This is a genomic window from Brevundimonas sp. FV1ye28 (assembly GCF_058681135.1).
In genome coordinates, this window is sequence record NZ_CM178731.1 from 404,962 (window position 1) to 462,632 (window position 57,671).

The window sequence follows — 57,671 nt, forward strand, 5'->3', positions numbered from 1 at the left end:
GGCAATGTCAAAACCGCCCGCCAGATGAAATGGTACACGCCAGAGGGCGAGGCCGAGATCGTCGCGGCGCAGGCGCTGAAGGGCCGGATCATGCCGGAGGACATCGCCGCCATGGCCCTGTTCCTGGCGTCCGACGACGCCCGTTTCGTGACGGGACATGAGTATTTCGTGGACGCCGGGTGGAGATAGCCCGACGATCGCAGTGACCGGGCCGAAAAGAGCCCACTGGGAGGATTGAGATCATGGCAGGACCCACAGGGGTCGACGGTCCCGACATCGTCGGACAGGACCGCGTCAACATCGGCTTCATCGCCGCCATCGTGGCCGTGGCCACCATCGGCGGCTTCATGTTCGGCTACGATTCCGGCGTGATCAACGGCACCCAGGACGGGCTGGAGAGTGCGTTCAACCTGTCGGCCCTGGGCACCGGGTTCAACGTCGGCGCCATCCTGCTGGGGTGCGCGTTCGGCGCCTTCGCGGCGGGGCGGCTGGCCGACATGATCGGTCGGCGGACGGTGATGCTGATCTCGGCGGTGCTGTTCATCATCAGCGCCATCTGGGCCGGGGCGGCGGACAGCTCCTTCCACTTCATCATCGCGCGTTTCATCGGCGGCCTGGGCGTCGGAGCGGCCAGCGTGCTGTCGCCGGTCTACATCTCCGAAGTGACGCCGGCCTCGATCCGAGGGCGCCTGTCCAGCGTGCAGCAGATCATGATCATCATCGGTCTGACCGGCGCCTTCCTGGCCAACTATCTGCTGGCCCAATGGGCCGGCGGATCGACCGCCGAGCTTTGGGGCGGACTGCCGGCCTGGCGCTGGATGTTCTGGCTGCAGGTTATCCCGGCCGGCATCTTCCTGCTGGCCTTGCTGACCATCCCGGAAAGCCCCCGCTATCTGGTGGTCAAGAACAAGGACGCCCAGGCTGAGGCCGTGCTGACCAAGCTGTTCGGACCCGGCGCCGCCGCGCGCAAGGTGGCTGAAATCCGCGCGTCGCTGAACGCCGAGCACAAGCCGCGCCTGTCGGACCTGATCGACAAGACCAAGGGCGGCGTGCGCCCGATCGTCTGGGCCGGCCTGATCCTGGCCGTGTTCCAGCAGCTCGTCGGCATCAACATCGTCTTCTACTACGGCGCGGTGCTGTGGCAGTCGGTGGGCTTCTCCGAGAACGATGCGCTGCAGATCAACATCCTGTCCGGAACGCTGTCGATCGTGGCCTGTCTCGCGGCCATCTCGGTGATCGACAAGATCGGACGCAAGCCCCTGCTGCTCATCGGATCCGCAGGGATGACGGTGACGCTGGCGACCATGGCCTGGTGTTTCTCGCAGTCGACGCTGATCGACGGTGCTCCACAACTGCCGGGCAATGTCGGGCTGATCGCCCTGGTCGCGGCCAACGCCTACGTGGTGTTCTTCAACTTCAGCTGGGGCCCGGTGATGTGGGTCATGCTGGGCGAGATGTTCCCCAACCAGATCCGGGGTTCCGCCCTGGCCGTGGCCGGCTTCGCCCAGTGGATTGCCAACTTCGGCATCTCAGTGAGCTTCCCGTCGATGGCGGTCGGGCTGGGCCTGCCGGTCACCTACGGCTTCTACGCGGCGAGCGCTCTGATCTCCTTCTTCCTCGTTCAGGCCTGGGTGAAGGAAACCCGCGGGCGCGAACTGGAAGACATGCAGGGCTGACCCTATTTAATAGTCCGACAAATGAAGGGGCGGCGCTCCCCCGCCGCCCCGTTTCCACGACAAGGCTGAACCCATGACCGACACCCTGGACCTGTCCCACTGGATCAATGGCGAGAAGGTAAGCGCCGATCGACCGGGCGAAAGCCACAACCCGTCCAACACCAACGAACTCGTCGCCCGCACGCCCAAGGGCGGCGCCGGAGAAGTCGACGAGGCGGTGGCCGCCGCCAAGGCAGCCTTCCCGGCCTGGTCCGAGGCCTCGCCCGAGGTGCGGTCCGACATCCTGGACCGCGCATCGAACATCCTGATGGACCGTCGCGAACAGGTCGGCCGGCTGCTCGCGCGCGAAGAGGGCAAGACCCTGCCTGAGGGCGTCGGCGAGACGGCCCGCGCCGCCCGCATTCTCAAGTATTTCGCCGGCGAGGCCCTGCGCGTCCACGGCCAGAACCTCATGTCGGTGCGGCCCGGCGTGGAGATTCAGACCTATCGCCAGGCGGTCGGCGTGTTCGGCCTGATCACGCCGTGGAACTTCCCCATCGCGATCCCGGCCTGGAAGATCGCGCCGGCCATCGCCTTCGGCAACACGGTCGTCATCAAGCCCGCCGGCCCGACACCTGCGACGGCCGAAGCCCTGATCGCCATCCTGCATGAGGCGGGCCTGCCCAAGGGCGTGGTCAACATGGTCATCGGTGACGGCGACGTGGGCCGGGCCATCGTCGCTCACCGTGATGTCGAAGGCATCAGTTTCACCGGCTCCCAGATGGTCGGTTCGGGCGTCGGCAAGGGTGCGATGGAGCGTCAGGCGCGGGTGCAGCTTGAGATGGGCGGCAAGAACCCCCTCATCGTCCTGGACGACGCCGATCTGGACCGCGCCGTGGCGATCGCGCTCGACGGCTCCTTCTTCGCCACCGGACAGCGCTGCACGGCCTCCAGCCGCCTGATCGTCCAGGACGGCATCCACGACCGCTTCGTCCAGGCTCTGGGTGAGAAGGTCCGGGCGCTGAAGGTCGGCGACGCCCTCGATCCGACGACCCAGATGGGTCCGGCCGTGTCCGAGAGCCAGATGGAGACCAGCTACAAATACATCGACATCGCGCGTTCGGCCGGAGGTCGGATCGTCACCGGCGGCGACCGTCTGAACCTCGACAATCCGGGCTGGTACGTCCAGCCGACCCTGATCGCCGACACGGATGCGACGTCTCAAATCAACAATGAAGAAGTCTTCGGGCCGGTCGCCTCGACCATCCGCGTCAAGGACTATGAGGAGGCCCTGGCCATTGCCAACGGGGTCGAGTTCGGACTTTCGGCGGGCATCGCCACCACCTCACTGAAATACGCCCGTGACTTCCAGCGCCGCGCCAGGGCCGGGATGGTGATGGTCAATCTGGCGACGGCCGGGGTCGACTATCATGTGCCGTTCGGCGGCTCGAAGAAGTCCAGCTATGGCGCCCGCGAACAGGGCTTCGCGGCGGCGGAGTTCTTCACCCAGCAGAAGACCGCCTACAGCTGGAGCTGACCGGATGACGGGCGAGCCGGAACTGGCCAAACCCACACTTGTTTGGGACATCCAGGCCGAGCTGGGGGAGGGGCCGGTGTGGTCGGCTCGCGAGCGCTGCGTCTGGTTTGTCGACATCAAGGGCCGGAAGCTCCATCGCTACGGCGTCGACGATGGGGCGAAAGCCTCGTGGGATACGCCGGATCAGACGGGGTTTGCCTTGCCGGCCGAGGACGGGTCGCTGGTCTGCGGCGTGCGGACCGGCCTCCACCGGTTCGACCCCGCGACGGGTGAGTTCACCTTCGTCACGGCGGTGGAGCCCGAGCGGCCTCAGAACCGGCTCAACGACGGCTTCGTCGCTCCGGACGGGAGCCTGTGGTTCGGGTCGATGGACGACAGCGAGGCGGGCGTTTCCGGCGCCCTCTATCGCTATAGTGACGGCGTCGTGACCCGGCACGACGACGGCTACAAGATCACCAACGGCCCGGCCCTCAGCCCCGACGGCAGCATCCTCTATCACAACGAGACGATCGACCAGGTGATCTACGCCTTCGATCACGCCGATGGCGTCCTGACCAACAAGCGGGTGTTCGCCCGAGTGACCGGAGGCCATCCCGACGGGCCGAGCGTGGACGCCGACGGCGTGGTCCACGTCGGGCTGTTCAACGGCGGCGGAGTGGCGCGATTCAGCCCTGCCGGCGCAGCGCTGGAGACGATCCGTCTGCCGGTCACGACCTGCACCAAGGCGGCGTTTGGAGGCGACGATCTGCGCGACCTCTATTGCACGACGGCCTGGCTGAACAACGCCGACAAGCGGGCCGAGCAGCCGACGCTAGGCGGCCTGTATCGGATTCGGGTGGACCGGCCGGGCCTTCCCCAGACCCTGTTCCGCTGGTGATCCGGCTCGCGGCCGGGGACTGGCGCGCGACGCTGAGACCCGGACTGGGCGGGGCGGTGACGACCCTGACGTGGCGCGGACGGGACGTGCTGAGGCCCGCACCGGACGAAACCGACGATCCCTTGCAGACCGCCTGTTTCCCGCTGGTCCCCTATGCCAACCGGATCGATCGCGGCCGGTTCGTGTTCGAGGGGCGTGAGGTCAGTCTGACGCCGAGGCCGGGCTTCGAACCGCATGCCCTGCATGGCGACGGCTGGCGGCGTCCGTGGAAGGTGGACGTCGAGGACGGTCGATCCGCGACCATGACACTGGAGCATCCTCGGGGCGACTGGCCGTGGCGCTGGTCGGCGCGCCAGCTCGTCCAGCTGGATGACGCGGGGCTGACGATCAGGCTGTCGATGACCAACACCGATGACGCGCCCGCGCCGGCGGGACTGGGGCTGCACCCCTACCTCCTCACCCGAGCCGGGGATCGCGTGAGGCTGGACGCGCCATCGGTCTGGATCGGACAGTCCCTCATTCCGGATCGCCTGGCCGCCGCTCGTGAGATCATCGACTGGCGGTCCGGCGTCGAGCGTGTGTCGGCGCCCTTCGTCGACAATGCCTACGAGGGATGGACTGGAATGGCCGAGGTGATGGGCGGCGAGTACGCCGTGAGTTTGACCAGCGGCGCGTCCCGGCTGCACGTCTACGCCCCGGTGGGCGACGACTTCATCTGCCTCGAGCCAATGACGCACAGGCCGAACGCGATCAATGCGCCTGTCGGTGATAGGTCGGGTCTGGTCGTCCTCGCCCCGGGCGAAACCCTGGGTCTGTCGATGCGGTTGACCGTTCACCCGGCGCAGTAGCGTGCGATGAAGGCGGCGTGCTCCGGCATGTCCGCGGTGACGTCGCGGATAACCCTGGCGATGGCGTCCATTCGCCGGTCGGTCAGGGGGCGATCCACCGTGTCGGCCAACGGCTCGTAGGCTTGAGGGACGACGCCTTGGCCGAGCAGGACAGAGATCCAGCTGGCCTCGGCGAACAGCTCGTCCTCATAGCGGAACAGACGCCCGGTCGCGCGGAACAGGTCAATCTTGCGCGCCAGAGTGTCGGGAATCGGCATGTCACGGACCTGACGCCAGAAGGGCGTGTCGTCGCGACGGGTCGCCTTGTAGTGCAGGATGATGAAGTCCCGGACCTGTTCGAACTGCTGCTGCGAGAGGCGGTTGTACTCGGCGATCAGCAGGGGGTCGAAGGTGTCGTCGGGGAACATCGTCATCAGCTTCGACACCCCCGACTGGATCAGGTGGATCGAGGTTGATTCCAGAGGCTCCAGGAAGCCGGACGCCAGGCCCAGGGAGACGCAGTTCTTGACCCACTGGGACTTCCGCCGCCCGGTGACGAAACGCAACGGCCGGGGTTCGACCAGAGGCGGGGCGTCGAGACCGGCCAGCAGTTCGGCGCGGGCGTCCTCGTCGGAGACATGAGTGCTGCAATAGACGTGGCCGTTGCCGGTGCGGTGCTGCAGCGGGATGCGCCAGCGCCAGCCCGCGCTGCCCGCCGTGGCGCGGGTGTAGGGCGTCAACGGACCGACATTCGGGGTCGGGACAGCCAAGGCGCGGTCGCAGGGCAGCCAGTGGGACCAGTCTTCGTATCCCGCGTGAAGCGCCTTTTCGATGATCAGCCCCTGGAAGCCCGAGCAGTCGATGAACAGATCGGCCTCGAGCCTACGGCCGTCCGTCAGGGTCACCGCCTCGACGAAACCGTCGTTGGACCTCAGCGCGACATCGACGATGCGGCCCTCATGTCGCACGACGCCCCTGTCCTCGGCATATCTGCGCAGATAGGCGGCGTAGAGCCCGGCATCGAAATGATAGGCGTATTTCAGCGTTTGCAACGCCGCCGGATCGTTCCGGCCCGGCTTCACGAAACGGTTCGCGCGGCCGGCGACGCTGCTGAGACTATAGTCCCAGAGCGAACCTGCATCGCCCTCGGCCCGGCGGCGCAGCCAATGCTGGTGGAACTGGACGCCGTCCATGTCGACGCCGAAGCCGCCGAAGGGGTGCATGTAGCGATCCCCCACCCGGTCCCAATCGACGAACTCGATGCCGAGTTTGAATGACGCCTGGGTCGCCCGCATGAAATCGGCCTCGTCGATGCCGAGCAGGCCGTTGAAGTTCAGGATCGGCGGGATGGTCGCCTCGCCCACGCCGACCGTGCCGATCTCTTCGGACTCGACGACGGAGATGCGCGTGACGCCGTTGCCGCTCAGCCGCGACAGGGCCGCCGCAGCCATCCAGCCGGCCGTGCCGCCGCCCACGATAAGCACGTTTCGAAGAGTGCGCGGGGAGGGTGAGGCGGCGCTTTGCATGGGCGAACTATACCGGTCCAAAAGTCAGACAAAAGAGCCAAATCCGCTCGCCTTATACGAGGGAGCAGGCTAGCGTCGACCAAGGATCGAGGGGATGTGCATGACCCGTTTTCGTCGCGTCGTAGTCAAGATTCTGGCGGCGTCCGCGCTCATCTTGGCCGCCCCCGTCATGGCGCAGCAGGCGCCGGCGGATTGGAGCGCCAGCTGGGCCTCGGCGCAGATGTTGTCGGAGGGCGAGGATGTCCTGGCGGGGCCGACGGATGACATCACTATTCGCCAGATCATCCGGCTCTCGTCGGGCGGCGAACAGCTGCGTATCCGGGTGTCGAACCGGTTCGGCCGCGAGCCGCTGAGGATCGCCGGCACCCGCGCGGCTCTGGCCGTCGCGCCGGGCCAGTCCATGATCGAGCCAGGCTCGGATCGGCCGGCGACCTTCGCTGGCGAGGCCGCGGTGTCGGTTCCTCCGGGTGCGGAGTATGTGTCGGATCCGATAGACCTGGCCGTGATGGCAGGAGACGACCTGGCCATCAGCCTGCATGTCGCGGACATGCCGGATGCGCAGACCGGGCACCCGGGCGCCCGGGCCACCGCCTTTGTCGCCTCTGGAGACCGGCTGTCCGCATCGGCGCTGGACGATGCGCGCAGGATCACCCGTTGGTACTTGATCGCGGCGGTCGATGTGCGGACGGAGGCGCCGGCGGTCATCGCCCTGATCGGCGACTCGATCACCGACGGCTATGGCGTTCCGCCGGACACCAACCAGCGCTGGTCGGACCTGTTTGCGGCACGGCTGCGATCCACGCCGGGCCTGGAGAATGCGGCGGTGCTCAACCTCGGCATAGGCGGCAACCGCATGCTGCTGGACGGGCTGGGGCCCAACGCCGCGGCGCGGTTCGATCGCGATGTGCTGGCCCAAACCGGCGTCACTCATGTCGTAGTCTTGGAAGGCGTCAACGACCTGGGCACCCTGACCCGCAACGCGCCGGCTACGGCCGAAGCTCATGCGGCGATCGTTCGGGACTTGACGCAATCCTATGCGCAGATCGTGGCCCGTGCGCGAGACAGAGGCGTGGTCGCCATCGGCGCGACCATCATGCCCTTCGCCGCTTCCGGCTATTACCATCCCGGGCCGGAGACCGAGGCAGACCGTCAGGCGGTCAATGCCTGGATTCGGACCCCGGGGAACTTCGACGCGGTCATCGATTTCGACGCTGCGAGCCGTGATCCCGATCATCCGGACCGGCTGAGATCCGATGTGGACAACGGCGACGGGTTGCACCCGTCCATGGCCGGCTATCGCGCCATGGCCGACGCCGTGCCCCTGAGTCTGTTCGAGCCGAGACCGTGATGCGGAAGGTGTGGCTCGCGGCCCTGACGGCGGCGACTCTATCCACGGCCAGTCAGGCGCAGGAGGTGGCGCTGACCTTCGACGACCTGCCCGCCCACAACGCCCTGCCGCCCGGCGAGACGCGTTTGGGGGTCATCGCAAGGCTGGTCGCCGCCCTCGCCGACGCGAAAGCCCCGGCCGTTGGCTTCATCAATGCGTCCGGTCTCGAAGACCACCCCGAGGATCGCGCCGTACTCGAAGTCTGGCGCGCAGCCGGTCATCCGCTGGGGAACCATGGCTGGTCCCACGCCAACCTGGACGTGATCGGCGCCAAGGCGTTCGAAGACGAACTCGTGCGGAACCAGCCTGTGCTGGAGGCCCTGGCGGGCGACACCGACTGGCATTGGTTCCGCTATCCCTTCCTGGCGGAGGGACAGGACCCGGAAGTCCGGCATGCCGCGCGGGAGGTCTTGCGACGGCATGGCTACAAGGTCGCCAGCGTGACCATGGACTTCAGCGACTGGGCCTTCAACGAACCCTATGCCCGTTGCCGGCAGATGGGCGACGCCGAAGGCGTGGCCCGGCTGGAAGACCTGTATCTGGCGTCGGCCGACGAGGCGCTCGCGTCGTCGCGCCGCCTGTCCGCCGAACTGTACGAACGCGACATTCCCTATGTGCTGCTGATGCACGTCGGCGCGTTCGACGCGCATATGCTGCCGCGCCTGCTGAGCCTGTATCAGTCCCGTGGCGTCCGGTTCTTGCCTCTGGACGAGGCGATGGCCGACCCCTTCTATGCCGCCGACCTAGCCGCCGCGGACACTCCGGCGCCTTTGACCCTGGAGAAGGCGGCGGTCGCGGTCGGCGTGTCCGCGCCGGAACGATCAGACATCCAGGTCGAACTGGCCGCCCTGTGCCGCTAGGCCGATCATGACGCCGTCCCCGCTTGCCATCGCCGGCTCCCGACGGGAGCGTATGGGCGAGGAAGGCGAGCCCCTGCTGATCCTCGACGAAGCGGTGGAAGCGCCCCGCGCCCTGATCGATATCGCCGCCCGGGACGCCGCCTTCGACGCGGCGACGGCGGGAGAGAATTTCTATCCAGGCCGGCTGGCGCCCGCGCCCCTGGATTATGTCGGAGGTCTGGTCCGCGCGCTGGACCCCTTGATCCGCGATGGGTTCGACCTGTCCGACGTCACCCTGGGGCGGGCCAGTTGCAACTTCGCCCTGGCGACGCTCCATCCGGACCGACTGACCTTGGCGCAGCGGATTCCGCACGTCGATACGGTCGATCCGCTCCAGTTCGCCATCCTGCACTATCTTTGTGAGCCGTCGCTGGGCGGCACGGCCTTCTATCGCCATCGCGCGACCGGCTTCGAGGCCCTGACGCCCGAACGACTGGACATCTATCAGACCATGCTCGACGCCGAGTTGGCGGCCTCACCGCCCCCAGCCGCCTATATCGAGGGTGACACCGGCCAGTTCGTTCGCACACGCCTGGTGGAGGCGGCCTTCAACCGGGTGATCGTCTATCGCAGCCGGACTTTGCACTCGGGCCACATCCCGAACCCGGCGGCCCTGTCCCGCGACCCCCGAAAGGGTCGTCTGACCGCGAACATCTTCCTGACCTATCGGCCGCTCGCCTAGGCCCTGCGCAGGCCCGCCATCAGAAACTCCCGGATGCGCCGCGCCAGGGAAGGGCTCATCGGCCCGAGCACGCCTCGGCTGGCGACGGGCAGGTGTGCGGCCGGATCGCCGTCGCCTTCGAAGACATAGTGGTCGAACAGATTGCGCCAGGCGTCGCGCTGCGCCGGTGGCAGATGACGAACGGTCATGACCGAATGAATCAGCGCCTCGAAGGGGGAGGGCGGAGTGCCGGCCGCGTTCCACCAGTAGTTCACCAAGAGATTCAACGGCGACAAGGCCTCGACCTGATGCCACCAGAGCGGTGGAATATAGAGCGCATCTCCCGGCTCCAGATCGGCGACGACGGCGTGAGCCATGGCCTCGGCGAAGCGGGGGAACCGTTCCAGATCCGGGTACTTCAGCGAGACCATGCTGACCGGTTGGCCCGCCAAGGTGAAATCCAACGGCCCCACATAGAGGTTCTTCAACTGATCGGGTGGAAACAGGGTAAACCGCCGTCGGCCCGCCGCGACGCAGGCGATGTTGTCCGACAGATCGTAGTGGGTCGAAACCGTCGTCGCATTGCCTAGCCACAGGCGCGGCATGACGCGCGGATCCACCAGGTCAAGAACGTGGGTCTTTCCGAACTCCGGCATGCAGTCGGCCGCCGCCGCGGCGCCGACATAGAGCGAGGCGGCATGCGGATCGTCGCGCATCGCCATCAGGCGATCGAGGGTGGCTCCGAGCGGTGCAGGGCTACGTTCGAAATTCGTGCCCGTGACCGTGTCATTGTAGAAGAACCTGCCGGCGATCTCAGGCTTGCCGGTGAAGGTGTCGAGCGGCCTCTCGCCCGCACCCTGTTTGAGCAGGGTTGCAAGCGCATCATCCCCTTGCTGCGCGGCCTGGACGACGGGCCAGTGGGCGACCTGGCCCTTGAACACGACGGGTTGATAGGCGGTGAGCGTCTCGCGTTCGAACGTCTCGCGATCAGTCGCTGGGTGGACGGTGATTTTTGCCGGTGTCGGCGGTGAGCTAGGCATCTGACCTTCATTAAAGAAAAAGGCCCCGACGGTCGAACCGTCGGGGCCGAAGGTGGACGTCAGGGGGTAGCCTAGAAGGTGGCGCGCACGATGAAGGTGAAGCGCCGGTCGTTGATGAACCACGACCGCCCCGTCGTCAGGAGGTCGTTGTTCAGCACCTGGGATGTGCGGGTGATCTCGTCGGTCAGGTTGACCGCCTGGACCCCGATCTTGATCTGATCGGTCAGCGAGTAGAATGCCGAGCCGTCGAGCTGTCCGGTTGCCTCGTTCATGATCGGCGCGAACGGGACGATGACGTCGCGGGGCGTGATCAGGAACTCGGAGCGCCAGGCGTAGGCCAGACGGATGGCCAGGGGACCGCGTTCGTAGAAGCCGGCCAGGTTGGCGGTGTGCTTCGACAGGTTTTGAAGCGGCAGCAGGCTGGTGTCGATGTTCGCCACCCGGCCTGCGGCCACGTCAGGATCGGTATTGGAGAGTGTGCTTTGCGGCACGCCCTCCGAGTCGATGAACGTGTAGTTGGCGTTGAACCCGAAGCCGGCGAAACGCTCCGGCAGGATGTCGTCGAGCGTGTGCTGCCAGGCCACCTCGAAGCCCTGGACCGTGGCGTCCTCTTCCGAGTTCACCGGCGTCGTCACCACGGCGTCGAACGTGGCGCCGTTGTTGGTGAAGGCCTGCCGCTGGGTGCCGTTGGTGATCACGTCGCTGAGCGTCTTGTAGAACAGCGAGAAGGTGAACGAGCCCGGGTTGCCGTAATACCATTCGAACGAGGCGTCGAAGCTGTCGGCCTGGATCGGCTTCAGATACGGATTGCCGACCGCGAACCGACCGGTCGGACGACCATCGACGATGTCGAGTTCGTTGCCCGACAGGTTCACGTTGAAGAAGTTCCGCGTGAGCCCGATGTCCGGCGGCGTGATGGCGCGAGAGTAGCCGAAGCGGAAGATTCGGCCGCCGTCGAACTCCGCCTTCAGGTTGAAGCTCGGCAGAAGGTATTCGAACGTCGTCTCGGCCGTACTCTCGGTGATGGCTCCGTTGGCGAAGGCCCGCGCCGCCGCACGGTCGGCCGGCGAGACCAACCGACAGAACGCGGTCGCAGTTTCGCCGGCCGGAACATTGGCGCACTGCTCCTCAGTGCTGAAGGCGACACGGGGGAAGGCGATATAGCCGCCGGCCTGACGGTCGGTCGTCGTGTAGCGCAGGCCGATGTTGCCGCTCAGTTTGACGCCGTTCTCCAACTCCCCGTTGTAGCGGAGCATGCCGTAGAAGGCGTCGCTCTGCTCATCCACCGGGTTGATCTCGTTCAGACGGTAGAGCGTACCGGGCACCACGTCGCAACGCATGGCCAGTGGCACCCAGTTCTGGGGACACCCATCCAGCAGACGGTCACGCCATTCGTCCCCGACCAGCAGGCCGAAGGCGGCGTAGGCATCGTAGTTTTGGACGATGTTCTGATTGTAGAATAGGCGCGGCTGGCTCCCGGTCGGTGCGGGGGTCTGGCCGCGGAAGAAGTTGTCGAATCCGAAGGGCTCGAACCGCGATCCGACGAGGGTCCCGGCCGTGCCGGGCAGGCCGGGGCCAGGCTCTTGCACGCCGTCGGCATAGTCGTTCAGCCAGACCGGTCCCCCGCCGCCCCACTGCTCGCTGACGACCCCCCAGTTGTAGGCCGAGAACCGCGTCGTCTGTTCGCGCTCGGCGCGGCGATAACCGAAGCGCACGGACTCAAGCCAGCTGTCCTCGTCGAACGTGTACTCGCCATCCAGCCGAACGGCCGTCAGCTCGCCTTCGGAATCTTCCGCGTGATCCATGTTGTTGCGGAAGAAGCTGTTGAAGGGATCGCTGAAGCTGGCGTTCGGCGTGTTGTAATAGCCGGAGCAATCGGCCGCGTCCGTGCGAGGCGTCGCACACTGGGTCACGACGCCATTCTCGGACGGCGGCAGGAAGTTGACGATCGGAACCTCGTCGCCGCGCAACTGGATCGACGCGTTCTGGTAGGTCGAGGCCCAGGTGGTGGCGTCGAGGTTCTCGACCGTGGATTCCACGCGTTGGATGTCGAAGTTGAACTTCAGCCGGTCGGTCGCCGTCCATTTGAAGTTGAAGCCGTAGTCTGTGGTGACGTTCTCCGAATAGACGTCGCGGCGCTGGTTATTGCTCTGAAGACCGAAGGCGGGGGTGCGATTGTCGCGACCCTCCAGCGAGTCGTCGCGCCAACCCGTCGGACCCGTGATGGTGCCGTTGGTGAACACGCCGTCATCGCCGAACTCGAACGTCGTCCCCAGGACCGGCCGTGAGTCGCCGTTGGAGGTGACGTTGTCGGTGGCGATCTCGACCGCGTGCTCGGTCCAGGCCTGGGTGGCCTCGGAGCGCAGGAACTGCGCCGTGGCGATCATCGTACGGTCAGGGCTGCGCCATTGGCCTGCGGCGGCGTAACCGGTGCGCTGGCGGTCGAAGTCCTGGGTGCGGAAAGAAGCGCCGCGCGGGAAGTAGATGGGGGTCGGGCCGAGGTCCGACCGCAGCGAGAAGTTGGAGATTTGCTGCCCGTCGCCGCGCGACTTCAACTGGGAATCGACGAAGTTGGCCAGAAGGCCGAAGTCGCCCCATTCGGTGTCCCAACGCTTGCTGCCCAGGATCGAATAGGTCGGCGTCGCTTCTTCAGCGAGGTCGCCATAGCTCACCTCCGCCGATGCGGACAACACATCGCCGGACTGGTCGAAAGGCACGCGGGTGCGCAGGTTGACCGTTCCGGCGATGCCGCCCTCGATCAGATCGGCGGACTGGTTCTTGAAGACGTCCACGCCGGCCAGGAGTTCAGCCGGCACGTCCGCGAAGCCCAATGCTCGTCCATTGTTGGCGGTGAAGGCGTCGCGACCGTTGAACTCGGACCGCACGAAGGTCAGGCCGCGAACGACGACGCCGCTGCCTTCGACCGAGAAGTGGTCGGGATCGACGCCGGCGGCGAAACGGTCGATCGAGACGCCGGGCACCCGTTGCAGGGCTTCCGTCACTGACCGGTCGGGCAGGGCGCCGATGTCCTGGGCGCTGATCGAATCGACGAACACCTCGGCGTTGCGCTTGATCGTCTGGGCGCTTTGCAGACTGCCCCGGATGCCGGTGACGACGACTTCGTCGACCTCGGTCGCTTCATCATCCTGAGCGGGGGCGGTCTGGGCCAACGCGGGAACGGCCGCCATGACCGACGCCAAAGCGATGGCGGAAACGCCATACCGGATGATGTCGAGCCGGCCTCGGCCTCCGGACGCAAGTGTGGCGGTGACGTGTCGCATATAGTTCCTCCCCAGGTGTTATTGTATAGCGCCTTGGTAACGCTACCATTACCCAAGACATACCCCAAGACATTGCGACCTTCAAGTGTCTGAGTAATGAGCATTGTGCGGCGATAAGTCTCTGATATTGCTGCGGCGCACCATTCGACTTCGTGCTTGCCAATCCGGCTCCCGGCATGATCAGTCTCGCAAGAGGTGGGAGCGCTAACAGCCATGACGGCGGGCATAAAAAGGATCGTTGTCGTCGGAGGCGGCACCGCAGGCTGGATGACGGCGGCGGCCTTGTCGACGTTGTTGAAGCGGCCGGACCTCAGCATCCGTCTGGTCGAATCCGAGGAGATCGGCACGGTCGGCGTGGGCGAGGCGACCATTCCGCACATCCGCAGCTTCAATCAGCGCCTGGGCCTGGACGAGGACGCCTTCATGGCGCGCACCCAGGCGACCTTCAAACTGGGGATCGAGTTCCGGGACTGGGCCCGTCTGGGGGATTCCTACGTCCACCCGTTCGGCGCCTATGGCCGCTCCATGGATCGGGTGGGTTTCCACCACCACTGGCTCAGATTGCGTCGCGCCGGACGGGCGGCGGACATCCATGACTATTCCCTGCCTATCGTCGCGGCGCGGATGGGGCGGTTCATGCGGCCTGAGACCGATCCGCGCTCCCTCAACTCCACCTTCTCCTATGCCTTTCAGTTCGACGCCGGCCTGTACGCCGCCTATCTGCGCGAGCACGCCGAAGCGCGCGGCGTCGTCCGCACCGAAGGCAAGGTGGCGCATGTCGAGCTCGACGCCGACAGCGGTCACATCCGGGCCGTGGTGCTCGAACGCGGCGAATGGCTGGAAGGCGACCTGTTCATCGATTGCTCCGGCTTTCGCGGCCTGTTGATCGAGGGCGCGCTCAAGGCCGGCTATGAAGACTGGACACAGTGGCTGCCCTGCGATCGAGCCGTGGCCGTGCCCTGCGACACCGTCGAACCCTCGACGCCCTACACCCGGGCGACGGCGCTTGAGGCCGGATGGTCGTGGCGGATCCCGCTGCAGCATCGGGTCGGCAACGGTTATGTCTATTCCAGCGGCTTTCTGTCGGACGACGCGGCGATCGAACGGGTGCTCGGGCGGCTGGAAGGTCCGGCGCGGGCCCAGCCCCGGCTGCTGCGGTTCACAACCGGGCGCCGCCGAAGCCAGTGGAAGCGGAACTGCGTCGCCATCGGCCTGTCGAGCGGGTTCCTGGAACCGCTGGAATCGACCAGCATCCATCTCATCCAGGCCGCCATCACCAACCTGGTCGAACTGTTCCCGGACGAGGGGTTCGATCCCGCCGACGCCGACGAGTTCAACCGCGTCATGGACCTGGAGTACGATCGCATCCGCGACTTCCTGGTGCTGCACTATAACGCCACCGAGCGGGACGACACGCCGTTCTGGGATCACTGCCGGACCATGGCCGTGCCAGACAGCCTCACCGAGAAGATGGCCCTGTTCAAGGAGAGGGGCGTGGTGGCGCGATACAGGGACGGGCTGTTCCTGGAGCCGAGCTGGCTGGCGGTCTATTTCGGGCAGAGGATCGAGCCGGACGCCTATGACCCGCTGAGCGACCGGGCGCCCGAGACGCCGTTGTCGGACGCAATGGAGGCCTTGCGTGTCGAGATCCAGCGAGCCGCCGCCGCCATGCCGTCGCATGACGCCTTCGTTCGGGCCTGCTGCTCTGCGAGCGCCCAGGCATGAGCGGGCCGAAGACTGTGCTGATCGTAGGCGGCGGATCGGCGGGATGGATGACGGCCGCGGCTCTGTCCCGCGCCTTCGGCTCCCGGCTGTCCGTGCGTGTGCTCGAAGATCCGGACCCGGTCGACGACTCCGGCGCGCTGGCCCCGTATGAAGCCACCCTGCCGTCGTTCACCGCGTTCAATGCGTCCCTGGGTCTGGACGAGGCCGCCCTGATGCCGGCGACGAACGCGACGTTCCGGCTGGGCACGGCGTTCGGGGGCTGGACCCGACGCGGCCAGGCTTACATCCATCCGTTCGGCGAGTTCGGCGGGACGATGGACGGGGTGGCTTTCCACCACCACTGGCTGAGGCTGAAGGCCGCCGGAAAGGCCGGGCCGCTCGAGGACTATTCCGTCGCCGCCGTCGCCGCGCGCAAGGGTCGATTCGGGCGGCCCTCGGACGATCTCCGATCGGTCGCCTCGACCATGTCCTACGGGCTTCACCTGGAGGTCGCCGCCTATGTCGCGGTGGTGAAGACGGCCGCGATCGCTCGCGGTGTAGATGTCGTCGCGGGCTCCCTCGCCCAGGTCGAGCGCCGATCCGAGGGAGAAGGATTGGACGCGGTCATCACCGATGACGGCCGCAGGTTCGAGGCCGATCTGTTCATCGACGCCACGGGCCAGGTCGGCAGTCTGATCACACCGCTCGGCGCCGACTGGGTCAGCTATGCGCGGTGGCTGCCCTGCGACCGGATTACCAGCGCGATGGCGGCGCGCCCAGTTGGGGCGGCGCTGACCGAGGCCAAGGCTACGCGCGCCGGATGGTTGTGGCGGGCGCCGCTTCGAACCGGGCTGGCGACATCGCGCATCTGGGCCAGCGCCTGGTCTCCCGGAACCGACCAAGGAACCGAGTTCGAGAACGGCCGCCGTTCGGCGACATGGGTCGGCAACTGCATCGCCATCGGCCTTTCTGCGGCGACACTCGAACCGCTTGAGGCCTCAGGCCTGCATCTGGTGCAGAGCGGGGTCTCCAAGTTGATCGGCCTGTTTCCGGCCGGGGCGGCAATGACCGCGAGCGCGACCGAATACAACCGCCTGATGGCGGCCGAGACCGATCGGCTGCGTGATCTGATGATCCTCCATTATCGCGCCAATGGTCGTATCGGCGAGCCGCTGTGGGATGCCGTGCGCGCCACGCCGCCGCCCGACGAACTGGCCCACAAGATCCGCATGTTCGCCGCTCGCGGTCGCGTCAGCCTGTACGACGAGGAGACCTTCGAGGACCCGAGCTGGATCGCCGTCTTCCTGGGCCAGGGGATCGTGCCGCAACGATACCATCCGCTCGCCGACCAGGTTCCGCTGGACGTGCTGCGGGAGCGGCTGGACCGGATGCGGGTGGTGATCGCCCGTGAGGCGGAGGCCATGCCGCTCCACGCCGATACTCTGCCCGTTCCGGCTCGCGCGCCTGAAGGACAAAGGACATCCTGATATGACCAGCGACACTCGCATCCGGAAGATCGCCATCATCGGCGGCGGGACCGCCGGCTGGATGACGGCCGCGGCCCTGGCCAAGATTCTCGGCCCCGGGTACGCCGACATCACACTGGTCGAGTCCGAGGAGATCGGAACGGTGGGGGTGGGGGAGGCGACGATCCCTCAGTTGCGCACCTTCAACACCATGCTCGGGCTCGATGAAGACGAATTCATTCGCCGCACCCAGGGCACCTTCAAGCTGGGCATCCAGTTCCGTGACTGGGGCAGGATCGGGGACGAGTATTTCCACCCCTTCGGGCCGTTCGGCGTGGACATGGAGGGAGTGTCCTTCCACGCCTACTGGCTGAGGCTGCATCAGCTGGGCGACCCGGCCCGCATCACCGACTACTCGCTTCAGGCCAAGGCGGCGGAGGGCGGAAAATTCATGCGCCCGATCGACGCCGGCCGGTCGCCCCTGTCCAAGATCGCCTATGCCTTCCACTTCGACGCCGGCCTCTACGCTAGATATCTGAGCGAGTATTCCGAGGGTCGAGGCGTCGTCCGAGAGGAGGGCAGGATCGTGGACGTCGCGCTGCGGCCCGACGACGGCTTCGTCCACTCGGTGACGATGGAGGATGGGCGCAAGGTCGAGGCCGATCTGTTCATCGACTGCTCGGGCTTCCGGGGACTGCTGATCGAGGGGGCGCTGAAAACCGGGTACGAGGACTGGTCGCACTGGTTGCCTTGCGACCGAGCGGTGGCGGTCCCCTGCGAGCGGGTCGGCGATCCCAAACCCTACACACGCTCGACCGCCCGCGCCGGCGGCTGGCAATGGCGCATCCCGCTGCAGCACCGAACGGGCAACGGCTATGTCTTTTCCAGTCGCTTCATCGATGAGGCGGCGGCGACTGAGGATCTACTCGGCCAGCTGGACGGCAAGGCTCTGGCCGAGCCCCGGACGCTGAGGTTCACGACCGGTCGTCGGCGGAAGTCCTGGAACAAGAACGTCGTCGCTCTGGGCCTGGCGTCCGGCTTCATCGAGCCGCTGGAATCGACCAGCATCCACATGGTCCAGAGCGGCATCGCCAACCTGCTGGCCATGTTCCCGACCAAGGATTTTCAGCAGGCGGAGACGGATCGCTACAACCGGATTGTCGCCTATGAAGCCGAGCGAATCCGAGACTTCATCGTCCTGCACTACAACGCCACGCAACGTGACGATTCCGAACTTTGGCGCTACGTCCGGACCATGCCGCTGCCCGTCAGCCTGATGGAGAAGTACGAGATCTTCCGCAGCCGGGGCCGGGTGTTTCGCGAGAACGAGGAGCTGTTCAACGACACCAGCTGGTTCGCCGTGATGGTCGGCCAGAACATCCGTCCGGCCAGCTACGACCCGGTCGCTGATGTGCTGTCGGTCGAAGAGACGCGCCGGCGGCTCGCCCAGACCGCCGAGGCGATCCGGAACTCGGCCGATTACATGCCGCCTCACATGACCTTCATCGGCGAGCACTGCGCTGCCTGACGCTTAGGATGGCTGGTAGAGTGCCGTATCCGTGTTCTCGATCGACAGGCTGCCGAATAGACTGTGACGAAATCGATTCTGCGCTCAAGCGGACCGGGGGGGCGCCACCATGCATGCAATGACGACGACCGAGGTCTTTCTGATCGCGCTACTGCTGATCTTCACGGCACCGTATCTGATCTGGCGCGGCTTGAGGACGGACTACTACGCGCCGCTGGTGGTGGTGCAGATCGTGTGCGGCATCCTGTTGGGGCCAGGCGTGCTGGGAGCGGTCTTCCCCGGCTACTACAGCTTCGTCTTCAATCCCCAGGTGATCGGCGCGCTGAACGGCATCGCTTGGTGGGCGGTGATGATCTTCGTCTGGATCGCCGGGCTGGAACTGGACCTGAAACAGGCGTGGGCGCATCGCAGCGAAACCGGCGTCACGGCCGGTCTGGCCCTGGCTGTGCCACTGGTCTTCGGATCGATCGCGGCGGTCGCGATGCTTCAGTTTCCGGGTTGGTCCGGGCCTGAGGGGCGACCCTGGCAGGTGGTGCTGGGCATCGGCATGGCGTGCGCGGTGACCGCGCTGCCGATCCTGGTCCTGTTCATGGAGAAGCTGGAGATCCTTCGCCGGCCGCTGGGCCAGCGGGTTCTGCGTTACGCGAGCCTCGACGACATCGCCATCTGGGGCGTCCTTGCTCTGATCCTGCTGGATTGGGAGCGGGTCGGTCGCCAGGCCGGGTTCCTGATCGTCTTCGCCGCCGCGACCTGGGCGATCCGCGCCCTGATGAAACGGCTGCAGGAACGGGATCGGTGGTACGTCGCCCTGATCTGGCTGGCCGCCTGCGGGTTCGCCGCCGACTGGGCCGGGCTGCACTACATGGTCGGCGCCTTCCTGTCGGGGGCGGTCCTCGACGCAGAGTGGTTCGATCGCAGGAAGATGGATCTGTTCCGCGATCACATCCTGCTGGCCGTCATGCCGGTCTTCTTCCTGTCCACCGGATTGCGGACCCAATGGGACGTCGGGGGCGTGGCGGTGTTCGGGGCCGCGGCCTTGCTGCTGGTCGCTTCGGTCGCCGGAAAGCTCGCGGGCGTCGGCCTGGCGGGACGCATTCTCAAATGGGAAAAGGGCGAGGCGTCGATCATCGGCTGGTTGCTTCAGACCAAGGCGCTGATCATGATTATCTTCGCCAACATCCTGCTCGATAAGGCGATCATCACCAACGAGACCTTCACGGCCTTGCTGCTGATGGCGGTGGGATCGACGATGCTGACCATTCCGATGGTCACGCCCCGATTGCGCAAGCTCGTCGGGCTGGCCGGTAAGGCCGACTAGTCCTGAGACAGGAAGGCCAGGACCCAGACGAAGGGCGCGTTCCAGTTGATCGCGACCTCGTTCTGGGTGAAGGCCCCGATGTCGTCGCGCCAGCATTTCTGGGGTCGGCAAGTCCCGCGCATGGTCTCGGCGACGGGATCGGTCATCGCCGTGTTGTTGGGGCCACCCGACAGCACGCCGGCCGGCGGCGCCGGATAAGCCGAGTCAACCGAATGGGCCCAGAAGCGGTGATGCGGGTTGACCATCGGCCGGTCGCCATGCCCGGTGACATAGGATTGATCCAGGGGATTTCGGCCCAGCACGTAGTCGAGGGCCGCCACGGCTCCGTCTCGAAACACTCGGTCGCCAGTGAAGTCGGAGGCGAGCCCCAGAATCATGGCGCGGTTCATCAGTCCGCCGTTCGAGCCCCAGCTGTAGTCTGGACCGGCGAAGGGCAGGCCGTACCCCTGCGTCGCCCCTTCGGCCAGGTAGGCCTGGGCAGCGGCGGTGAGGTTTCGGCGGGCGATCGCGCGGTCGGCCTCGGTCAGTCGCTCGCCGGCCAGTGCAAGGCTGATGGTGCCCAGCGCTCCGACACTGTTCCAGCCGATGTCGCCGGCCCCCGTGGTCGGGCCAGAGAGGTAGAGGGGAGAAGCTCGCAACTCGGCCAGCAGCGCGGGGTCGCCGGTGGTGACGAACATCTCCGCGGTGGCCCAGTAGACCTCATCGCCGAGGGCGTCGTCGCCGTAGTTGCCCCCGCCGTTGAAGTCGCCGACCGCGTAGACGTCCGGGTTCCGCTTCGCCGCCGCCAGTCCGCGTCGCGCGGCCGCCAGGGCCCGTTCGGCGAATGCGGGATCGATCGTCTTCCAGATGCGCGCCGCCTGGGCCGCGACGGCGACCATGTTCAGCGTCGCCGCCGTGTTCGGCGCATAGAGGAAGCGCGTTTCCGGATCGTCGGCGGGGGCCATCGGCAGGCCGGTCCAGCGCTCGTCGTGCACCTTGTGATGGACCATGCCGCCGGCGTCGATCGACGTGAACGTCAGCGCCTCGCCGCGAGCGAACCGTCCTTCGGGAACCCGGGCGATCGCCCCGTCGGGCGCCTGCATCCTGAGCAGAAACTCCACCTCCCAACGGGCCTCGTCCAGCAGGTCGGAGACGCCGTTGCCGGCCTCGGGAATGGCCGCCGAGCCGTCGGGATAGGGATCGGCGCGCCCCTCGATCGAGGCGCGCTCCCAGGCGTTCAGCAGGGTCCAGGCTGAGATGCCGCCGTTGACGACATACTTGCCGTGATCGCCGGCGTCGTACCAACCGCCGGAGACATCCAGCGTGTAGTCACAGCCGGGCCAGACGACGCCGTTCGTATCTTCGCCGGAAAAACAGGTCGCCCGGTCTGGCGCGTGACCGGCGGCGCGGGCCAGTTCGGGTCTGGCGACATAGCGCGCCTCGATCGGAATGCCGGAGCGGTTCTCGTAGAAGAAGACCATGGCGTCTCGCTTCAGGTCGGCGAACGGGCGCGCGGCGATATGGATGGCCCGGTGCTGAGCGCCGACGACCAGATCGACCTCGCCCGATGTGCGCAGATCGTCGAAGCGGATCGTATGAACGTGATTGCCGGATGTCGGGTCATCGCCCGCGACCACGGTCTCGCCGCGCATCAGCACCCGCCCGGCGGGGGCCGTAATCGTCCAGGCAAGAGGCGTGTTTCGCGCGTCCACCAGGGTCGCGGCTTTGGGCCCATCGACCTCGAAGCCGACCTGATTGATCCGGAGCGAGGGCAAGGACGGCGCTTGGGCGCTTGTTGCGCAAGCCGCGCCGAGCAAAGCGGCCGCCGCCACCGCAGCGATCAGTTTCGAGCCCGTTTCAAAGCTGCGAGACCCCACTATTCCTACCCCGGCTTATGTCGTTCAGTCGTCAGCTTAAGTGGATGATCCAGCGTAAAACTAATGCGCCGAGCGGACGTGTGGGCCGAAGACGACCCCCACGAAGCCGCCCGCGGTACGGGTGCTGAGAAGCGTTCCATCCACATCCGCGACGAGCGTCTTCCAGTCGCCGGCCTCGCCCGCATAGCCGAAATCATACCGATCGGCCTTGGCGACGATGCGCAGACGAGTCGCGTCCGAAGAGGCCGCGAGCGGCGCGCTTGCGATGACGGCTCCGTCAGCCGGCTCGTCCGGCCCTGCGCGACGACGAAGCTGAATCACGGGCTGTCCGTCCTCCTGGCTGACGGCGAGGAAATACCACCAGTCGTCGCTTTGCAGGGCGACGATGCCGGCGCGGTCGCCGTCCTGCGTCGGTCGCCAGCGCATGACCGTCTCGGCGGTCGCGAACTGGTGCTGCTGGCGGCGACCGAGGAACGAGGGATTACCGTTGTCGCCCAGGTCGATCGGGCGCGGCGTCAGGCTGAGAGCGCCGGGAGCCGAGGTCAGGTCGAACCAGGCTTCGCGCGGATTGCGCATCATCATCCAGTAGGGCGGCAGCCCTGCGCCGTCGAAGGTATCCGTCACCTGGAACGGGCCGCTGGTCGGGACCGCCGCAGGCGGCTGTTCGGCAAGGTCTGGCCGATCCGCCACATAGGGGATCACCTGGCCCGGCGTGGTGATGATCGGCCATTCGCCGGACCAGTCGACGGGCAGGAGGAAGGTCTCGCGTCCGGTGTTGTACTGGTCCGGTCCATAGGGACGCACGGCCAGGAAGGTCGCCCACCAGTCGCCGGCCGGGGTCTGAACCAGGTCGGCATGACCGGCCGAGGTGATCGGGTTGGCGCGGTCGGCGGGCAGGCCCCGCTGGGTCAGGATCGGATTCCCCTCGAAGGCCTCGAAGGGACCGTCGGGCGCTCGGGAACGCAGCGCCACCTGGGAATGGCCCTCCGCGGTGCCGCCCTCGGCGCAGGTCAGATAATACCAACCGTTGCGATAGGTCAGGTGCGGACCCTCGATCCAGATCGGCTTGGTGCTGAGGTCGACGCCGCCGTTCACCAGTACCTTGCGGTCGCCAAAGGTGGCCTGGCGCTCCACGTCGAAGCGCTGGATCCAGATCGCGCGGTGTCCCTCGTACAGGGGCGCGCCTTCGGGCGGGCCGTTGTTCAGGATCCAGGCCTGACCGTCCGCATCGACGAACAGTGACGGATCGATGGCGTCCGCCAGATCGGGCAGCCAGACCGGATCGCTCCATGGACCGGCCGGATCGCGGGCGGTGATCAGGAAGTTGCCGCCGCAATCGACGCAGGTGTTCAAGATGTAGAACAGCCCGTCGTGATGCTCGATGGTCGGGGCGAAGACGCCACGTGACAGCCCCAGCGTCCCAAAGTCGAGCTGGTCCGGCCGGTCGATGGCATTGCCGATCTGGGTCCAGTTGACCAGGTCGCGACTGCGGAAGACGGGGATGCCCGGGAAGTAGCTGAAGGTCGAGGTGACGAGGAAATACTCTTCGCCCACGCGGGTCACGGACGGATCAGGATAGAAGCCGGTCAGGATCGGATTGCGATACTGGCCCGCGGCGATGGGCCCCGCCGTCGCCGGATCGGCGCCCTCATAGGTGAAGGATTCGAAGCGCGCCGGGGCGGTTTGCGCCTGGACCATGTCGGCGACGGCCAAAGCGCCGATGAGCGAAAGAAGAGCTGGACGTATTTTCATTTGTCGGACATTTGGCATTGCTTCTATAACCAAGGCAACCCCTGCATCGGAACGCTGACCATGATCGACAGACGGACACTGATGGCCGCCGCAGCGGCGGTTCTGGCGACGCCGGCATGCGCCACGTCGCCCCGCACGCAGTCTTCCGGCGGGTCTTTGCGAGAGCTGGCGGCCGCCAAGGGCCTGATCTTCGGCAACGCCTTGGGCTATGGCCGTATGCAGGACCGCGCCTACATGGATCTGATCGCGGCCGAATGCGGCGCGCTGGTCTGCGAGAACGAGATGAAGTGGCCGGCCCTGAGGCCCAACGCCGAGGATTTCACCTTCGAGCGGGCGGATGCGATCGTCGCCTTCGCGGGTGAGCATGACATGGTCATGCGAGGCCACACCCTGCTGTGGCATCATCCGCAGTGGTTTCCGGACTGGCTGACCAACTACGATTTCGGTTCACGACCGGCTTCCGAGGCCGAGCGACTGCTGACGACCCACATCCGCCGGGTCTGCGCCCACTATCCGCAGGTGGTGTCGTGGGACGTGATCAACGAGGCGGTGGACGCCGACACCGGCGCGCTGCGTGACACAAGCCTGTCGCGGGCCATGGGTCATTCGGTCCTGGACGTCGCCTTCCACACGGCGCGCGAGGCCGCGCCGAACGCCCAACTGGTCTACAACGACTACATGAGCTGGGAGGCCGGGCACGAGAACCACCGGGCGGGCGTTCTGCGACTTCTGGAAGGATTCAAGGCGCGGGGCGTTCCGATCGACGCCCTGGGGGTGCAGAGCCACATCGGATCCGGAAACACCGACGACTCCGTCGGATTCGACACCGCCCAGGAAGGCGAATGGCGCCGCTTCCTCGATCAGGCGACGGGCCTCGGTCTGAACCTGACGATCACCGAGTTCGACGTCCACGACAAGAACCTGCCTGCCGATCCGATTGTGCGGGACCGCGAAGTTGCGGCCTTGGGGCGGCGCTATCTCGATCTGATGCTGGAGTATCCTCAGGTCAGCACGGTGATGGCCTGGGGCATGGCCGACCAATATTCCTGGCTGCAGGGGCTGTGGCCGCGAGCAGATGGCGGAGCCAAACGCCCGACGCCCTACGATGCGCAGTTCCGCGCAAAACCCCTGCGCCAGGCGATGGCGGCGGCCTTCGAGGCGGCGGCGCCGAGGCCGCCCCTCGTCTGAAGGGACCTCAGTTTCCCGGGGCCAGAGGGAAGGATATCGCCTTGTAGTCGGACAGGGCTTTCGCGGGCGGGGCGACACCCGGGGGCAGGGGGCGGCCGGAAACCTCGCTGAAATAGGCCAGGCTGGCGTCGCGCCACCAGCGGGCCTCGTCCCGCTGGATCGCCAGCATTTGCGAAACCTCCGCGAAGCGTTCGGCATCGACGTAGGGCTTCATCTCCGACCAGGTCGCGCCCATCTCGTCGACGGTCGCCACGCCTCGATCAAAGGCCGTCGCCAAGGCCTCCCACAGGGTCGCGCCGGATCGCATCCGATGCTCCCATGGAACGTGGTGGAACCACAGCAAATCGCGCTCGGGGAGCGTCGAGAGATCGGCGAAGCGGCGGGCGACGTCCGGCGCGTATTGATCGACGGCGTCGCTGCCCGTCGCCGTCCGATCGAAGCCGACGCCGTTGCGGTCGGCGCGGTGGTAGTAGACGGGGTTCCACTCAGGTCGGTCGAGATCGCTCACCCAGGGACCGGGCCCATAGTGGTGGCCCGTGGCCATCAGGTGATGCAGGCCCAGCGGCGTCATGTAATCGACCACGGCCTCACGCGCTCGCATCATCATCCCGACCACGGGGGTGACGAAGGCAGAGTCGTTGCTGAAGGTCATCCGCGCCCATTCCTCGGCGATCGGTTCGGCGCGAGCCGCCTCTGGATTCCAGGCCATGCGGCCGAAGGCGTACCAGTTGGCCTGATCGAAATGACTGCCCGACCAGTTGCGGTCCGAGCCGATATTGGCGACCCCCGCAATACCGGTCAGGGCGTGCCCGTCGACCGAGCCGTCGACGACGCGCGCCACCGTCGCGCCCTGGCCCGGCCGGAAGGTGTCCGACTGCAGCGCCTCCTCCCACATCGTCCCGAGGTAGGCGAGGTGGGTGGCGAAGCCGAGATATTCCTTGGTGATCTGGAACTCCATCATCAGCGGCGTTCGCGGCATGGCGCCGAACAGCGGATGGAAGGGTTCCCGCGGCTGAAAGTCGATCGGGCCGTTCTTGACCTGGACGATGACGTTGTCGCGGAACCGGCCGTCCAGGGGCGTGAACTCTTCGTAGGCCTGTTTGGCGCGGTCGGTTTCGTCCTCGGCGGAATAGACGAAGGCGCGCCACATCACGACGCCACCGTGGGGCGCCAGCGCATCGGCCAGCATGTTCGCCCCGTCGGCGTGGGTACGATGATAATCCTGCGGGCCCGGCTGACCCTCGGAGTTGGCCTTGACCAGAAAGCCCCCGAAGTCGGGAATCGCGGCGTAGATTTCGTCCGCCTTCGCCTTCCACCAGGCCTGCACCTGGGGATCGAGCGGGTCGGCGGTGGTCAGGCCGCCGATCTCGATCGGGGCGCTGAACCGCGCCGACAGATAGACCTTGATGCCGTAGGGCCGGAACAGGTCGGCCAGGGCCGCAGTCTTCTCGATGTAGGGCGCGGTCAGGATCCGGGCGTCGGCGTTGACGTTGTTCAACACCGTCCCGTTGACGCCGATGGAGGCGTTGGCCCGCGCGTAGTCGGCATAGAACTGCGGGGTGTACCCCGGCAGCCGATGCCAGTCCCAGATCGACCGGCCCGCGTAGCCCCGCTCGACATGACCGTCGAGATTGTCCCAGTGGTTCAGCACCCGCAGCGCCACCGTCGGAGCCGACACCAGGTCGAGGTCGTCGAGCGGCTGACCGGTCTGGGCTGCTCGCAGGAGGGCGAAGACTCCGTACAGGACGCCCAGATCGGTGTTGCCGGCGATAACCGTCACCGGCCGCCCATCGATAGGCAGTGTACGGATCAAATAGCCTTCCTGACCCAGATCTCCCATAGGCAGTCCCAACGCGGCGATGACGGGCGCGGCGCCGGTTCCATAGACGACTGCGCCAGCCGCCAGATCCGTCGAAACCTCCGGCGGGCTGCCCAGAAGGCCGCCCAGGCCCCGCGCCAGCTCCGCCGTTGCGATGTCCAGCGTCGCGCTGTCGCCCTGCGGAGCGAGGGACCGAAACAGGGGCTGAATCCTCTCTCGGGTCTCGGTCGGCAGCGGCCGATACCGCAGCCACAGTTCATGGCCGTCTTCCATCCGGGCGGCGGCCTGACCGGGGACGCCTGTAAGCAGGACTGCGAGCACGAGCAGCCATACGGAGAATGGTCGCCTCATCGTCGTTCCTCCGCTGACCCGTTATCGGGTTCTCGCTGTTCCGGACGCTCGCTCGGTGAAAACCCGCCGCCCACCTGATAGCGCTATCATTGCATGGCGGGGGTGGCGGTCCAAGACGGCTGAGGGCCGGCGCCGCAGCGATGGCCGTGAATCAGGCTCTAGGTGTCGCGAGGCGCCCCGTCGGACTGTCTTCGGATGAGGGTGAAGTCCATGACTTCGTCTTGCGGTTCCGCCGGGCGACCCTCGCTCTTGCGCCGGATCGCGTCCAGCAACAGGAGAACGGCGCGGCGCGACATCTCGGAGACCGGTTGGCGAATGGTCGTCAGTTCGGGCCAGACCGTGGTGGCCAGGGCCGTGTCATCGAACCCGCAAACCGTCAGATCTCCGGGCACGTCCAGTCCCTGTCGGTGGGCCACGGCGACCGCGGCGGCCGCCATGTCGTCGTTGCTGGCGAAGATGGCGGTGGGAAGCGGCGACAGCGCCAGGAGGGCTTCCGCCGCTTCGAGGCCCGAGTGGTAAGTGAAGTAGCCCTGCACGATCAGGGCGGGATCAACCGGCAAGCCCGCCTTGGCCAGGGCGGCGCCATAGCCGTCAAGACGGAGTCGGCTTGCGGTTTGGTTCGGATGGCCTTTGACGAACCCGATGCGCCGGTGTCCCTGAGCGATCAGATGCTGCGTCATCCTCTCGGCGGCTTCCCGGTCGTCGATGCGGATGGCGGAGGCGGACCGCGGCGGCTCTCCCGTAGCGACGACAACCGTGGGAATTCCCGCCGCCGCCAGTCCCCCGACGATGGCGTGGGAATCGCACAGCGGCGGCGGCAGGATCACGCCGTCGATCCCTGACGTGATCATATGTTCGACCGCCGCCTGCTCGCTGTCTTCTGCGTCGCATTTCTCGACGACCAGTTGCACGGCGCTCCGACTGCACTGGTCCAGTCCGCCCAGCAGAAACTCGCTCAGATATGCGGCGCTGGGGTTGCTGTAGAGAAGGCCGATACGGATCGACTGCGCGCTCGCAAGGCTGCGCGCCGCAGGGTTGGGCGAGTAGCCCAGCTCGCGGATGGATTCGATGACACGCATCCGGGTCGTATCCCGAACGCCCGATTCTCCGTTCACGACACGCGAGACAGTCATCGGCGAGACGCCGGCGTGCCTTGCCACATCGATGATCGTCTGTCCGCCTCCGCCGCGTCGCCGCGTCACCCGTCCGTTCAATTCGGTTCTCTCAAGATTGCGGACTGACTTTAGGCGGGCATTCTGCAGCGTGCGAACTAAAAAGGCCCGAGCGGCGGAGCGGCGGCGTGTAAGCTCTTCGTATCCAGCCCTCGGTGCGGTGGCCAGGCCGGCAATGCCTTTGGTCAGGTCAGGGCCGAATAGACCATCGTCTTGAGCTCGCGCCGGATCGGATAGAGCAGCGACGGGCTGAGCTGGGTCATGAAGACCAGATGCAGCTTCTCGACCGGGTCGATGAAGAAGGAGGTCGTGAACATCCCGCCCCAGTAGTACTCGCCGGGCGAGCCGGGGATCATCGCCTTGGCGACGTCCTGGGTCACCGCGAAGCCCAGGCCGAAGCCGACGCCGCCGTTCTGGGTCTCGCTGAACAGGGATTGGGACAGGGTCGACAGGTCCGACTTGCCCGGCAGGTGGTTCATGGTCATCAGTTCGACCGTCTTGCGGCCGAGGACGCGCACGCCGTCCAGCTCTCCGCCGTTGGCCAGCATCGAGCAGAAGCGGTGATAGTCGAGCGCGGTCGAGACCATCCCGCCGCCGCCTGAGACCAGTTTCGGCTGTTTGAGCCACAGACTGCTTTCGCCGCGATCGTACAGGATCCGACCGGCTGGACCGGCCCAGGCGTAGCAATCGACGAGGCGATCGGCCTTGTCAGCCGGGACCATGAAGCCGGTGTCGTGCATCTTCAGCGGCGTCAGGATTTTTTCGGCGATGAAGCGGTCGAGGGGCATCCCCGACACCCGCTGGACTACGGCCCCGAGCACGTCGGTCGAGACTGAATAATTCCACGCTTCGCCGGGCGAGAACTCCAGCGGCGTCTTTGCGAGGTCGGCGACGAAGGCATCCAGGTCGGCCTCCCCGTACCAGTTCTCGACCGGCCCGGCGTCGGACGGCGTCATTCGATACACGGCGTCGATATTGCTGCGGTGCTGGAAGCCGTAAGTCAGCCCCGAGGTGTGGCGCAGCAGGTCGAGCATCCGCATCGGTTGGGCCGTCGGTTTCGTCATGAACGGCACGCCGCCGCCGCCGCCGTTGTAGACGCCGATCCCCCTGAACTCCGGCAGGACGTCGTGGACCGGCGTGTCGATCGCGACCTTGCCGTCCTCGACCAGGATCATGAAGGCGGCCGAGGTGATCGGCTTGGTCATCGAGGCGATGCGGAAGATCGAGCGCTCGTCGATCTGTCTGTCGGAGCCCTCCCGCGCCGCGCCCTGGCTGCTGAAATGAACGATCTCGTTGTTGCGGCTGATTAGGATCTGGGCGTGCGGCAGCTTGCCGGTATCGAGATAGCGCGCCTTGACGAAGGCATCGAGGCGGTCGAGGCGGGCGGGATCGAAGCCATGCTTCTCGGGCGTCTTGATCCGCATCGGGTCTCGTCCTCCATTATCGGCGACGTCTCTCGAAGCGGACGCGCTCTCTGTCTGTTCTCAGCGGCGCAGTGCCGCCTCAAGTCGGCGCTGCGGTGGCGACCGCATCATCCTGGTTCGGCTTTCGCCCCGGGTCCACTGTGGCTGCCAACGACGCGATCCCTCGCATGGACCGCGCTCTCGACATCGCAGGGCCGACCCCGGCCTTCCTATTTTGCGCCGGCGCACAGGCAAGTCGTTTGTCGGACCCATATGAAATATTGTTGTACAATAAACTCTCGACGGCGATCCGTGGGGGAGTGGGTGCGCTGCTCCGAAACGGTCGCATCGACCGGATACTCAGGAGACCTGTCGTTTCTCGAGCTTGCGGGCCAGGGTGCGCCTGTGCATCCCGAGCCGCCGGGCGGCCTCGGAGATGTTGAAGTCCACCTCCACCAGGGTCTCGTGGATATGTTCCCATTCCAGGGTCTTGATCGAGGTGGGTCGCACGGTCAGGGAGGCCGAGGCGTCGCCGGCGCCACGGGCGAACGCCGCTTCGATATCGTCCGTGTTGGACGGCTTGGCGAGGTAGTAGCAGGCGCCCAGCTTGGTCGCCTCGATCGCGGTCGCGATGCTGGCGAACCCGGTCAGGACGACGATCCGCATCGCGGGGTCGCGAGCGTGCAGATAGGCGACGCATTCGAGCCCCGAACCGCCGACGATCTTCAGGTCCACGACGGCATAGTCCGGCGCGAACGTTTCCAGCGTCCGCTCGAGGCCCTGGCGACTGTCGCAGGTCGCGACCTCATAGCCGCGACGCCGGAAGGAGCGCTCCAGCGTCGCACTGAAGGCGCGGTCGTCTTCCACGATGACGAGCTTGGGGGCTGTTTCGGTCACGAGGCGGGTCCCAGCATGGAGAGGGGCAAGGTCACGACGACGGACGCGCCGCCGCCGTCCGGGTTCGAGGCCTGGATCGATCCGCCCAGTGTGCGGGCCACGTTTGCGACAAGGAACAGGCCGAGCCCGCCGCCGGGCTTGTTCTTGGTGGAGATATAGGGGCTGCCGATGCGGGCCAGGACGCTCGGCTCGAAGCCGGGGCCGGCGTCGGTCACCGCGATCCGCAGCGCCTCTCCGTCACGCCTCGCCTCGATGCGGACGTCGTCGGGAGAGGCTTCCAGGGCGTTGTCGAGCAGATTGGCGACGACCTGCTTCAGGGCCAGATCGGACACCATCTCGGCGTCAGGCTCGAACGCGTTGACGAAGACCAGACGCGCGGGCGTGCGGGACGCCTGCCATTCGTGCACGACGTCATCCAGAAAGTCCCGGACCGTCGTCCGGATCGTCCCCTCGCCACGCAGCTCGCCCGAGGACACGAGGATGCCGGAGACGATGGCTTTGCAGCGTTCGAGCTCGGCCGCCATGGTCTGAAGCTCAAGACGGGCGTCGGCGTCGCGCTTGAAGAACGACAGCCGGCGCCAGTCGCCCAGGATCACCGACAGGGTGGCCAATGGCGTGCCCAGTTCGTGGGCCGCGCCGGCGGCCAGCAGGCCCATCCGCATGACGTGATCCTCCTCGACGGCGCGCTGGCGAAGCTCGGCCAGCCGCTGGTCCCTGCGCCGCTGATTGCCGGCGATCCGGGCCAGGAAGACCAGAAGCAGCCCGGCCGTCAGCAGGAAGCAGAGGAAGGTCCCCTGGATGTGAAGATTGAGGAAGCCGTCGGCCTGCGCATGCGACAGCGGCAGGGGCACGCTGCGGAAGGCCAGGCCGATGAAGGCCGCGACGGTGACGAAGGTGAGGGCGCCGGCCAGCCGGAACTCCAGCATGGCGACCCCGAGAATGACCTGGAGCAGGAACAGGGTGACGAACGGGTTGGTCGCGCCCCCGCTCAGATAGAGCTGGCCGGTCAGGGCGGCCACGTCCGCCATGAGGCCGACGAATATCTCGAGGTTCGAAACGGGCTTGCCGCTGCGCCAGCGCAGGATCGACACGCCGTTCCAGACCGCAAGCGCCGCCAGGATACCTCCCATGACGGGCAGGGGCAGATCGATCCCGATCAGGACCTGTACGACGGCGATGGTCAGGACCTGTCCGATGACGGCGATCCAGCGCAGCAGGATCAGCAGCCGCAGGTTCTCGCGGTTGGCTGCGTCCAGGATGCTTTCATGGCCGGTCATGGCGTGCCGTCGACCCCTTCCTCGGCCCGTGAGGGCCTAGGCTCCCTTAGAACACGCCAGGCCGCAAACAGCGCCATGGCCGCAAGACCGAACCAGGTCAGGGCGTAGATCAGGTGGTGGTTTGTGAAGCGCACCACGGTCAGGCCGCCGCGGGGCCAGCCGGACCCTGGCTCGGCCGCAGCATCGATGAAATAGGGGGCGATAGGGCCGGTGACGCCTTCGGCCTTGGCGATCGCCTGGACGTCGCGTGAGAACCATCGGCCGGCGGCCGGCTGGTTGGCCCTGAGGAACCCGCCCTTCGGTTCGGTGAGGCGGACAAGGCCGGACACCTGGACGATGCCGTCGGGCCGCGCCCACGCGCCGGGCGGGTCGGACGCCATGGTCGCGGGGACGAAGCCGCGATTGACCAGCACGGTGAAGCCTCGATCCGTTTCGAGCGGGGTCATGACCCAGAACCCGGGGCCCAGATCGGTGACGGCCTGAACCACGGCTTCGTGCTCGTGGCGGAACCGACCCATGGCGCGGACCGCGCGATAGGCGTCATCCGCCGTCATCGACCCCGGCGCCGGCGCGGGGAGAGGAATGGACCGGACCCGGGTCTCGACCTGTTCGATCAGAGCTGTCTTCCACGCCAGCCTCTGGACCTGCCAGACGCCCAGGGCGCCGAAGAGCAGGGCGGCCACGAGGGCCAGCCCCAGCAGGCCACCGCGCTTCGAACCGGTCGCCATCGCTCAGCGCATGGCCTCCATGTCGTGGACCGGCATCATGTTGCTGTTCAGGTGGTGCATGACCCACAGCGAGCCCGACAGCACGATAACCACGATGATCAGGGTGAACAGCAGAGCCAGCAGGTTCCAGCCGCCTTCGGACTTGGGACTCATGTGCAGGAAGTAGATCATCTGGACGACGATCTGCACCACCGCGAAGCCGACGACGACCGCGATCGCCGCCCAGTTCGGCAAGGCCCCGGTCATCACCACGGCGAACGGAATGGCCGTCAGCACCACCGACAGGATGAAGCCGATCAGATAGCTGCGGTAGGTGCCGTGGTCGTGGTCGTCGGCGTGATCGTGGCCCGAAGGCTGGTCTTGGGTTTCGGGACGGGCGCTCATCTCAGGACTCCCAGCAAATAGACGAAGCTGAAGACGCCGATCCAGACGACGTCGAGGAAGTGCCAGAAGAGCGACAGGCACATGAGGCGCCGCCGGTTGGCCGGTATCAGGCCCTTCTGAACGACCTGAACCATCAGCACGCAGAGCCAGATCAGGCCGAAGGTGACGTGCAGGCCGTGGGTGCCGACCAGGGTGAAGAAGGCCGACAGGAAGGCGCTGCGCTGTGGTGTCGCCCCGACGTGGATCAGGTGCGAGAATTCGTAGAGCTCGATGCCCAGGAAGGCGAGGCCGAACAGGCCGGTGACGGCCAGCCAGGCCAGGGTCTGGGCCTGCCGACCCTTGTACATCGCCAGCATGGCGAAACCGTAGGTGATGGACGAACTCAGCAGCATGGCCGTGTTCAGCGCCACCAGATCCAGGTCGAACAGGTCGCGCGGCCCCGGCCCGGCGGCGTAGTTGCCGCCCAGGACGCCGAAGGTGGCGAACAGGATGGCAAAGATCAGACAGTCGCTCATCAGATAGAGCCAGAACCCGAGGAGAGTGCTGTGCCCTTCCGGGTGATGCGGCTCGTGCTCCAGGTGGAAGGCGAACGGCTTGGTCCGGTCGATCGCGGCGCTCATGCCTTGGCCTCCAGGGCGGCGAGGGCGTCGGTACGGGCGTCCTCGGTCGCACGAACCGTCTCCGCCGGGATGTGATAGTCGCGGTCGTAGTTGAAGGTGTGCCAGATCGCGTAGCCGACGATGGCGGCGAAGGAGGCGATCGCCAGCCACCAGATGTACCAGATCAGGGCGAAGCCCATGACCGTGGACAGGCCCGCCAGGATAACGCCCGTGCCCGTGGGCCGGGGCATGTGGATGGCCGCGAAACCCTTGACTGGCCGCTGATAGCCGCTGCGCTTCATGTCGTACCAGGCGTCACCGTCGCGGATGATCGGGGTGAAGGCGAAATTGTACTCCGGCGGGGGCGACGAGGTGGCCCATTCCAGCGTCCGCCCCTCCCAGGGATCGCCGGTGGCGTCGCGCAGCTTCTCTCGGTTCATCACGCTGACGGCGATCTGGATCAGGAAGGCCAGGATGCCGATGGCGACGATGCCCGCGCCGATGGCCGCGATGATGAACCAGATCTGGTAGGACGGATCGTCGAACGTCCGCAGCCGGCGCGTCACCCCCATCAGACCCAGCACATAGAGGGGCGCGAAGGCCACCCAGAATCCGACGACCCAGCACCAGAAGCTGACCAGCCCCCACTTGCGGTCGAGCGTGTAGCCGAAGGCCTTGGGGAACCAGTAGTTGATGCCGGCGAACAGGCCGAACAGCACGCCGCCGATGATGACGTTGTGGAAGTGGGCGATCAGGAACAGGCTGTTGTGCAGGACGAAGTCGGCCGGCGGCACGGCCAGCATGACGCCGGTCATGCCGCCGATGACGAAGGTCAGCATGAAGGCGATGAGCCACATCATCGGCAGCTCCATCCGCACCCGGCCGCGGTACATCGTGAACAGCCAGTTGAAGATCTTCGCCCCCGTCGGGATCGAGATGATCATCGTCGTGATGCCGAAGAAGGAGTTCACCGAGGCGCCGGACCCCATGGTGAAGAAGTGGTGCAGCCACACCAGATACGACAGGACCGTGATCACCACCGTGGCGTAGACCATGGAGGTATAGCCGAAGAGCCGCTTGCCCGAGAAGGTCGAGGCGATCTCGGAGAAGACGCCGAACAGCGGCAGGATCAGGATGTAGACCTCCGGGTGACCCCAGATCCAGATCAGGTTCACGTACATCATCGGACTGCCGCCGAAGTCGTTCGTGAAGAAGTTCGTGCCGACGTACCGATCCAGGGTCATCAGGGCGAGGACTGCGGTCAGAACCGGGAATGACGCCACGATCAGGACGTTGGCGCACAGGCTGGTCCAGGTGAAGATCGGCATCTTCATCAGGCCCATGCCCGGCGCGCGCATCTTGACGATGGTGGCGATCAGATTGATCCCCGACAGGGTCGTGCCCACCCCCGCGATCTGCAGCGACCAGATATAGTAGTCGACCCCGACGCCCGGACTGTAGGCGATGCCCGACAGCGGCGGATAGGCCAGCCATCCCGTCCGTGCGAACTCGCCGACGAACAGCGACGCCATCACCAGGACGGCGCCGGCTGTCGTCATCCAGAAGCTGAAATTGTTCAGGAACGGGAAGGAGACGTCGCGCGCCCCGATCTGGAGCGGCACCACATAGTTCATCAGGCCGGTGATCAGCGGCATGGCCACGAAGAAGATCATGATCACGCCGTGGGCCGTGAAGATCTGATCGTAGTGGTGGGCGTTCAGGTAGCCTTCGGATCCGCCGAAGGCCATCGCCTGTTGCAGGCGCATCATCACCGCATCGGCGAACCCCCGCAGCAGCATGACGATGCCCAGGATCATGTACATGATCCCGATTTTCTTGTGGTCCACGCTGGTGAACCACTCCTTCCAGAGATAGCCCCACAGCTTGTAGCGGGTGATCAGGGCGACCATCGAAAGCCCGCCCAGGACGACGACGCCGAAGGTCGCGATCACGATCGGATCATAGGGCAGGGCGGCCCAGGTCAGACGCCCCAGCAGGGGCGAGACCTCGACGAAGGCCGACGGGTCGGTAGCGAGATGCTCAGACATCAGGGTGCGGTTTCAAGTGACGCCATCAGGACAGGCGACTGTGGGGTGAAGGAGGTGCGGCGCGACAGGCCGGCGCCCTGCAGGCGATCCAGCGGACGCGGCGTGGCGAACAGAACCTCGCGCGAGAGCCGTTCGCGGGCGAGCGCGGCCTCGGCGGCCTCTTCGGGCGTGCACAGGGCCATGACATAGGCCTCGCCCGCGCCGCCGAAGACGGAGGATCCACGCCGGGCATAGGCGTCGTGGACGAGCGGCAGGGTGTTGCGAGCGCCGTCGAGACCGAGGCCGCCCTTGGCATCGATGGCCATCATCTCGCCCATGCACATCTTGCCCGGCTCGACGCACATGTTGACGATGGCGTCCCAGAGCAGAGGCTCCACGCTGGCGAACCTCTGGACCGGAACCCGCTCGCTGGGGCGGGCGAGCTCGAGATAGGTGCGGCGATCCAGGGTCTGGGCTTGGCTGCGCGCGCTCTCGACCCAGGCATCGAAGGCGGCGGGCTCAAGTCCCTTGAAGGTGAACTTCATTCCGGAGAAGCCGTCGCCCGAATAGTTCGCCGAGAAACCCTTGTAGTCGCCGGGCGCGTTGATGACGCCGTGCAGCTTCGTCTCCATGCCGGGCATGGCGTAGATCTGGCCTGCGAGCGCCGGGATGTAGAAGGAGTTCATCACCGAGGACGAGGTCAGGCTGAAACGGATCGGCCGATCCACGGGCGCGGCCAGCTCATTGACCGTCGCCACCCCGTATTCCGGGTAGATGAACAGCCATTTCCAGTCGAGGGCGACCACCTGGACCTCCAGGGGGCGTGTCGCGGCCGTCACCGGTCGGTCGTGATCGACCCTGTCCAGCGGACGGTAGGGATCCAGCAGGTGCGTGCCGGTCCAGGTCACCGCGCCCAGGCAGATGATGATCAACAGCGGCGCCGCCCAGATCACCAGCTCAAGGTGGGTGGAGTGGTCCCACTCCGGATCGTATTCGGCGCTGGTGTTCGATGCCCGGTACTTCCAGGCGAACCACACCGTCAGCGCCATCACGGGGATGATGATGATCAGCATCAGGACGACCGAGATCACCAGGAGGTCGCGCTGCTGGGCCGCCACATGGCCTGCGGGGTTCAGCACGACGGCCTGGCAGCCGGACAGCGCCAGACCGACGAGACACAGTATGAATGGGTGAGCGCGCACGTCGGCTGTTCCTGAAAACACCAAAATCCACGTCGCGAGGAGGGGGGACGGCGCGGATGAACTGAGTTAGGCCTTCGGGGCGGATCGGGACATTGGACAATCTGTCCAATGCCGCGTTTCGATGGAAAGGCCGAAAGAGACCGGGTAATCCATCCCGCTCAGCCTGGAGCCTCGCGGCGACATGTCCAGCCCCGACACCGACCTCTCGTCCGAGTCCCTCGAGGAAGACGCCGCGCAGATCAACGACGGCGACATCGACGCGGGTGAGATCGCGGTCGGGGTCATCATCGGTCGCACCTCCGAGTTCTTCGATTTCTTCGTCTATGCCATCGCCTCGGTGGTGGTGTTCCCGCGCCTGATCTTCCCGCATCTGGATCCGATGCAGGGGATGGCCTGGTCGTTCGCCGTCTTCGCCCTGGCCTTCGTCGCCCGGCCGTTCGGCACGGCCTTCTTCATCTCCATCGATCGACGCTTTGGGCGCGGCGCGCGGCTGACCCTGGCCTTGCTCCTGCTCGGCACCTCCACGGTGTGCATCGCCTTCGTGCCCAGCCATGCCCTGGTCGGCGCATGGTCGGTCGTTTTCCTGGCTCTGTTCCGCATGGGACAGGGCGTCGCCCTGGGCGGCGCCTGGGACGGACTTCCGTCGCTGCTGGCGTTGAGCGCGCCGCCGCATCGGCGAGGCTGGTACGCCATGGTGCCGCAGCTCGGCGCGCCCATCGGCCTGATCGTCGCCTCGTCCCTGTTCGCCTACCTGCTGGCGTCCCTTTCGGCGGCCGACTTCCTCGACTGGGGCTGGCGCTATCCCTTCTTCTGCGCCTTCGCCATCAATGTCGTGGCCCTGTTCGCCCGTCTGCGGATCGTGGTGACGCCCACCTTCCAGGCCCTGTTCGACACGCGCGAGCTTCAGCCCACGCCGGTGCTCCAGGCCATCCGGGAGGAGGGGCCGCGTATCGTCATCGGAGCCTTCGCGCCGCTCGCCAGCTTCGCCATGTTCCACATGGTCACGGTCTTTCCGCTGACCTGGGTGTTTCTCTACACCCGCGAGTCGCCGAGCCGGTTCCTGCTGATCGAGATCGCTGCGGCCGTCGCGGGCATCCTGGCCATCATGGCCTCGGGCTGGCTCGCCGATCGCTACGGACGCAGGCGCGTGCTGGGCGGCACAGCCGTGGCGATCGCCGCATTCAGCGGCTTCGCACCCCAGCTTCTGGACGGGGGATCGGGCGGTGAGCTGGCCTTCATGCTCTCGGGCTTCGTCCTGCTGGGCCTGGCCTTCGGGCAGGCGTCGGGCACGATCGCCTCCAGCTTCTCGCAGCGTAACCGCTACACGGCCTCGGCCCTGACGTCGGATATGGCATGGCTCTTCGGCGCCGGTTTCGCCCCCCTCGCGGCGCTCCTTCTCGCGGATCGATGGGGGCTTGTGGCCTCGGGCCTCTATCTGCTCTCGGGCGCACTGGTGACGCTGATCGCCCTCTGGCTGAACAGCGCGCTTGGACAAGGCAGTCTTCCGAGCCGACGGCAGCCGGCCGTCGGGGACTGAGACGATGTGGCGCCGGCTCGTCGCGATCGGCCTGGCCGCCGGGCTTCTGCTGGCCGGCTGTGATCGGGCGCCGGAGGCGTCGTCGGACATCGGCGGACCTTTCACCCTGACGGACACCGACGGCAGCCTGGTGACCCAGCGTGATCTTCTCGGCAGACCCTCGGCCGTCTTCTTCGGCTTCACCTATTGTCCCGAAGTCTGTCCGACCACCCTGGCCGAACTGACCGCGGCGATGCAGGCGCTGGGACCTGACGCGGACCGGCTCAATGTCGTGTTCATCTCGGTGGACCCGGAGCGTGACACGCCCGAGCAGCTCAAGATCTACATGTCGAACTTCGACCCGCGCATCCGCGCCTTCACCGGCACGCCGGACGCGGTGGCCCAGGCGGCGTCTGCCTATCGCGTCTTCTATCGAAAGGTCCCGATCGACGGCGGGTCCTATACGATGGACCACACCTCGACCCTGTTGCTGTTCGACGCTCAGGGGCGGTTCGTCGAACCTGTCAGCTACGGCGAGCCGGTCGAGGCCATCACCGATCGCCTGCGGAAGCTGATCGACAGGGGGTGAAGCCTCGCGCGCCTCATTTCGCCCACTTCATTTGCGAAAGATCGTCGAAGAAGCGACAGTGGTCGCCTTCCCACCAGGCTGAAGCCATGACGACGACACCCCTGCCGCCCCGCCACTATCCCACGCCGCGCGCCAAATGCGCCGATCTGGTCGTTCACCTGACCGGTCTGGCCTTCGCCCTGTTCGGCGGCGGAGTGCTTCTGGGTCTGTCGGTCGCGCGTGGGAGCACGGGGCTGGTCGTCGCCGTCGGCGTCTATGCCCTCGGCATGCTGGCCATGCTCGGTTTCTCGACCGCCTACAACTTCGCCAAGCCCCAGTGGCGCCCGCTGCTGCGTCGGCTCGACCACGCCGGCATTTTCCTCATGATCGCGGGCTCCTACACCCCGTTCACGACGCACAACCTCGAAGGCGTCTGGGCCTGGGCCATGACCGGGGCGGTCTGGGGTCTGGCGACGCTCGGTGCGCTGGGAAAACTGTTCCTGCCGGGCATCGGCAAGGGGCTGTGGGTCGGAGTCTATATGGCGCTGGGCTGGCTGGTCGTCATCGCCTTCCAGCCCATGGTCGCCCACGGCTCGTGGATCGCGCTCCTGCTGCTGGCCATCGGCGGCGCCCTCTACATGACCGGCGCGGTCTTCTATGTCCGCAAGAAGCTGAAGTGGTTCCGGGCCATCTGGCACGGCCACGTCGTGGCGGCCGCCAGCGTGCACTGGGCCGCGGTCCTCGTCGGCGTGGTCCTGACGACGAACCATTAGGTTCGATGGGGCTGCCAGTTCGGCGGACACAGGTTGATGTCCTGCGACCGGAGCCTATCTAGGCAGTATCGACGGAGCGCGCGTTCGCCGGCTCCGTCTTCGCCGCTCCAAGGATCGCCCCATGAAGACCATCGGTTACGCCGCTCAATCGACCACGTCCCCGTTGGCTCCGTGGGAGTTCGATCGTCGCGAGCTGCGCGCCAACGATGTTCAGATGGAAATCCTCTACAGCGGCGTCTGCCACTCCGACCTGCACCAGGCGCGCAACGACTGGGGCTGGTCGTCCTATCCGGTCGTGCCGGGCCACGAGATCATCGGCGTCGTCACCGCTGTCGGGCCCGAAGTCACCAAGTTCAAGGAGGGCGACCGCGTCGGCGTCGGCTGCATGGTCGACAGCTGCCAGCACTGTGACCAGTGCGACAAGGGCGAAGAGCAGCTCTGCCGCCACGGCAACACCCAGACCTACAACGGCAAGGACCGGATCACGGGCGAGCCGACCTACGGCGGCTATTCCAAGCATCTGGTCGTGCGCGAAGAGTTCGTCCTGTCCGTGCCGGACGCGCTGGACATCACCAAGGCCGCGCCGTTGCTCTGCGCCGGCATCACCACCTGGTCGCCGCTGAAGACCTGGGGCGTCAAGGAAGGCAGCCGCGTCGGCGTCATCGGCCTGGGCGGTCTCGGTCACATGGCGGTCAAGCTGGCCGTGGGCCTGGGCGCCCATGTCGTCGTCCTGAGCCGTACCGCGGACAAGGAGGCCGACGCCAAGGAACTGGGCGCGCATGAACTGCTGGTCTCGTCCGACAAGGCGGCGATGAAGGCGGCGGCGAACAGCCTGGACCTGATCATCGACACCGTGCCGGTCAAGCACGACCTCAACCCCTACATGCCGCTGCTCGACATCGACGGCACCCTGGTCATCGTCGGCCAGCTCGGCCCGATGGAAGAAATGTCGACCCTGCCTCTGCTGATGGCCCGTCGCCGCGTTTCGGGCTCGCCCATCGGCGGCATCCGCGAAACGCAGGAGATGCTCGACTTCTGCGCCGAGAAGAACATCCACCCCGACGTCGAGATGATCCGTATGGACGAGATCAACCACGCTTTCGACCGCATGGAAAAGTCCGACGTCCGCTACCGCTTCGTCATCGACATGGCCTCTCTGGACGCACCGACGGCCTGACCCCGTCTGTCCAAGTCTTCATCCGCCCGCCCCAATCCCGCCACACTCCGCTACATATGTAACGCTACAAATGTAGCGGAGTGACGGCGATGATCGAGGGACTGCCGAGGCGGGAGCGAGAGGTGTTCGAACTCCTCTGTCGGCTTGAGGTCGCGACCGCCGCCGCCGTCCGGGCCGCCATGCCCGATACATTGAGCGATTCCGCCGTCCGCACCCTGCTGAAGCGACTGGAAGATCGCGGGCTGGTGTCGCGGGCGTCGGGCGGGGACGGGTTCGAGTATCGGCCCGTACCCCGCACCGAAAGCGTCGCCGCCGGTGCCCTGAAGCGGATGGTCGACACCTTCTTCGCCGGGTCCGCCGCCGGAGCCGCCACGGCCCTTCTAGGCATGGGCGAGCCGCTGAAGGCCGACGAGATCGCGGCGCTGGAAAAACTGCTCGACCAGGCGCGGGAGCGCGACCAATGAGCGCCGCTCTTCTGGTCGCGCTCCTGGTCAAGTCGTCGGTCATCGCCGGCCTCGGTCTCGCCCTGTCTCATCTGGTCGCCCGCCGGGCGGAAGACCGGGTGGAGGTCCTGCGCGCCACAGCCTGCCTCCTGCTCGCCTTGCCGGTGCTGATGGCTTTCGGGCCCGCCCTGAGCCTCGCGCTCCTGCCCGCCGCCGAACAGTTCGCCCCGCCTCCGCCCGCGCTATGGAGCGGTGACCTGCATCCGGTCGAGGGGGTGACCGTCTCGGGGTCGCTGTTTCTGCCGTCGCTCGGTCAGACCCTGGCCCTGGTCTGGACGCTCGGCGCCCTGGTCGTCGCCGGCCGGTTCGCCGCCGGCGTCTGGACACTGTCACGCTGGACTGAGGGCGCGCGCCCGGTGAAGTCCGAGGCCTGGACCGGGACGCTCGTGGCCCTGTCACCCGCCGCCCGGCCGCTGCTGAAGTCCAGTGACCGGATCACCAGCCCGCTCAGCTGGGGTCTTTATCCCGGCGCCGTCCTGATCGACCCCGCCACCCTGTCGCGACCCCAGACGGCCGCCGCCGTTATGGCCCACGAGATGGCGCACATCCGCAGGCGGGACTGGCTCTTCCTGGTCCTGTCTCGGCTGGCCCTCGCCCTGTTCTGGTTCAATCCCCTGGTCTGGCTGCTACATCGCAGCCTGATCGAACGCTCCGAGGAAGCGGCCGACGCCGTCGCCGTCGGACAGGTGGATCGTCACGCCTATGCCCGCGCCCTGATCGGCCTCGCCGCCGCTCCGGGACCGCAAACCCCGTCCCTGGCCGCGACCGCGATGGCGGGCGACGGCCGCTCCCTGAAACGAAGGATCGCAAGCCTCATGACCGACAAGACCCCCGTCCGCCGTCCGGCCGTCATCCTGACCGCCGTCGTCGCCCTGGCCGCCGTAGCCACCCCGATCGCGGCACTGGAGATTAGTTCGCGCTGCGACGAAAAGGCCCCTGTCGCCGGGGCGCCGAAGGCTCCCCTGGCCGTCGGCGCTGTGCAGGCCGCCGCGCCGAAGACGGAGGCCGCCCCGGCGGTCGAGGCGCGTCGCGGCTTCTTCAATCTGGCTGGGTTCGGCTTCGCGCCTCAGGTCCCGCCGGTTCCGCCCGCACCGCCTGCGCCGCCCGCTCCGCCGTCGCTGGCCGTGCCTCCGGCCCCGCCGGCCCCGCCGGCTCCCTTCAGCATGATCCCGCCGCCGGCCCCGCCCTCGCCTCCCGCTCCGCCGCCCGCCTACAGCGGCCAGCACGTCATCACCTACAACGGCCGCAACTGGGAGGATCTCACCCCGCAAGAGCGTCAGCATGCCCAGGAGGCGCGTCAGGCCGCCACGGAAGCGCGCCTCGAGGCCGACCAGAACCGTCGCACCGCCGACCTCGCCCGTCGTCAGGCGGACAGGAGCCGCATGCAGGCTGACAGGGTTCGTCAGCAGGCGGATATCGCCCGCCAGCAGGCCGATTCGGCCCGGGTCGCTGCCGAGCATGCCCGTGTCGCCGGCGAACACGCCCGCCAGATCGGTCTGGTCCACGCCGCCGAAGGTCGCCGCACCGCCGAGCGTGCGCAGGCTCAGGCCCGCGTCGCCATGGACAGCGCCCGCCGCGCCCAGGCCGATGCCCGCGTCAACATGCGGGCGGGCGTCGTGAACATGCGTCGGGGCGCGGAGCAGCTGCGCCAGGAAAGCCGCCGCCTCCAGGACCCCGCCTACCGGGCTCGCCAGATCCGCGAGAACGCCGCGCGCGGCAATACGGTCACCGATGCGGAGCTTCAGGCCGCCGGTCGCCGGATGCCGGGGCAGGCCGCCGAGATGGAACAGAACGCGGACGAACTGGCCGCTCGCGCCGAAGACCAGTGATCCTGTGAGGCGGTTCGATGCGCTCGGCCCGATGGCCGCGCCGAACCGCCTCGTCTAGGGTCGTCGGGAATCGATAAGAGACCCGAATGGCCCGCATTCCGACGACGACCGCCGCGACCCCCGGTCCCCGCAAGCCCCGCGCGGTGAAGGCCGCCCCCGGCGTGGCGGTCCCTGATGCGGTCGAGCCGCCGCCTGGTCCGCCCGCGAAGAAGCCGATCTGGACCCATCTGTATTTCCAGGTCCTGGTCGCCATCGGCCTCGGCGCTTTGATTGGCCATTTCTGGCCCGAGTTCGGCGAGAGCCTCAAACCCCTAGGCGACGCCTTCATCAAGCTGGTGAAGATGATCATCGCCCCGGTGATCTTCCTGACCGTCGCCCTGGGCATCGCCCACCTGCGGGATCTGGGGAAGGTCGGGATCGTCGCGGCAAAAGCCTTCGCCTACTTCCTGACCTTCTCGACCCTGGCCCTGATCGTCGGCCTGATCGTCGCCAATGTCGTCCGCCCCGGCGCCGGCATGAACGTCGATCCGGCGACGCTGGATCAAGGGCTGGTCCAGGGCTACAGCGCCGCGGCCCACGACAGCACCATCGTCGGCTTCCTGATGAACATCATCCCCGACACGGTCGTCGGTGCCTTCACGACCGGCAATATCCTCCAGGTCCTGTTCTTCGCCATCCTGTTCGGCATCTCCCTGGCCGCCATCGGGGATCGGGCCAAGCCGGTGATGACCCTGCTGGAAAGCGCGTCCGAGGCCTTCTTCAAACTGGTCGCCATCCTGATGAAGGCCGCGCCCATCGGGGCCTTCGGCGCCTTCGCCTTCACCATCGGCCGCTACGGCATCGAGTCGGTGATCAGCCTGGCGGCCCTGGTCGCCACCTTCTACCTGACCTCCGCCCTGTTCGTGGTCGTGGTCCTGGGCGCCGTCGCCCGGGTGAACGGCTTCTCGATCTTCAAACTGATGCGCTACCTGAAGGAGGAGCTGCTGCTGGTCCTCGGCACCTCATCCTCCGAGGCGGCCCTCCCCAGCCTGATCGACAAGATGGAGAAGGCGGGTTGCGACAAGCCCGTCGTCGGTCTGGTCGTGCCTCTGGGCTATTCCTTCAACCTCGACGGCACCAACATCTACATGACGCTGGCGGCCCTGTTCATCGCCCAGGCCTGCGGCATCGACCTGACCCTGGGCGAGCAGGCCCTGCTGCTGGGCGTCGCCATGCTCTCGTCCAAGGGCGCGGCAGGCGTGACCGGCGCCGGCTTCATCACCCTGGCGGCGACCCTGGCGGTCGTGCCCTCCGTGCCGATCGCGGGCATCGCCCTGATCCTCGGCGTCGACCGCTTCATGAGCGAGTGTCGCGCCCTGACCAACTTCATCGGCAATGCGGTCGCAACCATCGTCGTCTCGCGCTGGCAGGGCGGGCTGGATCGCGACCGGCTGGATGCGGCGCTGTCGGGGGCGCCGATGCCGGTCGCTGTGGGATCGCGGGAGAGCGACGCGGACTAGGACCGTCCCAACCCCCACCGTTCACCCCGGCGAAGGCCGGGGTCCAGATCACGAACTCGGCGGGCAAGAGTGAGCCACGCAGTCTTACTCCACATGTCCGCGTGTGTTTCTGGACCCCGGCCTTCGCCGGGGTGCACGGAGGTGATGATACGTAGGACTATTTTCTTCGGTCAGCCTTGCGCTCTCTTGACGTCATTGCCACCTGATCCGGTCGGTCTTTGACAGGTCCATATCTTCAGGTTCGCGAGCGTCGGGACCCGAACGCTTCGGACGCTTCGGACGCTTCGGACTGTGTTTTGGCGTCCAGGTCATCCTGCAACGGGACTCTACGGACTATCTGGACTCTGAATTCCGAATTCGCGCGGCTCAACCGACCAGCGCCGCCCGCTCCTCGGCCGTCAGCATCCGCCACGCGCCCTCGGGCAGATTGTTCAGGTGGATCGGCCCGATCCGTATGCGGAGCAAGTCGACCACCTCCAGATCGGCATGTTCGCACATCCGCCGGATCTGGCGGTTTCGACCCTCGGTCAGGATGAACTTCAACCGCTGCTGCTCCATCCGGCTGACGCGGGCGTACTTCAGTTGCCGCCCATCCAGCATGATCCCATGCCGCAGCAGGTTCAGCTTCTTCTCGGTCACGTCGCCCGCGACCCGGACCAGGTATTCCTTGTCCAGCTTGGACTCCGGCCCGATCACCGCCTTGGCGACGACGCCGTCCGAGGACAGCATCAACAGGCCGCGCGAATCCTCGTCCAGACGCCCGATGGGGGGCAGGGAGGCGTCGGCGGCGGGCGTCACGCCCTCGCCGATCCGGTTGGCGTCGGTCAGCAGCCGCACCGCCGGGATCTTGTCCGGCTCGGGCTGGCCGGAGACATAGCCGAGCGGCTTGTGCATCACGATGGTGACGCCCGCCGCCAGCGCGGTCGTAGCCCGATCCGACAGGGTCAGGGTCTGGCCCGCCTCGATCTTGCGGCCTGCATCGGTGACCACCTCGCCGTCGATGGAGACCAGGCCGTCTGCGATCAGGGCGTCGGCCTCGCGCCGCGAACAGACCCCCGACTGGCCCAGCCATTTGTTGATCCGGCTCGGCTCTGCGCCGTCATAGGTTCGGGAAAAGGCCAAGCTCAGTCGGCCGCGAGGGCGGCGGCGGCGATGGCCGCGTCGTCCGCCGCAGAGGCGCCCGAGACACCGATGGCGCCGACGATCCGCCCGCCCATGACGATCGGGATGCCGCCCGCGATCGGCAAGGCGTCGTCGTTGGCCAGGGTGACGACACGCCCGGCCAGGGTGCGTTCTTCCATCCTCGCGGTGGCCTGACGATAGCGGGCGGCGGTTTCGGCCTTTCTCTGGGCGACGAGGATCGAGCCGTACTGAGTGTCGTCCATCCGCACGAAGGCCACCAGTTCACCGTTCGGCTCCACGATCGCGACGGCCATACGGTGGTTGGCGGCGCGGGCGGCGCGGACCGCCCGGTCCAGGATCGCCTGGGCGTCGGCCAGCGTGATCGGCTCGCCATAGGACGGGGCGCTGGCCTGTTTGGACAGGCCGGTCGTGGTCTGGGCCAAGGCACCGGGGGCGACGGCCGCGAGGGCCAGGGCGAGGAAAAGGGCTTTCATGGTCGGGGTCCGTTCTGGATCGTTGGGTCAGGCGAGGCGGAAGAGAAGCATCAGATTGTTGGCGGGCATCTCGACCCGGCGTGTCAGGTGCAGCCGGTGAGCCTTGGCCAAGGCGACGACCTCGTCCAGTTCGCGCAGGCCCCAGGCCGGATCGCGGGCCTTCAGGCTCTCGTCGAACGCGGCGTTCGACGGGGCAAGCGGCGTATCGCTCTCGCGATAGGGCCCGTAGAGGACCAGCAGCCCGCCGGGATCCGGCAGGATGCGACCGGCGCCGGCCATCAGGCCCTCGGTCGCCGCCCATGGGCTGATGTGGATCATGTTGGCGCAGAAGACGACCTGCGCATCGATCTCGGGCCAGGCGCCCGGATCGGCGGCGTCCAGGGGCAGGGCGGGGCGGAGGTTCGCCAAGGCGGCTTCGGCGGTCCAGGCGGCGATGCTGGCGCGGGCTTCCGGCGACGGATCGCTGGGCGTCCAGATCGTGTCGGGCAGGGCGCGGGCAAAGGCGACGGCATGCTCGCCGGACCCCGACGCCACTTCCAGAACCCGGGCGCGGGCGGGCAGGTGGGCGCGCAGCACCTCCAGGATCGGCACGGTGTTTCGCGCCACGGCCGGAGAGGCCAGGGCGCCGGCCGTCGCGGCCTTCTGAACGGAATCGAGCGTCTGCACGCAAGATGGATACAGGTGGGGGAGGTTCGGCGCGACTGGATTCCGCCCTCACGGGTCCTGGAGGGTGCTGTCGCGGGGCGAAATCTTGCGCCGGTTGACGCAGCGTCCGCAGCGGTGTCTTTGCGGCTGTTACAGGCCGTGAGGCCCTGTAACAATTGGGAGGAGGCCACGGCGGCGACAGACCAGCCGGGCCTACAAATCAGGAGTGTTCGCGTGGATTCTACCTCGACCGTACCGGGCCTTCGCCCGGCGCCGACCCGTCACCAGGGCCTTATCGCCTGGGTCGAACAGATCGCCGCCCTGACCAAGCCCGCCCGCGTCCACTGGTGCGACGGCTCCGAGGCCGAGAAGTCCGCGATCATCGCCGACCTGATCGACAAGGGCACGCTGAAGGCCCTCGACCAGACCAAGCGCCCCGGCGGCTATTACGCGGCCTCCGACCCCCGCGACGTCGCCCGCGTCGAAAGCCGCACCTTCATCTGCTCCGAAGATGAACAGGACGCCGGCCCGACCAACAACTGGTCCGACCCGGTCGAGATGCGCGCCCGTATGGCCGGCCTGTTCGACGGCTGCATGGCCGGTCGCACGATGTACGTCGTACCCTTCTCCATGGGGCCGCTGGGTTCGAAGATCAGCGCCCTCGGCGTCGAGATCACCGACAGCGGCTATGTCGCCGTGTCGATGGGCATCATGACCCGGATGGGCCAGCCCGCCCTGGACGTGCTGGGCGAGGACGGGGTCTTTGTCCCGGCCGTCCACACCCTCGGTGCGCCCTTGGCCGAGGGTCAGGCCGACGTGCCCTGGCCCTGCAACGCCGACAAGTGGATCGTCCACTATCCCGAGACGCGCGAGATCTGGTCCTACGGCTCCGGCTACGGCGGCAACGCCCTCCTGGGCAAGAAATGCTACGCCCTGCGCATCGCCTCGGTCATGGCCCGCGACGAGGGCTGGATGGCCGAGCACATGCTGATCCTCAAGCTGACGAACCCCGAGGGTCAGGCCAAATACATGGCCGCCGCCTTCCCCTCGGCCTGCGGCAAGACCAACCTGGCCATGCTCCAGCCGTCGATCCCGGGCTGGACTGCCGAGACGATCGGTGACGACATCGCCTGGATGCGCTTCGGCGACGACGGGCGGCTGTATGCCGTGAACCCGGAGGCCGGCTTCTTCGGCGTCGCCCCGGGCACCAGCCGCAACACCAACCAGAACGCCCTCGCGACCTTGGCCACCAACACCGTCTTCACGAACACGGCCCTGACGGCCGATGGCGACGTCTGGTGGGAGGGGCTGACCAAGGAGGTCCCCGCCGGCATGACCAACTGGAAGGGCGAGGCCCACGACCCCGCCTCGGGCGAGCCCGCCGCTCACCCCAATGCCCGCTTCGCCGCCCCGGCGTCGCAGTGCCCGACCATCGCGCCGGAGTGGGAAGACCCCAGGGGCGTGCCGATCGACGCCATCCTGTTCGGCGGCCGCCGCGCCTCGGCCGTGCCCCTGGTGACCGAGGCTTTCGACTGGGAGCACGGGGTCTTCATGGGCTCGACCGTGGCCTCGGAAGGCACGGCGGCGGCGGAGAACGCCATCGGGACCCTGCGCCGCGACCCGTTCGCGATGCTGCCCTTCTGCGGCTACAACATGGGTGACTATTTCGCCCACTGGCTGGCTCTGGGGGAAAAGGCCGATCCGGCCAAGTTGCCCGGGGTCTATTTCGTCAACTGGTTCCGCAAGGACGAGGACGGCCGCTTCGTCTGGCCGGGCTTCGGCGACAACGCCCGCGTCCTGAAGTGGATCTCCGAACGTCTGGACGGCAAGGCCGAAGCTCAGGATACGGCCGTCGGTCGCGTGCCGACCCGCGCGGCCCTGGACCTCGACGGCCTGTCGCTGTCGGACGCGGCGCTGTCGACCCTGCTGGATGTCGATGTCGACGTCTGGTCCGAGGAAGCCGCCTTGATCCCCGAGTTCTACGCCCAGTTCGCCGAGCGCCTGCCGACCGCCCTGTGGCGTCAGCACGACGCCCTGGTGGACCGTCTGGACGCCGCGCGCGATCTGCGTTCGGCCGAACTGGCCGCCGAGTAAGGCTTGAAATCCCCGCCCGGCCGGTCGAAGGACCGGTCGTGGCGGAACTCTCCTGTGACATCGTGGTGGTCGGGGCCGGCGTGCTCGGCCTGTCGGTCGCCGCCGAACTGACCGCGCGCGGCCATGACGTGCGGATCGTCGATCCGTGCCGGGTCAATGCCTCGTCGGTTGCCGCGGGCATGATCGCGCCGGCGTTCGAATCTGTTCTGGACGGCGTCGATGCGGAGCGGGCGGCTCTGCTGCGCGACGCGGCGGCGCTATGGCCCGACTTCGCGGCACGGGTCGGGATCGCGCTGGACGAGACGCCTGCGGAGTGGCGTGGGACGGATGCGGCGCAGGTCGCCGAGACTCTGTCAGCGCTCGGATTCGCCGTCGAAACCGACGCTGTCCGTGCAGCGACAGACCTTCGGCTGGACGCGGCGACGAGCCTGTACGCCTTGAAGGCCAGCCTGGCCTGGCCGGTGATCACGGAAGAGGCGCAGTCGGTGGAGCGGACCGCCGACGGATGGCGGATCGATACGATGTCGGGTGCGGTGTTGGCCGGTCAGGTCGTAATCGCGACGGGCGTGGCTGCGGCGCTGCCGGGGCTGCCGGGCGAGGCGACCCTGATCATCGACGGGATCCAGCCCATCGCCGGGCAGATCGGCCGGGTGGCGGCACCGCTGACGGATCGGGTCGTTCGGGGTCGGGACGGCTATGTCGCGCCGGTGGTAGGTGGGGCCTTGATCGGGGCGACGATGGTCTTCGGCAGCCGGAACGTCGCCGCCGATCCAAAGGCCTTGGGGCGGCTGGTTGCGGCAGCCACGCGGCTGCTCGGGGCCGAGCCGCCTCGCGACATTGAGTGGCGTGGCGGGGTGCGGGGTGCGACCCCGGATGGGCTCCCGCTGGCGGGGCTTGTCGGAGACGGACTGCATCTGGCGCTGGCGCCGAGGCGGAACGGCTGGCTGCTGGGGCCGCTAGTCGGCCGGGTGGTGGCCGATGGAATCGAAGGGCGGCCGCGTGGCCTCCACGCAGCCGCCCTTGACCCGCTGAGGTCTACTCTTCCGGTAGATTGAAGCGGATGCCGATGGTGACCTGGGCACCGTCGACGGCCTGGCCATCCACGGTTTGGGGGCTCATGCGGAAGTAGCGCGCCAGTTGCTGGGCTGAGCGGCCGAAGCCGTAGCCGCCGGGGGTTTCCGACACGACTGTGCAGCCGGTGACCGTGCCTGCGGCCTGGACGCGGCAGGTGAGGCTGGCGGAGCCCTCGACGTTGCCGGATATGGCGCGGGAGGGATAGGCGCGGGTCAGCTGATCGCCGGTGGGGCGGTTGATCCACTGGGGCGAGCGGATAACGGGCGGACCGCGCGGGGCGTCGATCACGGGTTCCGTCGCCGTGCCGGTAGCGGTGGCGGGTTCGACGATGGTCGTGGTGTTGATGACGGGCCCAATGACCGTCGCAGGCGCGTCCGAGATGACCGTAGTGAGGGACTCGACATGGGCCGGCGGGGCATCCGTGCGGTGGATCGGCGGGTTGGGAGCCGGCGGGTCCATGGTAATCACGGGCGGGGGCGGATCGCGCTTGATCACGATCATGCTGCCGTCGATCACGCGGGGCTGGTCGGTCGTCGGCAGCATCTTCAGCTCGAACCGCTGGTAGTAGAGCGCCGTCCCCACGCCGATGTGAGCCAGGGCGACGACGCCGATGGCGATCAGGGTGGCGCGCGGCATGGGCTTGCGCCGCTCGCCGAAGTCTATGGGGCTGACCAGTCCGGGTCCGCCTGCGGTCTGTATCATCATGGCCGTCACTCCCTTGCTCAAAGCCGCTCCCCAGCAACCCATGGGAGAATGACGCGCGCGGCTCATGGCGGGATTGGGGCGGATGAAACGCCAGTTTCCGACTGATCGGCGATCATCTATCGCTGTGACATCGGAGCGGCGCTGTTAACGGACATTAACGCTCGATTAACCATGATCTCCGAACTTCTACCTATGGCCGTCGGAGCGATTCCAGCGTCGGGAGGGGTGGAGGCCGCGATACGTCGCGCCGCCAGCAGCACCGGCGTGGACTACGACTTCCTGATGCGCACGGCGCGGCGGGAGAGTTCGTTCAATCCCAATGCCAAGGCGCCGACGTCCTCCGCTTCGGGCCTGTTCCAGTTCATCGAGCAGACCTGGCTGGCGACGGTCAAGCAACACGGGGCCAAGCACGGCTATGGCCAGTACGCCGATCTGATCCACCGCGGGTCGGACGGGCGGTGGCGGGTCGAGGGCTCGGCGCGGAACGTGGTGCTGGACCTTCGCTTCGATCCCCAGGCGGCCTCGACCATGGCGGGCGAGCTGACGGCATCGAATGCGGCCTATCTGCGGGGGCGGACGGGGCGAGAGCCGGGGGCGGGCGATCTGTATGCGGCCCATTTCCTGGGGCCTGCGGGCGCCGCACAGATCATGGAGGCGATGCAGACCCGCCCGGGGTCCAGCGCCGTCTCCATGTTCCCGCAGGCGGCCGCAGCCAACCGATCCATCTTCTATCGCGACGGGCGGGCCGCGACGGTGGCCGAGGTGCACGCCAATCTGCAGCGTTCGGCGGGGGAGGGGTCGGTCGTGGCCCCGACCGGTCCGACCGCGCCGCTGCTGAGCGAACAGGACCAGGCTCTGGCGGCCCGTATGGACCGGCTGAAGCAGGATCAGAGCCTTCTCGCCCTGCTGCTGGGTCAGGACGGGGATGGCCAGTTCAAGTCGGGGGCAGGCAGCGGCTTCGGCGGGGCCTTCTCGCCGCACAGTGAATCCGGCGTCTGATCGGCCATAGTAAACCGGCCGTTAAGGCTGCAGGTTCACCGTAAGCCGTCCGTTTCGCGACTCGCCCGATAGAGCCCCATGACCGCCCACCGCGCCCGTCTGACCGAGTTCGACATCCGCCGCCTGATCAAGGCGACCGACGACGACGAACGCGCCTCGGCCGCGCACAAGCTGTGCCGCAGCATCGACAGGGCGGACCTGACGGACGAGGACCGCGAAGCGGCGCAGAAGATCATGCGCGTCCTGGCCAACGACGCCGCCGAGCTGGTGCGAAGGGCCCTGGCCGTGACGCTCAAGAGTTCAGACCTGCTGCCGCGCGACGTGGCGCGGATCCTGGCATCGGACGTCGATTCCATCGCGCTGCCGGTGATCGGCTCGTCGCCCGTCTTCAGCGACGAGGACCTGATCGAGATCGTGCGTGCCGGCTCGGCCGTGCGTCAGGTCGCCATCGCCGCCCGCCCCATCGTGTCGCGCGATGTGGCCGATGTGCTGAGCACCGACGGCTGCGAGACGGCGGTGCGGACCCTGGCCTCCAATGACAACGCCGACCTGTCCGAAAAGGCGATGGCCAACGTCGTCGATCGGTTCGGCCAGACGCCCGAGGTCGTCGCGGCCCTGGCCTATCGCCAGGTCCTGCCGCTGGACATCACCGAGCGGCTGGTCGCCCTGGCGTCGGATGCGGTGCGCGAACACCTGATCACCCGCCATGCCGTGGCGCCCGAGACGGCGATCCGTCTGTCGAGCTTCGCCCGCGAGCGCGCCACCGTCGATCTGATCGACCAGGCGGGGTCGAGCGCCGATCTTGCGACCTTCGTGGCCCAACTGAATGCGCGCAAGGCCCTGACGGCGTCCCTGCTGTTGCGGGCTCTGGCGCGGGGCAAGATGACCCTGTTCGAACACGGTGTGGCGGAGCTGTCATCGACGCCGCATCCGCGCGCCTGGCTGATGGTCCATGACGCGGGGCCCTTGGGCCTGAAGGCGATCTATGACCGGGCCGGCCTTCCGCCGCGTCTCTTCCAGGCTTTCCGTGCAGGCGTCGATACCTGGCGTCAGCTCTCGGCCGAGGGCAAGGACACCTCGGGCGAGGCGTTCAAGGACCAGATGCTGGAGCGGTTCCTGACCCAGCGGCCGAATGCGCCGCGGGATGACCTGGCCTATCTGATGGAGCGACTGGATCAGCCGTCCGTGACGCCCAACCGGCTGTCGGCGGCCAACGCGGCCTAGAGTCCGGACTCAAAATAGGGTGACATTACGGACAAAATCCCCAGCCGTCTGAGCAAAAACAAAGGCTTGGCGGCTATGGTTTTGTCACGGTGACGGCACTTCGGACATTTCGCGTCCGGGGTCGTCGTGCCCACTTGTCAAAGACCAAGATCACGAGATGTGCATCCCGCTGCTTGGCTGCAAGGCTAACCAAGGAATAAATTCGGACTTGGAATCGTCGCTCGGCCACCCCTTCTCGGGTCGCATGCGACCATTTGGTCGACCCCGCAGGGGGAGAAGGAAAACTGTTCAGCCCGCGCGGTGCGCGGCGACCTTGGCTTCGAGGGTTTCCGCCAGGACGCGGCCGGTGGGGTGGTCGTCGGTCTGGATCTGGTCGCGGACGACGGCGCGGATGGCGTCGATGTGGGCGTCGATCAGGACCATCGGCGCCTCGAGGCGTTTGATGGGATCGTCCATCAGCTTGCACAGTGAACCGGCGAGGCGGGTCACAAGCGGATACTGGTAGGTGGCGCCGAGACCCTTCAGGTCATGGGCGCGGAAATACAGACCCTCGGCCGTCTGGGCGTTGTAGCCGTCGGCGCGGATGGCGGCCTGGGCGGCGTCGAGCTTGGTGATCTCGTCCTGGAGCCACTGGCCGAACTGGCTCGACATGGCCTTCAGGGCCTCCTCGGCCTTGGCGATGGCGTCGGCGTTGATGCCGCCGAAGCCGCCGCCGACCTTGGCGCGCAGCATGTTGGGCGGACGGATGACCTGAGCCGGGTTGCTCACGATGAACTCCTGAGGACTAACAAGCTCAGGGTGCACGAGGGCCGTTAAGAACCCGTGACTTGCGATCAACCCGTGAACTGCTCCGCCAGCACCCGTTCCTCGAACGAGCGGCCGGCGTCGAACAGCATGGTCAGACCCACGTCGCGGCGTTCCTTGACGGCGACCCTCACGACCCGGCGGATCTCCAGACCGTCAGCCACCGCGCTGACCGGGCGTTTATCGGCCTCCAGCACCTCGAACTCGACCTTGGCGCGGTGGGACAGCAGGGCCCCGCGCCAGCGACGGGGACGGAAGGCGCTGATCGGCGTCAGGGCCAGCATGCGCGCGTCCAGAGGGATGATCGGGCCGTGGGCCGAAAGGTTGTAGGCGGTGGAGCCGGCGGGGGTGGCGACCATGCAGCCGTCGCAGGCCAGTTCCTCCAGCCGCACCTTGCCGTCGACGCTGATCTTCAGCTTGGCCGATTGACGCGTCTGGCGCAGCAGGGAGACCTCGTTGATGGCGAGGCCGGTATGGACGGCGCCGCTCTCGGTCCAGGCGTCCATTTGCAGCGGGTGGATGACGGCGCGACCGGCAGCGGCGATCCGCTGGGGCAGGTCTTCCTCTTCGTAGTCGTTCATCAGAAAGCCGACCGAGCCCCGGTTCATGCCGTAGACCGGGATCTTGCGCATCAGGTTGGCGTGAAGGGTTTCCAGCATGAAGCCGTCGCCGCCCAGGGCCACGATGACGTCGGCCTGGGCCTCCGACACATGGCCGTAGCGGTCGGACAGCCGCTCGCGCGCCTGCTGAGCCTCCGGCCGGTCGCTGGCGCAGAAGGCGAGTTTCAGGGAGGAGGGAACGACGGTCACAGGATCACGAGACACCGACGCGGACGGTCAAGTCAAACGCGAAGAACGATCAGTCGCCGATGTGACCCATCAGGGCGCGAAACTCACGCATGGCGGCCGAGGGCGGCAGGCTCATCCGACCGGCATAGCCTTCGTCGCCATCGCCCGGCCAGCCGTCGTTCAGCTTGCGGATCTCATCAAGCACGGCCGGGAAGACGGCCCGGTCGATGCCGACGGCGGCGCAGGCTAGGAACAGAGCGTCCGGGCTGGGGCGTTTGATGGCGGCGCGGATGTGACTGATCGGGAAACTGCCGAGGGCCGCGATGCCGTGTTCGAACAGGCTGAGACGCTTCTCGCGGACGGCGCGGATCAGGAAACCGGCGCGCAGTTGGCCCGCGCTCTGAAGCTTGGCCACGAGACGGCGTTCCATCTCTTCGTGCTCGGTGAGGCTGTTGTCTCCGAGGCCGATGGGTTCCGCGCCGAGATTGGTAGGCGGTGGCGGCGCGGGCCGGGTGACGGCGTCGATGGCGTCCGCCAGCTTGGCTTCGTCGACGCGGAAACGTTCGCCGATCGCTTCGCGCAGGGACTGGCCGACCCACTGATAGAGCTGAGCCGCCAGGACGTCGTTCAGGCGCGGGTGACGCGTCAGGGGCGCGCGCAGGGCGGCGACGCGGCGCGAGTGTTCGACGAGGCGGCCCAGGGCGTCTTCGCTGACCTCGGCGGTCTTGTTGCCGGCCAGGGCGGTCAGGCTGGCCGGCTCGCCGCGATCGATGATGGCGTCGGCGATGCGGCCGCTGATGCGAGGGCGACGGGCGACTTCGATCTGGTGTTCAATCGTGGCCTCGACCAGGACGCGCAGCAGATCCTGATCCTTCAGGAGGGGGCTGTTGGCGATGACGGGGCGGGCGATCTCGATCTCGTCCAGGGCCAGCATGGCGATCAGGGCAGGCGGCGCCCATTCGGCCGAAGCGAGGCTGTCGGACAGGGCTTTACGGATATCCCGCTCGGCCTGGCGGGCGATGACCATGAAGATCTCGCCGAGGATGGGCGAGGCTTCGGCGCCGGGCGGGGTCGCGTCGCAAAGGGCGGCGATGCCGAGCAGCAGGCGGCGACGATCGTCCACGCCCTTGCCGCGCGCGAGCTCGAGGAGCTGGGCCGCCGAGGACAGGTTGGCCGCGTCGGTGGGGCGATGCGACTGAAGTTGGACGACAGCGGTCACGGGAGACTCCGGCCGGATTTGAGCATCCGACGCGGTAACCTTGGCCGCAGGAGGTGAAAACTCGGTTAATCAAGGCTGAACGTCGATCACCTTGACCCCACCCCGGGTTGGCGCGACGGTGAGGTCTGCCCGCGAAGAGGCGATGGAGGATATTCAGTATGGCCGACGGCGCCGCTCAGTCCTTGAAGTCCCGCGTGTCGGCGGAGGAATGGCAGGTCCGCGTCGACCTGGCGGCCCTGTACCGACTGGTCGCCCTGCACGGGTGGGACGACATGATCTTCACCCACATCTCGGCGCGCGTGCCGGGACCCGAGCATCATTTCCTGATCAACCCCTACGGCTTCTATTTCGAGGAGATCACGGCCTCCTCGCTGGTGAAGGTCGATCTGGAGGGAAACATCGTCCAGGATACGCAGAACTTCATCAATCCGGCCGGCTTCACCATCCACTCGGCGATCCACGGCGCGCGCGAGGACGCGCATTTCGTCATCCATCTGCATACGGTGGCGGGCGTCGGCGTGGCGGCGCAGGCGGAAGGATTGCTGCCGATCGGCCAGAACGCCTGCCTTTTGCAGCATCAGGTCGCCTATCACGGCTACGAGGGGCTGGCGCTGAACCACGACGAGCGCGAGCGGCTGGTGGCGGATCTGGGCGACAAGCCTCTGATGCTGTTGCGGAACCACGGGACGCTGGCGGTCGGTCAGACGGCGGCGGCGGCCTGGGTCGGAATGTTCTTCCTGGAGCGCGCCTGCGCCCAGCAGATTGCGGCGCTGTCAGGCGGTCGCGAGCATGTGCTGATGGCGCCCGATGCGGCCCAGGCCGAGACCAAGGAGCAGGGTCGCGGCATCGGCTTCATCTCCGCCCTGGCCTGGCCGGGCGCGCTTCGGCTGCTGGATCGGAAATCTCCAGGCTACGACGCCTGATGCTGAATCGCTGCCTCGCGGGTGTCGTGCTCGCGATGGCGGCGACGTCGGCCCAGGCCGACGCCTGGACCCAGCCGAAGGGCAAGGGGCAGGTGATCGTCAAGGCCGAGGCGATGCGGGCCAGGGAGGGATATGACCCCTCCGGTATCGTGGTCCCTCTGGCGGTCGAGCGGGAAGACCAGTCGGTGAACGTCTTCGCCCAGTACGGCGTCACCGAAACCTTGACGGTCCAGTTCAAGGGCGACTGGCAGTCTGGCGAGGACGCCTTCGTCGACTATGACGGGCGCGGACCTGTCGAAGTCGGCGTGATCTGGCAGGCCTACCGGGACGACCGGAACGCCGTCAGCCTCTATGCCGCCTATTCGCTGGCGGGCGAGGGCCGCAACGCCGGCTATGCCGCGCCTGACGTCGGCGAGCATGACTGGGAACTTCGGGTCGCCGCCGGGCGGTCTCTGGGCGGGCCGGGCAGGGGGTTGGCGGGGACTTGGGGGCCGGATCGGTCGTTCGTGGAGGTTCAGGCGGCGCGTCGGATGCGCGACGGCCTGCCGGACGAGACCAGGGCGGATTTCACGGTGGGCGGCCATTTCGGAGAGGGCTGGATGGTTCTGGGGCAGGCGTTCGGCGGAATGACCGACGGAGACGGTGCGCGGTGGCTGTCGGTGGAGACCTCGGTTGTGCGCAACCTCGGCCGCTGGAGCCTGCAGGCGGGATGGCGGCGAACGGTCGCGGGGCGCGAGACACCCCTGGCGGAGGGGGCTGTGGTCGCGCTGTGGCGGCGATTCTGAGAAATGGGCGCGGCTGTCGATTACCGCGACGGAAACCGGAACGGCGGACGTTACAAACTCTTTAGGTTGCCTCGGGGGTCGGAATGGTTATTCCGGGCCGCCCGCTTGTTTGAAGAGACCGTGCCGCGTGATCAGACGTCATTTGTTCCTCGTCATCGCCGCCGCCGTGCTCGGTCTGATGATCGTCGCCGTCGTGTTGAAGGTGGCCTTCGCGAGCGATGAGGCGGCAGGCGGGCCGGGCGGCGGCCGGGGCGGACCCGGCGGCGGGCGTGGTCAGGCCGTGTCCGAGGCGGTGGTGACGCTGCGGCCCTTCAGCGACCAGATCAATGTGCTGGGCGTGGCGCGTGGGCGCCGCTCGGTGAACATCACCTCCAACAGCTCCGAACTGATCACCAGGGTCCTGTTCAGCGACGGCCAGCGGGTGGCGGCCGGAACGCCTCTGGTCGAGCTTCAGGCCCGCGAGGAAGACGCCAGCATCATTCAGGCGCGCGCGCAGCTGGCCCAGGCGCAGCGCGAGTACGACCGGTTCAGCGAGCTCGCCGATCGCGGCATCGCGCCCCGCGTCAGCG

The 57,671-nt window shown here is 67.0% G+C and carries 49 protein-coding genes (2 of these 49 only partly in view); 27 read left to right on the forward strand and 22 right to left on the reverse strand.

Translation table 11 applies throughout. The features are described 5' to 3' along the window. From xylB to ACW171_RS02000, 5 genes are all read left to right on the forward strand, one after another. A protein-coding gene (xylB, locus tag ACW171_RS01980; RefSeq protein WP_492095431.1) for a D-xylose 1-dehydrogenase crosses the window boundary here: on the forward strand, positions 1-189 show its 3' end. The gene continues 570 nt to the left of window position 1, outside the view; 189 of the gene's 759 nt are visible here — the last part of the coding sequence; its start codon lies beyond the left edge, outside the window; it ends in the stop codon at positions 187-189. A 53-nt stretch (positions 190-242) separates the two neighbouring features. Beyond that, complete coding sequence (locus ACW171_RS01985) at positions 243-1,676, forward strand: sugar porter family MFS transporter (protein WP_492095432.1); 1,434 nt, start codon at positions 243-245, stop codon at positions 1,674-1,676. Positions 1,677-1,749: 73 nt separating this feature from the next. Next, positions 1,750-3,192 (forward strand): aldehyde dehydrogenase family protein, encoded by a 1,443-nt coding sequence (locus tag ACW171_RS01990; protein WP_492095433.1) that lies wholly within the window; start codon positions 1,750-1,752, stop codon positions 3,190-3,192. 4 nt (positions 3,193-3,196) lie between these two features. Further along, positions 3,197-4,069: an SMP-30/gluconolactonase/LRE family protein gene (locus ACW171_RS01995; RefSeq protein WP_492095434.1), complete on the forward strand. Its 873-nt coding sequence runs from the start codon at positions 3,197-3,199 to the stop codon at positions 4,067-4,069. Continuing rightward, positions 4,066-4,917 carry an aldose 1-epimerase gene (locus ACW171_RS02000; RefSeq protein WP_492095435.1) on the forward strand — a complete coding sequence of 284 codons (852 nt, stop codon included), beginning with the start codon at positions 4,066-4,068 and terminating at the stop codon, positions 4,915-4,917. The genes ACW171_RS01995 and ACW171_RS02000 overlap by 4 nt, the downstream gene beginning before the upstream one ends. Here the strand turns inward: ACW171_RS02000 and ACW171_RS02005 are convergent. After that, a complete protein-coding gene (locus ACW171_RS02005) occupies positions 4,902-6,422 on the reverse strand; it encodes a tryptophan halogenase family protein (protein ID WP_492095436.1) in 1,521 nt (506 codons plus the stop codon). The two genes, ACW171_RS02000 and ACW171_RS02005, sit on opposite strands and share 16 nt — an antisense overlap. A gap of 100 nt (positions 6,423-6,522) precedes the next feature. Between ACW171_RS02005 and ACW171_RS02010 the strand changes: the two genes are divergently transcribed. The 3 genes from ACW171_RS02010 to ACW171_RS02020 are packed head-to-tail and all read left to right on the forward strand — an operon-like array spanning position 6,523 to position 9,390. Further along, positions 6,523-7,770, forward strand: coding sequence for an SGNH/GDSL hydrolase family protein (locus tag ACW171_RS02010; protein WP_492095437.1), 1,248 nt, complete (start codon positions 6,523-6,525; stop codon positions 7,768-7,770). Then, a complete protein-coding gene (locus ACW171_RS02015; protein ID WP_492095438.1) occupies positions 7,770-8,669 on the forward strand; it encodes a polysaccharide deacetylase family protein in 900 nt (299 codons plus the stop codon). Before ACW171_RS02010 ends, ACW171_RS02015 begins: the two co-directional genes overlap by 1 nt. 7 nt (positions 8,670-8,676) lie before the next feature. Then, the gene (locus ACW171_RS02020; protein WP_492095439.1) at positions 8,677-9,390 is read left to right on the forward strand and encodes a DUF6445 family protein; all 714 of its coding nucleotides are present in this window, start codon (positions 8,677-8,679) and stop codon (positions 9,388-9,390) included. Here the strand turns inward: ACW171_RS02020 and ACW171_RS02025 are convergent. Further along, positions 9,387-10,409, reverse strand: a complete 1,023-nt coding sequence (locus ACW171_RS02025) for a cupin-like domain-containing protein (RefSeq protein WP_492095440.1) — start codon at positions 10,407-10,409, stop codon at positions 9,387-9,389. The genes ACW171_RS02020 and ACW171_RS02025 overlap by 4 nt on opposite strands. Positions 10,410-10,480: 71 nt before the next feature. Then, on the reverse strand, positions 10,481-13,690 hold the full coding sequence (locus tag ACW171_RS02030; RefSeq protein WP_492095441.1) for a TonB-dependent receptor: 3,210 nt from the start codon (positions 13,688-13,690) through the stop codon (positions 10,481-10,483). 213 nt (positions 13,691-13,903) lie between these two features. Between ACW171_RS02030 and ACW171_RS02035 the strand changes: the two genes are divergently transcribed. The 4 genes from ACW171_RS02035 to ACW171_RS02050 all read left to right on the forward strand — a co-directional run bounded on the left by ACW171_RS02035 (position 13,904) and on the right by ACW171_RS02050 (position 19,706). Then, positions 13,904-15,415, forward strand: a complete 1,512-nt coding sequence (locus ACW171_RS02035) for a tryptophan halogenase family protein (protein WP_492095442.1) — start codon at positions 13,904-13,906, stop codon at positions 15,413-15,415. Then, positions 15,412-16,881 (forward strand): tryptophan halogenase family protein, encoded by a 1,470-nt coding sequence (locus ACW171_RS02040; protein ID WP_492095443.1) that lies wholly within the window; start codon positions 15,412-15,414, stop codon positions 16,879-16,881. The genes ACW171_RS02035 and ACW171_RS02040 overlap by 4 nt, the downstream gene beginning before the upstream one ends. 1 nt (position 16,882) lies before the next feature. Beyond that, a complete protein-coding gene (locus ACW171_RS02045) occupies positions 16,883-18,388 on the forward strand; it encodes a tryptophan halogenase family protein (RefSeq protein WP_492095444.1) in 1,506 nt (501 codons plus the stop codon). Between the two features lie 118 nt (positions 18,389-18,506). Beyond that, positions 18,507-19,706: a cation:proton antiporter gene (locus ACW171_RS02050; protein WP_492095445.1), complete on the forward strand. Its 1,200-nt coding sequence runs from the start codon at positions 18,507-18,509 to the stop codon at positions 19,704-19,706. On the opposite strand, the gene ACW171_RS02055 is transcribed toward ACW171_RS02050, so the two are convergent. Both ACW171_RS02055 and ACW171_RS02060 read right to left on the reverse strand, forming a co-directional pair. Beyond that, entirely contained in the window at positions 19,703-21,460 is a 1,758-nt protein-coding gene (locus ACW171_RS02055; protein ID WP_492095446.1) for a glycoside hydrolase family 9 protein, read from the reverse strand. The two genes, ACW171_RS02050 and ACW171_RS02055, sit on opposite strands and share 4 nt — an antisense overlap. Before the next feature lie 162 nt (positions 21,461-21,622). Next, positions 21,623-23,314 (reverse strand): glycoside hydrolase family 43 protein, encoded by a 1,692-nt coding sequence (locus ACW171_RS02060; RefSeq protein ID WP_492095447.1) that lies wholly within the window; start codon positions 23,312-23,314, stop codon positions 21,623-21,625. Positions 23,315-23,374: 60 nt separating this feature from the next. Here ACW171_RS02060 and ACW171_RS02065 point away from each other — a divergent pair, with 60 nt between their 5' ends. Continuing rightward, a complete protein-coding gene (locus ACW171_RS02065) occupies positions 23,375-24,502 on the forward strand; it encodes an endo-1,4-beta-xylanase (protein WP_492095448.1) in 1,128 nt (375 codons plus the stop codon). A 7-nt stretch (positions 24,503-24,509) separates the two neighbouring features. On the opposite strand, the gene ACW171_RS02070 is transcribed toward ACW171_RS02065, so the two are convergent. The 10 genes from ACW171_RS02070 to cyoA all read right to left on the reverse strand — a co-directional run bounded on the left by ACW171_RS02070 (position 24,510) and on the right by cyoA (position 36,361). Then, positions 24,510-26,672 (reverse strand): alpha-glucuronidase family glycosyl hydrolase, encoded by a 2,163-nt coding sequence (locus tag ACW171_RS02070; RefSeq protein ID WP_492095449.1) that lies wholly within the window; start codon positions 26,670-26,672, stop codon positions 24,510-24,512. A 158-nt stretch (positions 26,673-26,830) separates the two neighbouring features. Further along, entirely contained in the window at positions 26,831-27,874 is a 1,044-nt protein-coding gene (locus tag ACW171_RS02075) for a LacI family DNA-binding transcriptional regulator (protein WP_492095450.1), read from the reverse strand. A 155-nt stretch (positions 27,875-28,029) separates the two neighbouring features. Then, positions 28,030-29,268 carry a serine hydrolase domain-containing protein gene (locus ACW171_RS02080; RefSeq protein WP_492095451.1) on the reverse strand — a complete coding sequence of 413 codons (1,239 nt, stop codon included), beginning with the start codon at positions 29,266-29,268 and terminating at the stop codon, positions 28,030-28,032. Between the two features lie 339 nt (positions 29,269-29,607). Further along, positions 29,608-30,144 carry a response regulator transcription factor gene (locus tag ACW171_RS02085; protein WP_492095452.1) on the reverse strand — a complete coding sequence of 179 codons (537 nt, stop codon included), beginning with the start codon at positions 30,142-30,144 and terminating at the stop codon, positions 29,608-29,610. Next, the gene (locus ACW171_RS02090; RefSeq protein WP_492095453.1) at positions 30,141-31,421 is read right to left on the reverse strand and encodes an ATP-binding protein; all 1,281 of its coding nucleotides are present in this window, start codon (positions 31,419-31,421) and stop codon (positions 30,141-30,143) included. The genes ACW171_RS02085 and ACW171_RS02090 overlap by 4 nt, the downstream gene beginning before the upstream one ends. Next, a complete protein-coding gene (locus tag ACW171_RS02095) occupies positions 31,418-32,149 on the reverse strand; it encodes an SURF1 family protein (RefSeq protein ID WP_492095454.1) in 732 nt (243 codons plus the stop codon). The genes ACW171_RS02090 and ACW171_RS02095 overlap by 4 nt, the downstream gene beginning before the upstream one ends. A gap of 3 nt (positions 32,150-32,152) precedes the next feature. Continuing rightward, a complete protein-coding gene (gene cyoD, locus ACW171_RS02100; RefSeq protein WP_492095455.1) occupies positions 32,153-32,533 on the reverse strand; it encodes a cytochrome o ubiquinol oxidase subunit IV in 381 nt (126 codons plus the stop codon). Continuing rightward, positions 32,530-33,153, reverse strand: a complete 624-nt coding sequence (cyoC, locus tag ACW171_RS02105) for a cytochrome o ubiquinol oxidase subunit III (protein WP_492095456.1) — start codon at positions 33,151-33,153, stop codon at positions 32,530-32,532. Before cyoC ends, cyoD begins: the two co-directional genes overlap by 4 nt. Next, complete coding sequence (gene cyoB, locus ACW171_RS02110) at positions 33,150-35,180, reverse strand: cytochrome o ubiquinol oxidase subunit I (protein ID WP_492095457.1); 2,031 nt, start codon at positions 35,178-35,180, stop codon at positions 33,150-33,152. Before cyoB ends, cyoC begins: the two co-directional genes overlap by 4 nt. Continuing rightward, a complete protein-coding gene (gene cyoA, locus ACW171_RS02115; RefSeq protein ID WP_492095458.1) occupies positions 35,180-36,361 on the reverse strand; it encodes a ubiquinol oxidase subunit II in 1,182 nt (393 codons plus the stop codon). Before cyoA ends, cyoB begins: the two co-directional genes overlap by 1 nt. A 181-nt stretch (positions 36,362-36,542) precedes the next feature. Here cyoA and ACW171_RS02120 point away from each other — a divergent pair, with 181 nt between their 5' ends. The 7 genes from ACW171_RS02120 to ACW171_RS02150 all read left to right on the forward strand — a co-directional run bounded on the left by ACW171_RS02120 (position 36,543) and on the right by ACW171_RS02150 (position 44,226). Next, positions 36,543-37,898 carry an MFS transporter gene (locus ACW171_RS02120; RefSeq protein WP_492095459.1) on the forward strand — a complete coding sequence of 452 codons (1,356 nt, stop codon included), beginning with the start codon at positions 36,543-36,545 and terminating at the stop codon, positions 37,896-37,898. Positions 37,899-37,902: 4 nt separating this feature from the next. Next, entirely contained in the window at positions 37,903-38,466 is a 564-nt protein-coding gene (locus tag ACW171_RS02125; protein ID WP_492095460.1) for an SCO family protein, read from the forward strand. An 86-nt stretch (positions 38,467-38,552) separates the two neighbouring features. Continuing rightward, a complete protein-coding gene (gene trhA / locus ACW171_RS02130; RefSeq protein ID WP_492095461.1) occupies positions 38,553-39,218 on the forward strand; it encodes a PAQR family membrane homeostasis protein TrhA in 666 nt (221 codons plus the stop codon). A 121-nt stretch (positions 39,219-39,339) separates the two neighbouring features. Further along, positions 39,340-40,395 carry an NAD(P)-dependent alcohol dehydrogenase gene (locus ACW171_RS02135; protein ID WP_492095462.1) on the forward strand — a complete coding sequence of 352 codons (1,056 nt, stop codon included), beginning with the start codon at positions 39,340-39,342 and terminating at the stop codon, positions 40,393-40,395. 122 nt (positions 40,396-40,517) lie between these two features. Continuing rightward, a complete protein-coding gene (locus ACW171_RS02140) occupies positions 40,518-40,859 on the forward strand; it encodes a BlaI/MecI/CopY family transcriptional regulator (protein ID WP_492095463.1) in 342 nt (113 codons plus the stop codon). Then, the gene (locus ACW171_RS02145) at positions 40,856-42,727 is read left to right on the forward strand and encodes a M56 family metallopeptidase (RefSeq protein ID WP_492095464.1); all 1,872 of its coding nucleotides are present in this window, start codon (positions 40,856-40,858) and stop codon (positions 42,725-42,727) included. Before ACW171_RS02140 ends, ACW171_RS02145 begins: the two co-directional genes overlap by 4 nt. Before the next feature lie 86 nt (positions 42,728-42,813). Continuing rightward, complete coding sequence (locus ACW171_RS02150; RefSeq protein ID WP_492095465.1) at positions 42,814-44,226, forward strand: dicarboxylate/amino acid:cation symporter; 1,413 nt, start codon at positions 42,814-42,816, stop codon at positions 44,224-44,226. Between the two features lie 366 nt (positions 44,227-44,592). Here ACW171_RS02150 and ACW171_RS02155 read toward each other — a convergent pair whose 3' ends face one another. The 3 genes from ACW171_RS02155 to ACW171_RS02165 are packed head-to-tail and all read right to left on the reverse strand — an operon-like array spanning position 44,593 to position 46,508. After that, positions 44,593-45,348 (reverse strand): pseudouridine synthase, encoded by a 756-nt coding sequence (locus ACW171_RS02155; protein WP_492095466.1) that lies wholly within the window; start codon positions 45,346-45,348, stop codon positions 44,593-44,595. Between the two features lie 2 nt (positions 45,349-45,350). Then, positions 45,351-45,842, reverse strand: a complete 492-nt coding sequence (locus ACW171_RS02160) for a GlcG/HbpS family heme-binding protein (RefSeq protein ID WP_492095467.1) — start codon at positions 45,840-45,842, stop codon at positions 45,351-45,353. A 27-nt stretch (positions 45,843-45,869) separates the two neighbouring features. Continuing rightward, positions 45,870-46,508, reverse strand: a complete 639-nt coding sequence (locus ACW171_RS02165; protein WP_492095468.1) for a DUF938 domain-containing protein — start codon at positions 46,506-46,508, stop codon at positions 45,870-45,872. A 213-nt stretch (positions 46,509-46,721) separates the two neighbouring features. Here ACW171_RS02165 and ACW171_RS02170 point away from each other — a divergent pair, with 213 nt between their 5' ends. Continuing rightward, a complete protein-coding gene (locus tag ACW171_RS02170; protein ID WP_492095469.1) occupies positions 46,722-48,581 on the forward strand; it encodes a phosphoenolpyruvate carboxykinase (GTP) in 1,860 nt (619 codons plus the stop codon). A 38-nt stretch (positions 48,582-48,619) separates the two neighbouring features. Continuing rightward, positions 48,620-49,636, forward strand: a complete 1,017-nt coding sequence (locus tag ACW171_RS02175) for an NAD(P)/FAD-dependent oxidoreductase (protein ID WP_492095470.1) — start codon at positions 48,620-48,622, stop codon at positions 49,634-49,636. Here the strand turns inward: ACW171_RS02175 and ACW171_RS02180 are convergent. Next, positions 49,617-50,360: a TonB family protein gene (locus ACW171_RS02180; RefSeq protein WP_492095471.1), complete on the reverse strand. Its 744-nt coding sequence runs from the start codon at positions 50,358-50,360 to the stop codon at positions 49,617-49,619. The genes ACW171_RS02175 and ACW171_RS02180 overlap by 20 nt on opposite strands. 192 nt (positions 50,361-50,552) lie before the next feature. On the opposite strand from ACW171_RS02180, the gene ACW171_RS02185 reads away from it, so the two are divergent. Next, positions 50,553-51,359 (forward strand): transglycosylase SLT domain-containing protein, encoded by an 807-nt coding sequence (locus ACW171_RS02185; protein WP_492096574.1) that lies wholly within the window; start codon positions 50,553-50,555, stop codon positions 51,357-51,359. Positions 51,360-51,437: 78 nt separating this feature from the next. Further along, the gene (gene spbR, locus ACW171_RS02190) at positions 51,438-52,583 is read left to right on the forward strand and encodes a SpbR family protein (protein WP_492095472.1); all 1,146 of its coding nucleotides are present in this window, start codon (positions 51,438-51,440) and stop codon (positions 52,581-52,583) included. Positions 52,584-52,871: 288 nt separating this feature from the next. Here the strand turns inward: spbR and ACW171_RS02195 are convergent, their stop codons facing one another. The 3 genes from ACW171_RS02195 to ACW171_RS02205 form a co-directional block, all read right to left on the reverse strand. Then, positions 52,872-53,351 (reverse strand): Hpt domain-containing protein, encoded by a 480-nt coding sequence (locus ACW171_RS02195; RefSeq protein WP_492095473.1) that lies wholly within the window; start codon positions 53,349-53,351, stop codon positions 52,872-52,874. A 65-nt stretch (positions 53,352-53,416) separates the two neighbouring features. Continuing rightward, positions 53,417-54,196 (reverse strand): NAD kinase, encoded by a 780-nt coding sequence (locus tag ACW171_RS02200; protein ID WP_492095474.1) that lies wholly within the window; start codon positions 54,194-54,196, stop codon positions 53,417-53,419. 49 nt (positions 54,197-54,245) lie between these two features. Further along, the gene (locus ACW171_RS02205; protein ID WP_492095475.1) at positions 54,246-55,394 is read right to left on the reverse strand and encodes a DUF2336 domain-containing protein; all 1,149 of its coding nucleotides are present in this window, start codon (positions 55,392-55,394) and stop codon (positions 54,246-54,248) included. A gap of 158 nt (positions 55,395-55,552) precedes the next feature. Between ACW171_RS02205 and ACW171_RS02210 the strand changes: the two genes are divergently transcribed. The 3 genes from ACW171_RS02210 to ACW171_RS02220 all read left to right on the forward strand — a co-directional run. Further along, positions 55,553-56,317 (forward strand): class II aldolase/adducin family protein, encoded by a 765-nt coding sequence (locus tag ACW171_RS02210; protein WP_492095476.1) that lies wholly within the window; start codon positions 55,553-55,555, stop codon positions 56,315-56,317. Next, entirely contained in the window at positions 56,317-57,102 is a 786-nt protein-coding gene (locus tag ACW171_RS02215) for a hypothetical protein (RefSeq protein ID WP_492095477.1), read from the forward strand. Before ACW171_RS02210 ends, ACW171_RS02215 begins: the two co-directional genes overlap by 1 nt. 127 nt (positions 57,103-57,229) lie before the next feature. Beyond that, on the forward strand, positions 57,230-57,671 hold the start of the coding sequence (locus ACW171_RS02220) for an efflux RND transporter periplasmic adaptor subunit (protein WP_492095478.1). The gene runs 737 nt beyond the window's last position; only the first 442 of its 1,179 coding nucleotides appear in the window; the start codon lies at positions 57,230-57,232; the stop codon falls past the right edge of the window.

What these genes read in the sequence shown, in the direction of transcription:
- ACW171_RS01995 (WP_492095434.1), top strand. Translation starts at nt 3,197, where the DNA reads ATGACGGGCGAGCCGGAACTGGCCAAACCCACACTTGTTTGGGACATC.
- ACW171_RS02050 (WP_492095445.1), top strand. Translation starts at nt 18,507, where the DNA reads ATGACGACGACCGAGGTCTTTCTGATCGCGCTACTGCTGATCTTCACG.
- ACW171_RS02150 (WP_492095465.1), top strand. Translation starts at nt 42,814, where the DNA reads ATGGCCCGCATTCCGACGACGACCGCCGCGACCCCCGGTCCCCGCAAG.
- ACW171_RS02030 (WP_492095441.1), bottom strand. Translation starts at nt 13,690, where the DNA reads ATGCGACACGTCACCGCCACACTTGCGTCCGGAGGCCGAGGCCGGCTC.
- ACW171_RS02095 (WP_492095454.1), bottom strand. Translation starts at nt 32,149, where the DNA reads ATGGCGACCGGTTCGAAGCGCGGTGGCCTGCTGGGGCTGGCCCTCGTG.
- ACW171_RS02035 (WP_492095442.1), top strand. Translation starts at nt 13,904, where the DNA reads ATGACGGCGGGCATAAAAAGGATCGTTGTCGTCGGAGGCGGCACCGCA.
- ACW171_RS01985 (WP_492095432.1), top strand. Translation starts at nt 243, where the DNA reads ATGGCAGGACCCACAGGGGTCGACGGTCCCGACATCGTCGGACAGGAC.
- cyoD (WP_492095455.1), bottom strand. Translation starts at nt 32,533, where the DNA reads ATGAGCGCCCGTCCCGAAACCCAAGACCAGCCTTCGGGCCACGATCAC.
- ACW171_RS02065 (WP_492095448.1), top strand. Translation starts at nt 23,375, where the DNA reads ATGATCGACAGACGGACACTGATGGCCGCCGCAGCGGCGGTTCTGGCG.
- spbR (WP_492095472.1), top strand. Translation starts at nt 51,438, where the DNA reads ATGACCGCCCACCGCGCCCGTCTGACCGAGTTCGACATCCGCCGCCTG.
- ACW171_RS02045 (WP_492095444.1), top strand. Translation starts at nt 16,883, where the DNA reads ATGACCAGCGACACTCGCATCCGGAAGATCGCCATCATCGGCGGCGGG.
- ACW171_RS02010 (WP_492095437.1), top strand. Translation starts at nt 6,523, where the DNA reads ATGACCCGTTTTCGTCGCGTCGTAGTCAAGATTCTGGCGGCGTCCGCG.
- ACW171_RS02005 (WP_492095436.1), bottom strand. Translation starts at nt 6,422, where the DNA reads ATGCAAAGCGCCGCCTCACCCTCCCCGCGCACTCTTCGAAACGTGCTT.
- trhA (WP_492095461.1), top strand. Translation starts at nt 38,553, where the DNA reads ATGACGACGACACCCCTGCCGCCCCGCCACTATCCCACGCCGCGCGCC.
- ACW171_RS01990 (WP_492095433.1), top strand. Translation starts at nt 1,750, where the DNA reads ATGACCGACACCCTGGACCTGTCCCACTGGATCAATGGCGAGAAGGTA.
- ACW171_RS02215 (WP_492095477.1), top strand. Translation starts at nt 56,317, where the DNA reads ATGCTGAATCGCTGCCTCGCGGGTGTCGTGCTCGCGATGGCGGCGACG.
- ACW171_RS02025 (WP_492095440.1), bottom strand. Translation starts at nt 10,409, where the DNA reads ATGCCTAGCTCACCGCCGACACCGGCAAAAATCACCGTCCACCCAGCG.
- cyoB (WP_492095457.1), bottom strand. Translation starts at nt 35,180, where the DNA reads ATGTCTGAGCATCTCGCTACCGACCCGTCGGCCTTCGTCGAGGTCTCG.
- ACW171_RS02125 (WP_492095460.1), top strand. Translation starts at nt 37,903, where the DNA reads ATGTGGCGCCGGCTCGTCGCGATCGGCCTGGCCGCCGGGCTTCTGCTG.
- ACW171_RS02080 (WP_492095451.1), bottom strand. Translation starts at nt 29,268, where the DNA reads ATGCGGATCAAGACGCCCGAGAAGCATGGCTTCGATCCCGCCCGCCTC.
- ACW171_RS02120 (WP_492095459.1), top strand. Translation starts at nt 36,543, where the DNA reads ATGTCCAGCCCCGACACCGACCTCTCGTCCGAGTCCCTCGAGGAAGAC.
- ACW171_RS02210 (WP_492095476.1), top strand. Translation starts at nt 55,553, where the DNA reads ATGGCCGACGGCGCCGCTCAGTCCTTGAAGTCCCGCGTGTCGGCGGAG.
- ACW171_RS02160 (WP_492095467.1), bottom strand. Translation starts at nt 45,842, where the DNA reads ATGAAAGCCCTTTTCCTCGCCCTGGCCCTCGCGGCCGTCGCCCCCGGT.
- ACW171_RS02185 (WP_492096574.1), top strand. Translation starts at nt 50,553, where the DNA reads ATGGCCGTCGGAGCGATTCCAGCGTCGGGAGGGGTGGAGGCCGCGATA.
- ACW171_RS02070 (WP_492095449.1), bottom strand. Translation starts at nt 26,672, where the DNA reads ATGAGGCGACCATTCTCCGTATGGCTGCTCGTGCTCGCAGTCCTGCTT.
- ACW171_RS02180 (WP_492095471.1), bottom strand. Translation starts at nt 50,360, where the DNA reads ATGATGATACAGACCGCAGGCGGACCCGGACTGGTCAGCCCCATAGAC.
- ACW171_RS02015 (WP_492095438.1), top strand. Translation starts at nt 7,770, where the DNA reads ATGCGGAAGGTGTGGCTCGCGGCCCTGACGGCGGCGACTCTATCCACG.
- ACW171_RS02145 (WP_492095464.1), top strand. Translation starts at nt 40,856, where the DNA reads ATGAGCGCCGCTCTTCTGGTCGCGCTCCTGGTCAAGTCGTCGGTCATC.
- ACW171_RS02020 (WP_492095439.1), top strand. Translation starts at nt 8,677, where the DNA reads ATGACGCCGTCCCCGCTTGCCATCGCCGGCTCCCGACGGGAGCGTATG.
- ACW171_RS02135 (WP_492095462.1), top strand. Translation starts at nt 39,340, where the DNA reads ATGAAGACCATCGGTTACGCCGCTCAATCGACCACGTCCCCGTTGGCT.
- ACW171_RS02090 (WP_492095453.1), bottom strand. Translation starts at nt 31,421, where the DNA reads ATGACCGGCCATGAAAGCATCCTGGACGCAGCCAACCGCGAGAACCTG.
- ACW171_RS02040 (WP_492095443.1), top strand. Translation starts at nt 15,412, where the DNA reads ATGAGCGGGCCGAAGACTGTGCTGATCGTAGGCGGCGGATCGGCGGGA.
- cyoC (WP_492095456.1), bottom strand. Translation starts at nt 33,153, where the DNA reads ATGAGCGCCGCGATCGACCGGACCAAGCCGTTCGCCTTCCACCTGGAG.
- ACW171_RS02060 (WP_492095447.1), bottom strand. Translation starts at nt 23,314, where the DNA reads ATGAAAATACGTCCAGCTCTTCTTTCGCTCATCGGCGCTTTGGCCGTC.